The 57,671-nt window shown below is 38.7% G+C and carries 59 protein-coding genes and 1 pseudogene (2 of these 60 running past the window's edge); 38 read left to right on the top strand and 22 right to left on the bottom strand.

Annotated features, from left to right (window positions below):
• The 6 genes from FAZ19_RS11155 to FAZ19_RS11130 all read left to right on the top strand — a co-directional run.
• Nucleotides 1-299, top strand: the final stretch of a protein-coding gene (locus FAZ19_RS11155) for an NADPH-dependent F420 reductase (protein WP_136820805.1). 499 nt of this gene lie to the left of the window's left edge; 299 of the gene's 798 nt are visible here — the last part of the coding sequence; its start codon lies off the left edge, out of view; it ends in the stop codon at nt 297-299.
• Nucleotides 300-338: 39 nt separating this feature from the next.
• A complete protein-coding gene (locus tag FAZ19_RS11150; protein ID WP_136820804.1) occupies nt 339-1,094 on the top strand; it encodes an NADPH-dependent F420 reductase in 756 nt (251 codons plus the stop codon).
• 267 nt (nt 1,095-1,361) lie between these two features.
• On the top strand, nt 1,362-2,114 hold the full coding sequence (locus tag FAZ19_RS11145; protein ID WP_136820803.1) for an NADPH-dependent F420 reductase: 753 nt from the start codon (nt 1,362-1,364) through the stop codon (nt 2,112-2,114).
• Nucleotides 2,115-2,295: 181 nt separating this feature from the next.
• Nucleotides 2,296-3,114, top strand: a complete 819-nt coding sequence (locus FAZ19_RS11140; protein WP_136820802.1) for an SDR family NAD(P)-dependent oxidoreductase — start codon at nt 2,296-2,298, stop codon at nt 3,112-3,114.
• Between the two features lie 63 nt (nt 3,115-3,177).
• Complete coding sequence (locus tag FAZ19_RS11135) at nt 3,178-4,074, top strand: helix-turn-helix domain-containing protein (protein ID WP_136820801.1); 897 nt, start codon at nt 3,178-3,180, stop codon at nt 4,072-4,074.
• 166 nt (nt 4,075-4,240) lie between these two features.
• Entirely contained in the window at nt 4,241-4,999 is a 759-nt protein-coding gene (locus FAZ19_RS11130) for an SDR family NAD(P)-dependent oxidoreductase (RefSeq protein WP_136820800.1), read from the top strand.
• Nucleotides 5,000-5,123: 124 nt separating this feature from the next.
• On the opposite strand, the gene FAZ19_RS11125 is transcribed toward FAZ19_RS11130, so the two are convergent.
• A complete protein-coding gene (locus FAZ19_RS11125; RefSeq protein ID WP_136820799.1) occupies nt 5,124-5,969 on the bottom strand; it encodes a helix-turn-helix domain-containing protein in 846 nt (281 codons plus the stop codon).
• An 88-nt stretch (nt 5,970-6,057) separates the two neighbouring features.
• Here FAZ19_RS11125 and FAZ19_RS11120 point away from each other — a divergent pair, with 88 nt between their 5' ends.
• Nucleotides 6,058-7,245, top strand: a complete 1,188-nt coding sequence (locus FAZ19_RS11120; protein WP_136820798.1) for an MFS transporter — start codon at nt 6,058-6,060, stop codon at nt 7,243-7,245.
• Between the two features lie 84 nt (nt 7,246-7,329).
• On the opposite strand, the pseudogene FAZ19_RS24555 reads toward FAZ19_RS11120, so the two are convergent.
• Together FAZ19_RS24555 and FAZ19_RS11115 are read right to left on the bottom strand one after the other, a co-directional pair.
• A pseudogene (locus FAZ19_RS24555) lies at nt 7,330-7,440 on the bottom strand (penicillin-binding transpeptidase domain-containing protein); the annotation flags it as partial.
• Nucleotides 7,441-7,572: 132 nt separating this feature from the next.
• The gene (locus FAZ19_RS11115) at nt 7,573-8,214 is read right to left on the bottom strand and encodes a metallophosphatase domain-containing protein (protein WP_136820797.1); all 642 of its coding nucleotides are present in this window, start codon (nt 8,212-8,214) and stop codon (nt 7,573-7,575) included.
• Nucleotides 8,215-8,617: 403 nt separating this feature from the next.
• Here FAZ19_RS11115 and FAZ19_RS11110 point away from each other — a divergent pair, with 403 nt between their 5' ends.
• From FAZ19_RS11110 to FAZ19_RS11100, 3 genes are all read left to right on the top strand, one after another.
• Nucleotides 8,618-10,558: a cyclic nucleotide-binding domain-containing protein gene (locus tag FAZ19_RS11110; protein WP_136820796.1), complete on the top strand. Its 1,941-nt coding sequence runs from the start codon at nt 8,618-8,620 to the stop codon at nt 10,556-10,558.
• Nucleotides 10,548-11,156, top strand: a complete 609-nt coding sequence (locus tag FAZ19_RS11105) for a GDSL-type esterase/lipase family protein (protein ID WP_136820795.1) — start codon at nt 10,548-10,550, stop codon at nt 11,154-11,156. The genes FAZ19_RS11110 and FAZ19_RS11105 overlap by 11 nt, the downstream gene beginning before the upstream one ends.
• Before the next feature lie 196 nt (nt 11,157-11,352).
• Nucleotides 11,353-12,951, top strand: a complete 1,599-nt coding sequence (locus FAZ19_RS11100; protein ID WP_136820794.1) for a M60 family metallopeptidase — start codon at nt 11,353-11,355, stop codon at nt 12,949-12,951.
• 42 nt (nt 12,952-12,993) lie between these two features.
• On the opposite strand, the gene FAZ19_RS11095 is transcribed toward FAZ19_RS11100, so the two are convergent.
• Nucleotides 12,994-15,543 carry a DUF5686 and carboxypeptidase-like regulatory domain-containing protein gene (locus FAZ19_RS11095; protein ID WP_229707499.1) on the bottom strand — a complete coding sequence of 850 codons (2,550 nt, stop codon included), beginning with the start codon at nt 15,541-15,543 and terminating at the stop codon, nt 12,994-12,996.
• Nucleotides 15,544-15,892: 349 nt separating this feature from the next.
• Between FAZ19_RS11095 and FAZ19_RS11090 the strand changes: the two genes are divergently transcribed.
• Complete coding sequence (locus FAZ19_RS11090) at nt 15,893-16,231, top strand: cupin domain-containing protein (RefSeq protein ID WP_136820793.1); 339 nt, start codon at nt 15,893-15,895, stop codon at nt 16,229-16,231.
• Here FAZ19_RS11090 and FAZ19_RS11085 read toward each other — a convergent pair.
• Nucleotides 16,228-17,166: a 1-aminocyclopropane-1-carboxylate deaminase/D-cysteine desulfhydrase gene (locus FAZ19_RS11085; RefSeq protein ID WP_229707501.1), complete on the bottom strand. Its 939-nt coding sequence runs from the start codon at nt 17,164-17,166 to the stop codon at nt 16,228-16,230. The genes FAZ19_RS11090 and FAZ19_RS11085 overlap by 4 nt on opposite strands.
• Before the next feature lie 39 nt (nt 17,167-17,205).
• Between FAZ19_RS11085 and FAZ19_RS11080 the strand changes: the two genes are divergently transcribed.
• Complete coding sequence (locus FAZ19_RS11080; protein WP_136820792.1) at nt 17,206-18,243, top strand: RluA family pseudouridine synthase; 1,038 nt, start codon at nt 17,206-17,208, stop codon at nt 18,241-18,243.
• An 11-nt stretch (nt 18,244-18,254) separates the two neighbouring features.
• Nucleotides 18,255-19,112, top strand: a complete 858-nt coding sequence (locus FAZ19_RS11075; RefSeq protein ID WP_136820791.1) for an aminotransferase class IV — start codon at nt 18,255-18,257, stop codon at nt 19,110-19,112.
• A 37-nt stretch (nt 19,113-19,149) separates the two neighbouring features.
• Here the strand turns inward: FAZ19_RS11075 and FAZ19_RS11070 are convergent, their stop codons facing one another.
• The gene (locus FAZ19_RS11070) at nt 19,150-19,503 is read right to left on the bottom strand and encodes a hypothetical protein (protein WP_136820790.1); all 354 of its coding nucleotides are present in this window, start codon (nt 19,501-19,503) and stop codon (nt 19,150-19,152) included.
• 176 nt (nt 19,504-19,679) lie between these two features.
• On the opposite strand from FAZ19_RS11070, the gene FAZ19_RS11065 reads away from it, so the two are divergent.
• The gene (locus FAZ19_RS11065) at nt 19,680-20,069 is read left to right on the top strand and encodes a single-stranded DNA-binding protein (protein WP_136820789.1); all 390 of its coding nucleotides are present in this window, start codon (nt 19,680-19,682) and stop codon (nt 20,067-20,069) included.
• A 55-nt stretch (nt 20,070-20,124) separates the two neighbouring features.
• On the opposite strand, the gene FAZ19_RS11060 is transcribed toward FAZ19_RS11065, so the two are convergent.
• Together FAZ19_RS11060 and FAZ19_RS11055 are read right to left on the bottom strand one after the other, a co-directional pair.
• Complete coding sequence (locus FAZ19_RS11060) at nt 20,125-21,537, bottom strand: alkaline phosphatase (RefSeq protein WP_136820788.1); 1,413 nt, start codon at nt 21,535-21,537, stop codon at nt 20,125-20,127.
• A gap of 85 nt (nt 21,538-21,622) precedes the next feature.
• Complete coding sequence (locus FAZ19_RS11055; protein WP_136820787.1) at nt 21,623-22,156, bottom strand: lipocalin family protein; 534 nt, start codon at nt 22,154-22,156, stop codon at nt 21,623-21,625.
• Between the two features lie 295 nt (nt 22,157-22,451).
• On the opposite strand from FAZ19_RS11055, the gene FAZ19_RS11050 reads away from it, so the two are divergent.
• The 5 genes from FAZ19_RS11050 (at nt 22,452) to FAZ19_RS11030 (ending at nt 27,804) form a co-directional block, all read left to right on the top strand.
• The gene (locus FAZ19_RS11050) at nt 22,452-22,913 is read left to right on the top strand and encodes a DUF4268 domain-containing protein (protein ID WP_188876117.1); all 462 of its coding nucleotides are present in this window, start codon (nt 22,452-22,454) and stop codon (nt 22,911-22,913) included.
• Nucleotides 22,914-22,920: 7 nt separating this feature from the next.
• Nucleotides 22,921-23,727 (top strand): S1/P1 nuclease, encoded by an 807-nt coding sequence (locus tag FAZ19_RS11045; RefSeq protein WP_136820786.1) that lies wholly within the window; start codon nt 22,921-22,923, stop codon nt 23,725-23,727.
• A gap of 74 nt (nt 23,728-23,801) precedes the next feature.
• The gene (gene guaA / locus FAZ19_RS11040; protein WP_136820785.1) at nt 23,802-25,352 is read left to right on the top strand and encodes a glutamine-hydrolyzing GMP synthase; all 1,551 of its coding nucleotides are present in this window, start codon (nt 23,802-23,804) and stop codon (nt 25,350-25,352) included.
• The gene (locus FAZ19_RS11035) at nt 25,309-26,619 is read left to right on the top strand and encodes a type 1 periplasmic-binding domain-containing protein (protein WP_229707503.1); all 1,311 of its coding nucleotides are present in this window, start codon (nt 25,309-25,311) and stop codon (nt 26,617-26,619) included. Before guaA ends, FAZ19_RS11035 begins: the two co-directional genes overlap by 44 nt.
• 9 nt (nt 26,620-26,628) lie before the next feature.
• Nucleotides 26,629-27,804, top strand: a complete 1,176-nt coding sequence (locus FAZ19_RS11030) for an RsmB/NOP family class I SAM-dependent RNA methyltransferase (RefSeq protein ID WP_136820784.1) — start codon at nt 26,629-26,631, stop codon at nt 27,802-27,804.
• Nucleotides 27,805-27,828: 24 nt separating this feature from the next.
• Here the strand turns inward: FAZ19_RS11030 and FAZ19_RS11025 are convergent, their stop codons facing one another.
• Nucleotides 27,829-28,296: a universal stress protein gene (locus FAZ19_RS11025; protein ID WP_136820783.1), complete on the bottom strand. Its 468-nt coding sequence runs from the start codon at nt 28,294-28,296 to the stop codon at nt 27,829-27,831.
• A 79-nt stretch (nt 28,297-28,375) separates the two neighbouring features.
• Here FAZ19_RS11025 and FAZ19_RS11020 point away from each other — a divergent pair, with 79 nt between their 5' ends.
• Genes FAZ19_RS11020 through FAZ19_RS11010 form a run of 3 tightly spaced genes read left to right on the top strand, consistent with a single transcriptional unit; the run spans nt 28,376 to nt 30,635 of the window.
• Nucleotides 28,376-29,131 (top strand): C40 family peptidase, encoded by a 756-nt coding sequence (locus tag FAZ19_RS11020; protein WP_136820782.1) that lies wholly within the window; start codon nt 28,376-28,378, stop codon nt 29,129-29,131.
• A 54-nt stretch (nt 29,132-29,185) separates the two neighbouring features.
• Nucleotides 29,186-30,202 (top strand): tetratricopeptide repeat protein, encoded by a 1,017-nt coding sequence (locus FAZ19_RS11015; protein WP_169305635.1) that lies wholly within the window; start codon nt 29,186-29,188, stop codon nt 30,200-30,202.
• A gap of 52 nt (nt 30,203-30,254) precedes the next feature.
• A complete protein-coding gene (locus tag FAZ19_RS11010; RefSeq protein WP_169305634.1) occupies nt 30,255-30,635 on the top strand; it encodes a YkvA family protein in 381 nt (126 codons plus the stop codon).
• 40 nt (nt 30,636-30,675) lie between these two features.
• On the opposite strand, the gene FAZ19_RS11005 is transcribed toward FAZ19_RS11010, so the two are convergent.
• A complete protein-coding gene (locus tag FAZ19_RS11005; protein ID WP_136820779.1) occupies nt 30,676-31,188 on the bottom strand; it encodes a DUF6702 family protein in 513 nt (170 codons plus the stop codon).
• A 126-nt stretch (nt 31,189-31,314) separates the two neighbouring features.
• Between FAZ19_RS11005 and FAZ19_RS11000 the strand changes: the two genes are divergently transcribed.
• Complete coding sequence (locus FAZ19_RS11000; protein WP_136820778.1) at nt 31,315-31,890, top strand: HupE/UreJ family protein; 576 nt, start codon at nt 31,315-31,317, stop codon at nt 31,888-31,890.
• The gene (locus FAZ19_RS10995) at nt 31,887-34,229 is read left to right on the top strand and encodes a M1 family metallopeptidase (protein ID WP_136820777.1); all 2,343 of its coding nucleotides are present in this window, start codon (nt 31,887-31,889) and stop codon (nt 34,227-34,229) included. The genes FAZ19_RS11000 and FAZ19_RS10995 overlap by 4 nt, the downstream gene beginning before the upstream one ends.
• Nucleotides 34,230-34,241: 12 nt before the next feature.
• Here the strand turns inward: FAZ19_RS10995 and FAZ19_RS10990 are convergent, their stop codons facing one another.
• Both FAZ19_RS10990 and FAZ19_RS10985 read right to left on the bottom strand, forming a co-directional pair.
• The gene (locus FAZ19_RS10990) at nt 34,242-35,075 is read right to left on the bottom strand and encodes an MBL fold metallo-hydrolase (RefSeq protein ID WP_136820776.1); all 834 of its coding nucleotides are present in this window, start codon (nt 35,073-35,075) and stop codon (nt 34,242-34,244) included.
• Nucleotides 35,062-35,946: a LysR family transcriptional regulator gene (locus tag FAZ19_RS10985; protein WP_136820775.1), complete on the bottom strand. Its 885-nt coding sequence runs from the start codon at nt 35,944-35,946 to the stop codon at nt 35,062-35,064. The genes FAZ19_RS10990 and FAZ19_RS10985 overlap by 14 nt, the downstream gene beginning before the upstream one ends.
• Nucleotides 35,947-36,028: 82 nt before the next feature.
• Here FAZ19_RS10985 and FAZ19_RS10980 point away from each other — a divergent pair, with 82 nt between their 5' ends.
• Nucleotides 36,029-36,745, top strand: coding sequence for a class I SAM-dependent methyltransferase (locus tag FAZ19_RS10980; RefSeq protein ID WP_136820774.1), 717 nt, complete (start codon nt 36,029-36,031; stop codon nt 36,743-36,745).
• Between the two features lie 116 nt (nt 36,746-36,861).
• On the opposite strand, the gene FAZ19_RS10975 is transcribed toward FAZ19_RS10980, so the two are convergent.
• Nucleotides 36,862-37,104, bottom strand: coding sequence for an outer membrane beta-barrel protein (locus tag FAZ19_RS10975; protein ID WP_136820773.1), 243 nt, complete (start codon nt 37,102-37,104; stop codon nt 36,862-36,864).
• A gap of 475 nt (nt 37,105-37,579) precedes the next feature.
• Here FAZ19_RS10975 and FAZ19_RS10970 point away from each other — a divergent pair, with 475 nt between their 5' ends.
• The 8 genes from FAZ19_RS10970 (at nt 37,580) to FAZ19_RS10930 (ending at nt 45,467) form a co-directional block, all read left to right on the top strand.
• Entirely contained in the window at nt 37,580-38,917 is a 1,338-nt protein-coding gene (locus FAZ19_RS10970; RefSeq protein ID WP_229707505.1) for an ammonium transporter, read from the top strand.
• 141 nt (nt 38,918-39,058) lie between these two features.
• Nucleotides 39,059-40,099 (top strand): outer membrane beta-barrel protein, encoded by a 1,041-nt coding sequence (locus tag FAZ19_RS10965; protein ID WP_136820772.1) that lies wholly within the window; start codon nt 39,059-39,061, stop codon nt 40,097-40,099.
• 551 nt (nt 40,100-40,650) lie between these two features.
• Complete coding sequence (lepA, locus tag FAZ19_RS10955; protein ID WP_136820771.1) at nt 40,651-42,441, top strand: translation elongation factor 4; 1,791 nt, start codon at nt 40,651-40,653, stop codon at nt 42,439-42,441.
• A 31-nt stretch (nt 42,442-42,472) separates the two neighbouring features.
• A complete protein-coding gene (locus tag FAZ19_RS10950; RefSeq protein WP_136820770.1) occupies nt 42,473-43,357 on the top strand; it encodes a bifunctional 5,10-methylenetetrahydrofolate dehydrogenase/5,10-methenyltetrahydrofolate cyclohydrolase in 885 nt (294 codons plus the stop codon).
• A gap of 76 nt (nt 43,358-43,433) precedes the next feature.
• Nucleotides 43,434-43,907 (top strand): hypothetical protein, encoded by a 474-nt coding sequence (locus tag FAZ19_RS10945; protein ID WP_136820769.1) that lies wholly within the window; start codon nt 43,434-43,436, stop codon nt 43,905-43,907.
• 73 nt (nt 43,908-43,980) lie between these two features.
• A complete protein-coding gene (locus tag FAZ19_RS10940) occupies nt 43,981-44,439 on the top strand; it encodes a GreA/GreB family elongation factor (RefSeq protein ID WP_136820768.1) in 459 nt (152 codons plus the stop codon).
• A gap of 97 nt (nt 44,440-44,536) precedes the next feature.
• A complete protein-coding gene (locus FAZ19_RS10935) occupies nt 44,537-45,019 on the top strand; it encodes a BON domain-containing protein (RefSeq protein ID WP_136820767.1) in 483 nt (160 codons plus the stop codon).
• Between the two features lie 25 nt (nt 45,020-45,044).
• A complete protein-coding gene (locus FAZ19_RS10930; protein WP_136820766.1) occupies nt 45,045-45,467 on the top strand; it encodes an SH3 domain-containing protein in 423 nt (140 codons plus the stop codon).
• A 16-nt stretch (nt 45,468-45,483) separates the two neighbouring features.
• Here the strand turns inward: FAZ19_RS10930 and FAZ19_RS10925 are convergent, their stop codons facing one another.
• Nucleotides 45,484-46,494 (bottom strand): WD40/YVTN/BNR-like repeat-containing protein, encoded by a 1,011-nt coding sequence (locus FAZ19_RS10925; protein ID WP_136820765.1) that lies wholly within the window; start codon nt 46,492-46,494, stop codon nt 45,484-45,486.
• A 59-nt stretch (nt 46,495-46,553) separates the two neighbouring features.
• Nucleotides 46,554-47,207, bottom strand: a complete 654-nt coding sequence (locus FAZ19_RS10920; protein ID WP_136820764.1) for a YceH family protein — start codon at nt 47,205-47,207, stop codon at nt 46,554-46,556.
• Between the two features lie 85 nt (nt 47,208-47,292).
• Between FAZ19_RS10920 and FAZ19_RS10915 the strand changes: the two genes are divergently transcribed.
• From FAZ19_RS10915 to FAZ19_RS10905, 3 genes are read left to right on the top strand one after another with little or no spacing between them, the layout of a single operon-like run.
• Nucleotides 47,293-48,198, top strand: a complete 906-nt coding sequence (locus tag FAZ19_RS10915; RefSeq protein ID WP_188876119.1) for a histone deacetylase family protein — start codon at nt 47,293-47,295, stop codon at nt 48,196-48,198.
• 16 nt (nt 48,199-48,214) lie between these two features.
• The gene (locus tag FAZ19_RS10910; protein ID WP_136820763.1) at nt 48,215-49,270 is read left to right on the top strand and encodes a nucleoid-associated protein; all 1,056 of its coding nucleotides are present in this window, start codon (nt 48,215-48,217) and stop codon (nt 49,268-49,270) included.
• Nucleotides 49,271-49,302: 32 nt separating this feature from the next.
• A complete protein-coding gene (locus FAZ19_RS10905; protein ID WP_136820762.1) occupies nt 49,303-50,382 on the top strand; it encodes a DUF3810 domain-containing protein in 1,080 nt (359 codons plus the stop codon).
• Between the two features lie 21 nt (nt 50,383-50,403).
• Here the strand turns inward: FAZ19_RS10905 and FAZ19_RS10900 are convergent, their stop codons facing one another.
• From FAZ19_RS10900 to FAZ19_RS10880, 5 genes are all read right to left on the bottom strand, one after another.
• On the bottom strand, nt 50,404-50,955 hold the full coding sequence (locus FAZ19_RS10900) for an NADPH-dependent FMN reductase (RefSeq protein WP_136820761.1): 552 nt from the start codon (nt 50,953-50,955) through the stop codon (nt 50,404-50,406).
• 153 nt (nt 50,956-51,108) lie between these two features.
• Complete coding sequence (locus FAZ19_RS10895; RefSeq protein ID WP_136820760.1) at nt 51,109-52,350, bottom strand: PQQ-dependent sugar dehydrogenase; 1,242 nt, start codon at nt 52,348-52,350, stop codon at nt 51,109-51,111.
• A gap of 132 nt (nt 52,351-52,482) precedes the next feature.
• Complete coding sequence (locus tag FAZ19_RS10890) at nt 52,483-53,232, bottom strand: rhamnogalacturonan acetylesterase (protein WP_136820759.1); 750 nt, start codon at nt 53,230-53,232, stop codon at nt 52,483-52,485.
• A 3-nt stretch (nt 53,233-53,235) separates the two neighbouring features.
• Nucleotides 53,236-53,472, bottom strand: a complete 237-nt coding sequence (locus tag FAZ19_RS10885) for a hypothetical protein (protein WP_136820758.1) — start codon at nt 53,470-53,472, stop codon at nt 53,236-53,238.
• Nucleotides 53,473-53,477: 5 nt separating this feature from the next.
• Entirely contained in the window at nt 53,478-54,326 is an 849-nt protein-coding gene (locus FAZ19_RS10880) for a universal stress protein (RefSeq protein ID WP_136820757.1), read from the bottom strand.
• 262 nt (nt 54,327-54,588) lie between these two features.
• Between FAZ19_RS10880 and FAZ19_RS10875 the strand changes: the two genes are divergently transcribed.
• Together FAZ19_RS10875 and FAZ19_RS10870 are read left to right on the top strand one after the other, a co-directional pair.
• Nucleotides 54,589-55,152 carry an RNA polymerase sigma factor gene (locus FAZ19_RS10875; protein WP_229707507.1) on the top strand — a complete coding sequence of 188 codons (564 nt, stop codon included), beginning with the start codon at nt 54,589-54,591 and terminating at the stop codon, nt 55,150-55,152.
• 11 nt (nt 55,153-55,163) lie between these two features.
• Nucleotides 55,164-56,459 carry an outer membrane beta-barrel protein gene (locus tag FAZ19_RS10870; RefSeq protein WP_136820755.1) on the top strand — a complete coding sequence of 432 codons (1,296 nt, stop codon included), beginning with the start codon at nt 55,164-55,166 and terminating at the stop codon, nt 56,457-56,459.
• On the opposite strand, the gene FAZ19_RS10865 is transcribed toward FAZ19_RS10870, so the two are convergent.
• A complete protein-coding gene (locus tag FAZ19_RS10865; protein WP_136820754.1) occupies nt 56,456-57,067 on the bottom strand; it encodes an HAD family hydrolase in 612 nt (203 codons plus the stop codon). The genes FAZ19_RS10870 and FAZ19_RS10865 overlap by 4 nt on opposite strands.
• A gap of 75 nt (nt 57,068-57,142) precedes the next feature.
• Nucleotides 57,143-57,671, bottom strand: partial view of a proline dehydrogenase family protein gene (locus FAZ19_RS10860; protein ID WP_136820753.1) — the 3' end only. It continues 665 nt past the right edge of the window; only the last 529 of its 1,194 coding nucleotides appear in the window; its start codon lies off the right edge, out of view; it ends in the stop codon at nt 57,143-57,145.

The following is a 57,671-nucleotide window of genomic DNA, read 5'->3' as shown; positions in this document are numbered from 1 at the left end:
ATGAAGTAGGATTTGATGCACTGGACGCAGGACCATTGGAAGATTCCTGGAGACAGCAGGCTTGCGGTCCCGCATATTGCACAGACCTTCCATTACACGAACTTATTAAAGCAAGGGCATCTGCAATCAGACAAACATTGGTAGATAAGCAAAACCTGTCGTTTGAAACAATGAAAGATCTGGGTCAGGAATTTTTCGACATTCTGGTTTCAGGAAAGTATCCGGATGACTTTGTGGATCACGCAGTAGATATCAACCGTTCAATAAATGGCTTAACACCAAGAAACAGTAAAAAGTAAATTTTAATCAATAAGAATAATTCTTAAAATAATCAGAATATGAAAATAGGAATAATAGGTACTGGAGCCATAGGCGGAACAATCGCCAAAAAAATGGCTGCAGCCGGTCACCAAGTGAAAATAAATAATGCAAGCGACATCGATCAATTGAATGCCCGTGCTGCGGAGTTGGGTGTAACGGCTGCAAATCAGAAAGATGTTGTAAAGGATGTAGATGTGATCATTTTATCTTTGCCGACTATAGCCATCCCCACTCTACCCAAAGATTTGTTTGCAGACGTTCCGAAAAATGTAATTGTGGTCGATACCTCCAATTATTATCCATTCCGCGATGCCGACATTGAAGAAATCAAAAATGGAAAAGTAGAGAGTGTTTGGGTATCTGAACAATTGGGAAGACCTGTAGTAAAAGCTTTCAATAACTTACTGGCGGAAACACTTGCTAACGGTGGAAAAAACCCTGGTGCTGAAGACAGAATTGCAATGGCTGTAGCCGGTGATGATGCCGAAGCAAAAAAGGTAATAGCCGGATTGGTTAATGATGCTGGTTACGATGCAGTTGATTCGGGTAACCTTTCCGAATCCTGGAGACACCAGCCCGGAACACCAGCTTACTGTACAGAATTAGATGCAGCAGAATTAAAACAGGCGTTGGCAGACGGCGTGAAAGAAAATGCACCCATTTTGAGAGATAAAGCTATTGTTGAGCTTTCAGCTAGGTCAAGCTATCCGTCTCATCCCGATGTTGTTAAATTCAATAGAGCATTGTTTGAAAAAAAACCAAAAACAAAGTAAAATATAGAATTAGTAGAGGGATAGCATTTCGTGAAAATGTTTCATTAATGCCTATTTCTGTATCACAAAAGCTGAAGAAAAAAGGACGTCAAACGCAAGACTTTGTCATCGCTATTTCTCAAAACCCGTACTTCCCATTTTGCAGGAACGCGGCATTTTTAGAACTTCCTAAACCACCATTCAGAAAAGTATTTACCGAGAGTGGTTCTGTAGTATTATAAATTTTGAGAAGAAAAGTAACTAGTATAATAAAATAAACATAAAATCATGAATATAGGAATTGTAGGAACAGGCCCACTTGGCAGCATTTTAGCAGAAAAATTAATTAAAGCTGGACATCGGGTAAAAGTAACCAATACCAGGGCAATGCCTGAATTGGAAAAAATAGCTGCCGGTTTAGGAGCGACTGCGGCAACCATACAGGATGTGGTGAAAGGCGTTGATGCTATCCTCTTCTCTATGCCCTTCAATGCGTATAAAAGCTTACCTCAGGATTTATTAAAAGAGGTACCTCAGGATGTAATAATAATGGACACTTCTAACTATACTCCCCTAAGAGATGGTGAAATTTCGGAGCTAGAGCACATATCCGAAAGCGTTTACATTTCTGAAATGCTAGGCCGTCCGCTTGTTAAGGTGTTTAACGATGTACTGGAATATTCCCTAAAAAACAAAGGCAAAGCATCGGGCACAGCGGATCGAATAGCAATTTCTATAGCTGGAGATAACCAAGAACATAAAAAAGTAGTCAGTCAACTCGTTGATCAGATAGGCTTTGATACCGTTGACAGCGGAAGTCTTGCTGAATCCTGGAGACAGCAGCTCGGTACGCCAGCCTTTTGTACTGAATTGAATAAAGGAGAGTTAAAACAGGCACTTCTTAAAGCTAATAGAGAAAAAGCCCCTGCCATCAGAGATTTTATACTTAACAAATTGAGGTACATGGATGGTCACCCTTCGTACGAAGAAATTATAGCCGTAAACCGCTCTGTGACTTCAGAAATGTTGCAACAAATTTAATTTAAAAACCCAAAATGATATCGTACTGAAATCAATTTATATGGCAATAGAAGTCGATACTGGAGGTAGAGATGGCTAATAAAGGTTGGTAAAAACGTTTCATTATTGCCTACTTTTGTATCATAATAGCAGGTAAAAATTTGCGGAAATTTGTCCATATCAAATATTTAAAAATAATAGAATGGCAAAGACAATTTTTATAACAGGTGCATCCCGTGGCTTCGGAAGAATTTGGGCGGAAGCATTTTTAAGACGTGGCGACAATGTCGTGGCAGCTGTTCGTAATCCTGAAACCTTAGCAGAACTGAATCAAGAATTTTCATCAAATCTTTTGGTTCTTAAACTTGATGTTACAGACAGAATTGGAAGCTTTGAAGCAATTGAAACCGCGAAAAACCATTTTGGAAGTATCGATGTGCTCATAAATAATGCAGGCTTTGGACACGTTGGCGCTGTAGAAGAACTTATCGAAGACGATGTAAGAGCGCAATTTGAAACCAATGTATTGGGTTCATTATGGATGATTCAGGCGGTTTTACCAATTATGCGTGCGCAAAATTCGGGTCAGATTATTCAGCTTTCAAGTGCTTTGGGATTAAATACAGTACCGTTAATGGGACTTTACAGTGCCACTAAATTTGCAGTTGAAGGGCTTACAGAAACATTGGCAAGCGAAGTAAGCGGTTTTGGCATTCAAGTAACCATCGTAGAACCGGGCGGATTCGCTACAGATTTCTTTGGAAACAATTCTCTTGCGGTCAGCACAACAGTTGCTGCTTACGATACCATAAGAAAAGGTTTCTATGACCACGCAGCAGACCAAGATTCTGGCGATCCAGATGCTACGGCTACAGCTATCCTAAGTTTAGTTGATGCCGAAAATCCACCATTAAGACTACTATTAGGCAAAAACACATTCACCTGGACACAACACACTTACGCCGAGCGTCTTAAAACCTGGGAATCTTGGCAAGATGTCTCCGTAGCAGCACACGGTTAACAGAATTTAAAATAAGCAGAATCTGAATTTTCTGAAATCTGTTTTTAATATGGCTTTAAAAAGATGGACCATTTCAACAAAATAAGTGAACTTCACGAGGCTTTCGGTATCAATCCACCTGAAAACCCACTTTTTAGTGTGGTTTATGGAGAACAAGATATGTGCAAGGGAAATAATAAACTTGAATTTTCCTCTGGATTTTACATCATCGGATTCAAAAAATTGAAATCCGGAAGCATGTCTTATGGTAAAACTAAATATGACCATGACCGGGGTTCGCTGTCATTCATAAAACCGTTACAGAAAGTGGCATTCCAAAATGTTATGCTAGAAGAAAAAGGCTTTCTAATCATTATCCATGAAGATTTTTTAGCCGGAACAGCCCTGTACAACGAAATCAAAAAGTACAGTTATTTCGACTATGAAGTCAACGAAGCCTTACACCTTTCTCCGGCAGAAGAGGATATCATCTGGAATTTGTATTTCAACATCGAAAAAGAGTACCATAATAATACGGACGAGCTCAGCAAATCAATTATTATCAGCCATCTGGATTCTTTATTAAAATACGCACAGCGATTCTATAAAAGACAATTCATCAACCGAAAGCAGTTAACCGGCGCGACAGTTACAAAGTTTAATGCCTTGTTAGTTGCTAACCTTGAAGAACGAAAAACAAAAGAAATCGGATTGCCGACAGTCGCTTTAATGGCAGAAAAATTAAATATTTCTTCTCGTTATCTAACCGATCTGCTTAAAGAAGAGACAGGGAAAACGGCGTTAGAGCTTATTCATCTTTTTTTAATCGGTGAGGCAAAGAATTTATTGACTGAAGGAGAACTCAATATCTCTGAAATTTCGTATCTGCTAGGCTTTGAAAATACCACCTATTTTTCACGTCTTTTTAAGAAAGAAGTTGGGCGTACACCAAATGAATTTAGAGGAAGCTTCTTAAATTGAAAATATAACGCTTTGATAGAACCAGAAATGCTTTCGCGATTTTTCTTTAGTCTAAAAGACGATGCAATAAATACCGACTTCTAAAGTTAATATCTAAAAAAGCAACCGTATAAAAAAGTACATGCTGCGTTCTAAAACATCATCATAATCTATAAAACAATAAAAAATGACACAAAAAATAGCATTAGTAACAGGCGCAAGCCGTGGATTGGGTAAAGATTCCGTTTTGCAACTTGCAAAAAAAGGTTTCGATATTATCCTTACGTTTCAAACCAAAAGAGAATTTGCCGATGAGGTGGTAAAGGAAATTGAGAGTATCGGACAAAAAGCATATGCATTATCTCTTGATATCTCAACAACGGCAGGTTTCGATCAATTCACAGCAGAAGTGAAAAACATCTTGGATACACAATTTTCTTCCGCAAAACTGGATGCACTCGTAAACAACGCAGGCATAGGGATCAACCAGAGCTTTGAAACGATGACGGAAGAAATCGTCGATCTCATGACAAATATCCATTTCAAAGGTCCATATTTCTTAACGCAGAAACTACTACCCTTATTAAAGGACGGAAGCAGTATCGTGAATATTTCTTCAGGTTTGGCCAGATTCTCATCTCCAGGATACTCTGCATATGGCGCTATGAAAGCTGCAATAGATGCATTATCAAGATACCAAGCTTTGGAACTGGGAAGTAGAAAAATAAGAGTCAATGCACTTGCTCCAGGTGCTATCGAAACTGATTTTGGTGGCGGTGTTGTTCGTGACATGTCAGAAGTAAATAAACACTTAGCTTCCGAAGCAGCTCTAGGAAGAGTAGGATTGCCGGATGATATTGGAAGTGTGGTCGCATTCCTTTGTTCCGATGATTCCAAATGGATAAATGCGCAAAGAATCGAGGTTTCAGGAGGATATAGAATTTAATCTACCAAAAATATGCCTAAGAAAAAGCCCATTTCAATGACTGTTGAATGGGCTTTTCTATTCCTATGCTTGATTTTAAAAGAAATCCAAATGGTGATACAGCATTGCTGATCAAAATAAGATATTAAGCCACTCCTTTAATACCTTTTGTCTTTTTAAATTCCGTTAAGCTCATCAGATGCCGCTTTTTAAAAAACTTATTTAGGTGGCTTTCATCCGAAAAACCAAACTCGGTAACGATTTCATTCACACGCATATCGCTGAATAGCACCCGATGTTCAATCAATCTCATTTTATAGTTCAGTATATATTGCTGGATCGTTTCTCCGCACTGCTTTTTAAAGTAACTACCCAGGTAGGTTTCTGAAAAACCGAATTTCTTAGCGATCGCCGCAACTTTCAACAATGCTGGATCATGGATGTTTCCTTGGATATAGTTGAGAATATCAATTACCCTTTTATCCGTATTGGAAGTAATTTGCTCTGCTCGCATCTTGGAGATATTTCGTGCGGCGATCACAATCAAAGCATTTACATAATTTAAAGTCAGCTCATCTTGGTACAGATCAGGATGACGAATACCGTGGAGCAGTGAGTCCACAATTGAATTAACCAAGACAATGTCAGGTTTATTTTGAAGGATACAGCCAGACAAATACGAAGCACCATACAGCAGACATTCCATCGAATTAATGCTGTTCCACTTGTAATTTTTCACATAACGTTCACTGAACTTGACGAGCAAAAGTTCCGTTTTTTCAATGATTTCCAAATGGTGCTGATCGTTTGGTGTTAAGAGAATCAGGCTGCCTTCACTAAATGAAGCCATATTGTTGTTTATCTTCAGAAATCCCTTTCCAGAAATGACATATACAATTTTGAAAAAGGAGAATTGGATATCCTTTAAAGGACAGCTTGCTGTCTGATGGTATTCCACCTTCACCAATTCATCTATATTCTCTCGTTTCATAAGACAAAAATACCTATTTATCATGAATATATACTGATTTTTTACAATTTTTCTGTTCAAATTTGCTAAATATAAATTTTAGCAATTAATGAAAACATCAATTTACGTCTTAGCGCTCGGAGCCTTTGGCATTATAACCACAGAATTTGGGATCGTCGGCATCCTACCGACCATTAGTCGGCAATTTGACGTATCCATCGATACAGCAGGTTGGCTACTGAGTGCCTTTGCGATCACCGTCGCCGTTTCCTCCCCCTTTATCACGTCATTTACGACCAAAATAAACCGAAAATTCTTGCTCTGTCTGGTCATGAGTATATTTGTTCTTTCGAACTTAATCTCCGCATTTTCCACCAATTTCACCATGTTGATGGTCGCCCGGATATTACCTGCGATCTTGCATCCATTATTCTGGAATATCGCGATCGCCATTGCATTCAAAGAAAAGGGTGCCAAAGGGGTGTCTACCGTCATGTTGGGATTAAGCTTGGCCACGGTGCTCGGTATTCCCCTGACCACTTATGCCGTAGACCTCTTCCAGAGCTGGCAAGCATCATTCTTCCTTAGCAGTGCGATCAGTTTAATTGCTTTTATTGGCCTATTGCTCTTTATACCCTCTATTCCAGCAGATCAAGCGATATCCACCAAGAATCAGGTCGCGGTGTTGAAAAGCCCGCTTTTATGGCTCAATCTAATTTCTACCATAGCTACACTAGCAGCCATGTTTGCCAGTTACACTTACATTACAGCTTATCTAGAACAGATCACCAAGATGGACAGTGTACAGATCAGTATGATGCTGCTTCTTTTCGGTGGAATGGGAACTTTAGGCAATTGGCTTATGGGACTGGCATTGAATCGCAATGTGCTCTTAACTGCTAGAGTGTTTTTAATCTTGTTAGTGACGGTACAGATTCTAGCCTATTATTTTGGAGGGCATTATATTCCCATGGTCATCCTCGTATCCCTGTGGGGCATGATCCATACCGGAGGATTTTTGGTATCCAATATCCGAACAACCCAATCCGTTCCCCATCACGCCTTAGAATTTGTCAATAGTTTATTGACATCCTCTTTTAATATTGGAATATCGTTAGGCGCATTTCTAGGAGGGCTAGTCAGTGTTTATTACGGCGTTCATTATGTGTTGTGGGTCAGCATTTTATTGTTGACCGTGACTTTTATTGTGAGTTTTGTGACCTTCCCCAAAGATATATCAGAAAACGAGCAGGCAAGTGAATTGAAGCAGGTAGCATCTCCATGTGAACAGTATTAAATAGCGAGAGCAGACGAAAGCTATATAATAAAAAATCAGCGCTTCCACACAGAAGCGCTGATTTTTAAGATCATCCACTGGCTTTTAATAAATAATTTTTACTTCTTTAAAAATAGCCTTTGTAATATCCTTTCTGCGATTTCCGAAATTTGATAAATTCAATTTCCTGTCCTAGAAAATTCGGGTAGCAAAAAAAGAAAATTAAACTTGAATCATTGGCTTAAGACAACTATAACACTTAAGTTTGCCTTCCAGTACACCCTCCGGCTCCACAAAATAAAGCTCAACGAAAGTTGGGCTTTTATTTTTTAGGAGGGATTCGGATAATTAGCCCCACAGCTCAAACGGCTTATTCTTCATATCATACCAATCATCTAAAACACTAGCATTTATAAACGTGGTTTTTCCTTTGATGAATTGTCCATAATCTTCGTGAATATGCCCGAAAATATGATATTTAGGTTTTACTTGGGAAACCCGCACTAGTAACTCTTCACATCCAGTTCGTTTTCCGTAGACCGTTTCGTCTAAAATTCCAAAAGGTGGTCCGTGTGTGACTAGTATATCTGTATCATTAGGTATCAAATCCCAATGTTTTTTTATTTCGCTGCCTCGGTCTCGATTAAATGCCCAATCATTAAACCAAGGGGTAACCGGCGAACCCCATATCTTGATTCCGACTATTTCTACACCGGAATCATTGAGGTAAGTAACTCCTTCAGGAATCATTTTGCTGAGCACATCGGTATGTTCATTTTCGAAGAGAAAATCATGATTTCCTGCAATAAATATTTTATGTGCAAATTTCAATTTAGAAAACCAGTCCAAAAAATCCTGAATCTCTTCAGGTCGCCCGGATTTACTCACGTCTCCGGAATGAATGATTATATCACCCTTGGTCAGTTTCAGTGATCTATGCTGCCCATGTGTATCGGATATGGCTACAATTTTTAAAGGCTTATTTTTCAAGAAATTACTGTTTTTTGTTTAAATAGTAAAGTTAGTTAAAAAATGAGAATCACGAATTTTCTTTGGAATTTGGCACTCGATCTCTCCGATCTTTGTTATCTCCGGGTTAAAGCGTATATACTCATGAAATTATTTTATAATGAATTTAAATTCACATAAATAGAGGAGGGAATTTCTGTCGTTAACGAATGTTTATTGTTGTTTTCGATTTTTTTTTGTCTTTTATATAAGTTATTCGTGTATTTTTGTTTCTTTTTGTGAGGAAAATTCATTCTATTTTGTTATTTTGATTAAAGTTTTTGGTTTTTAAGAACATTTTTGTATTTTTTTGTTTATTATTAGCGGGGTGTTGTAAAATATTGTAGTTTTTACAGTTTTTTTTGACAGATAAAACGAATTATTTGTGATAATAGATTTGGCGTATTTAAAAAATTACTTTCCTGACGGTCAGTTGATCACAATGAATGAGAAAGACTATGTAAGCCGTGCTCATCAGAAGATAGAATATATTCATTGGTTAATCGAAGGCTCAATTAGCTTTATCATGGTATTGGACGAGAGGTTTCCGGCTGTCGAAGTGTGTGAGTTTGCGATAGAAATGTTTCCTATTGGTTGGAATGGACTAGAGCTTGATAGTCGAAATACAAAAGATATTATTGTATCGTCTCCACAAGCTACGTTCTATCGTGTACCATTAAATAATGAGCATTCTTTTTTACATACAATCAAGGATTTCCAGTTGCAGCAACATGTCTGTAAAATTCAATACAACTTATTGAAAGAAGCTCTTTTCTGGCAAAGAAAGGTTTTGTCGCGAAATGAATATGTCCCTAAAGGGGCCGTATTAGCGCCTTATAAAGCGAATGAAGAACCTATTAATAGTGGTGAGCTAACGCTTTTTTTTAAGAAATCACCTTTTTTCGGTCTTTTTGACGATGAGATACTAGCTAAGTTAGCACAGCATGCGTGTAGAAAGACGTATGAATTAAAGGATGTGGTATGCTGTCAGGACTCTTTGTCCGATGGGATATATATTCTTGGCGAAGGAAAATTATCACTTAAAAGATACGAAGATAAGCGAACGCTGAGTCAGTGGTCGGTACAGAATGCCGGATATGTGGTCGGCTGGTCTACATATTTTGGTGAACCCGAATTTTGTACTATTGAAGCAGTACAGAGTACCAAATTGTATTTTGTAAGTTGGTCTAGTGTGTTTGATTTGATAGAGAAAGATGAAAAAATGAAGTTTATCTTTTACGTTCGTATGAATTGGCTTATAGACAATTATATCAATGCTGCATTTGTGCGATATCTCAGCTTTAATTTTAACTATGATGAGCTTACAATCCGTTACCTTATTCGACAGAATCAGACGTTAATACACGTATCTTCCGAATTGCATAAAATTCCTCATTTGTTGAGGAATAAAATGACTAAATCTTTGGCTATTAACATTCTACAAGATTTATTGGTTAGGGGGCAAGCAAAGGAACGCCGGTTGGCATCTATGTGTTTGGAATTGATGAAAGCGACTATTGGCGAGGTTAATTTTTTGCACCAATTACAGAAAGTATACACTACTGTAACCGACAGCCTCGCAAGCAAAAGTGAATTAGAAATCCGTAAGGACTGTGCTATTGAGACGCAAAATCTGTGTAACTTGTTTAATTTCGAGGTAGAGGGGTATACTAATTTGCCGGAAAGTACGGGTAATATAGTGATTTATAACCATTTGATAAATGATCCTGCTTATACGCTCAACAATAATTTTCAAATCACCTTAGATTCCCATTTTATTAGCGCTGAAATACTTTATCGCAAATACAATGATCCAGGCATCCGGGTGGTTCGTATCGCGCAATCGCAGGAATTTGCTCATCAAAATTATTACGAAAAATTAGGGTATATTAATGTGGCTACATCGCATTCTGCTGTATCATCACTTGATAAACAAGATCAGATGAATGAACTTTTTTTTGACGAAGCAATAGCTACGTTGGATAAAGGATATAATCTTATCATTAGCCCCGAGGGAACCTCTTATCGTACAGAAGATGATATCCCTGGTCCATTTAAAATAGGCGCATTTAAACTGGCATTGATGAAAGATCCAGAACCTTTTATTGTACCCATCATTCTTTTGAACTTTGATAAAAAAGCTGACGGTGCACCCAAATATTGCAAAATATTACCTGCATTTAGGATCAGTGAGCATCCTTCGTTCAAGGGTGTTGAAAACATTAAGGACTTTGTAAGAGACTATCATATAGAATTCAAGGGAGAAGTAAAGAAATTAAAGGAACAAATACAAAGCGCAAGCAATAAAAAAATGTATGCAGATTAACAATATAGAAATACAATGGAGAAACGAAATAGAGTTATTGCGTGCTAAGGTAAGGCAAATTCCTGAGAAGTCTGGACTTGTAGCATTCTATGGAAGTTCTACCTTTCGTTTGTGGGAAGACATGCAAGAGGATCTGGCTCCCTGTCACCTAATCAATCTAGCATTTGGAGGGTCAACATATGAAGACTGTATTTATTTTTTTCCTGAGCTATTTGCCTGTTTAAATCCCGAATATATTGTCCTTTATGCTGGAGATAATGATCTGAGTCAAGGGAAGGCTCCTGCAACTGTGCTTCAGGACTTAAAAAGACTGGTGTCGTTGATCCAGAAAGCATTCCCAGAAATTCATATTGCGGTTGTAAGTATTAAGCCCAGTCCTGATCGACTTCTATTGTTAGAGAAGGTTATTAAAACGAATGATTTAATTAAATATTACACAAGTGAAAACGATATATTATTTATAAATACTTTCCATCGATTAATAGACGGGACTGGAAAACCTTGCTTGCGTTATTATCAAGAAGATGGCCTTCATCTCAATAAAGGAGGGTATGAAATATGGTCTTCAACGATAAGAACTGCGTTATTAATTCCCTAATTCTGTCTATTGTGGATGTCATTCACGATCTGCTCGTAAAAATTAGTCAAACGGTTGATTAATATCAATAACCTTGAATTCATCTTCTGTAATAATTTTGGTACAGTGGCTCATGCCTTTTCGTTACCGAATGAAATTATCTTAGGGCACTAATAACCCCAATAAAGGGAGTCCAAAAACTAAAAGAAAATACGAGATGAAAAGACTTTTGTTATTTATAGCTGTAAATTTTACTGTTGCAGTTCCCTTAATTGCCCAAACGGCGAAAGAAATTAAAAATGCATATGCTTCGCTAACTGTATTTGAAGATCCCTTGGCGTTGAAGTTAAAGAAGGGCGTAAAGAAAGCCGATATTGATAAAATTGCAGATCCGCAGATCAAAGAGGTTGCTCTCCAATTACTTGCTGATAAATACGAAACGGCATACCGTTACGCAAGTTACCCGGCGCTGCTCTCGCCTTCTATATTGGGAAGGGAGTTGAGTATAGGAGATGGTTATAGCAAATATGAAAATATCACTGGTGTGTACCTTCCCAAAGGAAGGCACATCATCCTTGTCGACGGGATAACAGGGGATAAAGAAGTTAACCTGATTGTCCCCAATTGGAACCGTAGAGCACCTGAGGGCATCGAACCCACAAAAGATCCAAAGGGTTGGGGGATAGAAAAGGTGGAATTCAAGCTTCGAAATGGAATCAATATCATCGAATTAACAGCTTTCGGGAGCTTGGCTTATATAGATTATTTTTCGGCTACACCGAAGGAAGAGCAACCCGTACAGGTTCACTTTTTAAATGGACAGGTTAATGGTTACTTTGACGCAGCAAAGCATACAGATGCAGACTGGAATAGACTACTTGATCACGCCGTTTATCCAATTATTGATGCGATAGGAAAGCATATTCAAATTGCTTATCCGGTAGAAGCTTGTAAACAATATGCTTACGGTAGGGGAGTGGAACTTATTGCTAACTATGACTCTCTAATATACCGACAGCATCGGATTATGGGACTTATAAAGCACAATAAAGTACCAGACAATAAAATATTATCTCGAGTTAATTATAATTATTATATGTTCCGAGACGGAGATGGGGTGGCTTATATGGGTACCAACCCTGGAAATGCCATGCCGTTAGTGGTAGATCCTGCTCGAGTGATAAAAGGTGATCCGTGTTGGGGATTTAGTCATGAGGTTGGACATGTGCATCAGACACGTCCGGCTTTTAATTGGGGTGGACTAGGAGAGGTGAGTAATAATCTTTTTTCTTTATATGTGACGCGTTCATTTGGAAATCCGACACGGGTAGCAGAGCAAGGGAATTATAAATCGGCTACAGATAGTATTATTAATAAGGGTATAAGCTATTTGCAGGATCCGGATGTATTCAACCGTCTCGTCCCATTCTGGCAATTGCAACTGTATTTTGAAGGAATCGGTGGCAATACAGACTTTTATCCCGATTTGTTTGAGGCGTTTCGCAAGCAGGCTGCTGAGCAACGTCCGCAAGGAAGGGGTCGGGGGGGCAATTGGGCATCCGATCGAATGATGGGAAACAATAATCCTGCGGTGCATCAATTAAACTTTGTAAAGACAGCCTGTGAAGTCAGTAAAGTGGATCTGACAGATTTTTTTGACAGCTATGGCTTTTTTTACGTGGGCGAATTTACACTTAATGATTATGGTAACTATACCTACGATATGACCCAAGAGCTGGTCGACTCGTGTAAAAATGCCATCAAGGCAATGAATCTATCACGTCCGAAAGTAGACATCACGACCTTGACCGATTAACAATAATAAAGGCGCCTTTATTATTGTTAATGGTTGCTTTAGTTAAAAATCAAACCTGAATCGTGCACGTACGCCCCATTCGGATACATTGGGATTATCGAGGTAATTGAGTCGTTTTACAAGGTCTACACGAAGAAACTTGAAAATATTAGACAAGCCCACACTTGCTTCCATATAGGGCTCACGTCCGAAGGTGAAGGAAGATACTTCTCCGTCTAAATTCTTCTGCCATGCAAATACATTATTATTGAGGCTTGGATTGTTTTCATCCCGAAGTCCTCCATATATGGCTTTGAAACTGAAGACCTCACGTAGCTGCAGCCTCTTCAGTAGTGGGATTTTGTTTAAGATAAATCCATTCATATAATATTGCATATTTAATGCTACATGATGGTCGGAAACAAACTCCAGAAAATTCATTAGGTTGTAAGAATTCAATTGATAAGCATAAGTCTGATTGGCGCGGTGTACGGTTAGCAGGGGAAACGGAATGTTTTCCCCTAAAATATAGGATCCTTCGACATTGATATCCGCAAAGCCAAATTGTGACAAGTAAAATCTTTTGAAAGCCCCGGCTGTAAAATTGTGGTAGTTGTAGTCGCCCTCCATAAAACCCTTGATACCGGCCGTGTAATTTAGCGTGAAAATAGGATATTTATTAAAAATTGGCGTACGGTATAATTTTCCTTGATAAAACTCCTCATGAGGTGCGTAGCGTAATCCGATGGATACTTCGGATGTATTCAGTTCCGATAGAAAATGAGGAGTGCCGTCTTCCTGCGTTAATTGATAACGAAGTACACCCGCAGGTTGCTGTCTCCACTTGCTTAAACCAGCTGAAATCGTGAAGCGATTTTCGAATTCCGCTTTATATTCCAACCGATAGATATCGTTATAAAGGTAGCTTTCATTTTCCCCTCTTTTGAAGGATAACAAGAAGTTGTCTTCTTGAACAAAATCTAGATTCTGTCCGGGGATTTTGGTGTCTCGTTGTACAGAGGCCCGGATATAATGCTGTGGAAATTTATAAACCGATTTATTATTCAAAGAATAAGTGCCACTTAAAAAATACTTCCATTTCTTGTCGACAAAACCGTACGCCATGTAGGCCTCTGAATAGAACTTCGTGCTAAAGGATTCCGTTGTACGACCACCTACACGAAGACGTAGACCTTCTACCGGATTGTAACTATAAAAGGTGTTTATCGGTCCAATTTCTACAGGGCCAGCTTGCTTGTATCCAGAAAGCACTAAGCTGCTGATATCCATGAATCTTCTGAAGGACGGAATCGTTTGCAACGTGTCAATATTGGAATATATTATTTGTTCTGATTTACTCAACGGTTCGTGACGCAGTGAAGCCCAGTATCCCTCTTTGTCGTTTATGGTAGTTGGCTCTGGAACTTTCACAATGGCTTCGCCGGCATAGACGCTATCGGGTTGTACTTTGCCATTAATATAATCAGTATAATAGACCATACGGCTACCTCTAATCCCACTTCCTTTTTGTGTCAGGGAAAAATCAATTCCCAGACCGCTTTTCGTTAAGTAGTATTTATTTTTGTTGTCCTTCTCGAAAGCCAACTCAATACTGAGATCTCTAACAAAATTTAAGTTAATATCTTCATTTACTTTCATCTGCGTAGACTGCACGGCATACTGACCATCTAGCGTCACGTACAACTTACCTTGAAACAAGAAGTCATTACTACGGGGAAAGAAGCTTAACTCCACCAACCAAGGGGTAGAGGTCTTAATGGTATCGGTGATGTAATACCTATAAAAAGTCGGCGCACTATTCGCGATAGGACTCAAGAACTGGTTGGTCAACAAGGCTATGTTATTATCATATATGTCTATATGCTGATACAGGTTGGAGAAATAACTTCCTAAACCGTCGTTGTCAACAAATCTGGGGTCAAATTCTGCCCTCCGCTCGGCCAGAATATACTGCTTGTTTTTTTTGGGGTCATTCCGATAATATACCTTAGACACTTTTTCTTCAATAAAAGCGGGTAGAATATATTTATCACCGGTTTGTACAGAATCGTCTTTTTGAAATAGAAATTGATAATCTTTGAATGCTTTTCGATTTTTGAATTTTTCGGATAAATTGCTTATCCCCATTGAAATCTTTTCATATTGCTCATATTCCACATACTGTTGCCCCGTTAATCTGTTTTCATCACGATGTGCGATGACCTGTCTGATTAGTTCTACCGCGGGGTTATTTTTGTTCGAATACTTTAATTTGGGTCTTTTGACCACGACTTCCTCGATTAGATTCTCCGAAATTAAAAGTATCTCAGCAGGCGATGTGAGTGTATTAGATTGCAAGTCCTGACTTTCATATCCTACATACGAAATTCGTATCTTGGACTGTGGTGAAGGCACTTTAAGATTAAAATTGCCATCATCATCGGTATAGGTGCTTTGTGTCGAACCAATTACCGCAACGGTTACAAAAGATAAGGCTTCCTTATTCTGGGCGTCTAACACGCGGCCCCGTATCTGCAGATCTTGTGCAGATATGTTAATAAAGGATAGAATAGATAGAAATAGCAAGATGCCTTTCTTTATCATAGTATTCATATGTATATTGTATCTAGTGGTTGTATGGAATAGTCATGTATGTTTACATTTGCGGGAACATGAGCATTTCATAAAATATAAATTAAATCATTTTGACTTTCTGAGGTAAAAGTTCAAAAAATCTGATGCAAATTAAATGGATATTTTTCTTATTATAAAATGATAAAAGTGAGTTTGACGAATAGATGATAATTAGATGATATGCTATCTTTAAAATGACAAAATGACTACCGATATAGATACTTAAGCGAAAAATTAATCGTAGCAAAGTATATAGTTCTAAACTGAAATGATCGGCGTATCTTTGGCTCGGACGAGCGATAAAAATGTTTGTGATGAAATTTTAGATATGAATAAGCAAGACGATATTTTTTTTAAGGATGATTCAATAGCGTGGCAGGATCTGGGAAAAGGTGTGCAACGAAAGGTACTGGGGTATACGCCGGAAATGATGTTGGTGAAGGTCCGTTTTGAAACGGGAGCTGTTGGAGAACTGCACCATCATCCACATGTACAGACGTCCTATGTGTCTTCAGGTAAATTTAGCTACAGCATTGATGGGAAGGATCAGATTCTTTCCCAAGGTGATGGCTGTGTGGTACCTTCTAATCTCGTACATGGCTGTGTATGTCTCGAGGCGGGAGAATTAATTGATACGTTTACACCGTTTAGAGCAGATTTTATCTAGATATTTAGTGATGTAAATTCCTCGTACATCCCCAGAAATCCAGTTAAACCGCCGGTGTGCAGTAGGAGTATTTTATCATCCGGCGAAAAGGTGTTTTTATTTATTAGATCGTGGAGGGCATAGAAAAGTTTTCCGGTATACACAGGTTCGATCATCATACCTGTTTTGGAGACAAATTCTTGAATAAAATGGAATAATTCGGGGGTCGTCTTGGCGTATCCGCCAAAATGGTAATCCGTATGCAATGTTAATTGTTGTATAGGCGCGGTAAGATTTTTCATTTCTGTTTCGATAAAAGCACCTCCTTTTAAGACAGGGACTCCGTGAAGTTGTGTATGCTCCAACTTGTGATCCGAAATTCCTGTTGCCAATCCGGCTAACGTGGTGCCGGTACCAGCAGCACAGAAAATATGGTTATATGCATGCTTTAATTCAGCGATTATTTCGGAGCAACCTCGCATACCGTGAGGCCCATAACCACCTTCATCAATAAATAGCGCATTGCTGCCGCTTTCGAACCGTTGAAGAAATAAATCCGTTTTGTGTTTGTATTCGGTTCGGGTCACGAATACCAGTTCCATTCCATAGAGTTTACACATCGCGAGAACGGGATTGGAGACACTTTCACCGCGGACGAATCCTATAGTGTTAAAACCGAACATGGCTCCGGCGCAAGCAGTGGCGAGCAGGTGATTGGACCAGGCTCCTCCAAATGTAACCAGCGTATCTTGTTTGTTTTCCTTTGCCGATATTAGCGCATATTTAAGTTTACGCCATTTGTTTCCTGAAATAAAAGGATGGATCAAATCATCTCGCTTAACGAAAACCCGTACCTGCTTTTCTTTAAATAATGGAAGAAATAATTCCTCCTCGGGACTATAAAAATCAAGTGTCAATTCGATTGCTGTTATATTTAATTCATGTTCTTGCTTCAAAGTTAAGAGATTTTGACCTATTTGCCTTACTTTTGTGCAATGGCAGAGGATTTAGAATTACTAGAACAAGAAGATCAGGAATTATTTGAACATATCCGCATTGTGGCGGATAAGGGACAAGCTCCGTTGCGTTTGGATAAATTCTTGATGAACAGAGTAGAGAATACGTCTAGAAATCGTATTCAGAATGCTATCGACGCAGATACTGTTCGGGTGAATGATAAAATTGTAAAGGCCTCTTATAAGGTGAGACCATTAGATGTGATCACCATGTTACTACCTGATCCACCACGCGATACGGAAGTATATCCGGAAGATATTCCATTGAATATCACCTATGAAGATGAAGATGTACTGATTGTCAATAAAGAGGCAGGTATGGTCGTACATCCAGGCTTTAATAACTACACCGGTACGCTCGTTAACGCATTGGCTTTCTATTTAAATCAGCTGCCAAATATGGCTGGAAATACAGGGCGACCTGGACTTGTACATCGGATTGATAAAGATACCTCAGGACTGTTGGTGATTGCGAAAAACGAATGGGCCATGACCTATTTAGCTAAACAATTCTATGAGCACTCTATACAACGTCGTTATGTAGCGCTTGTATGGGGAGATGTCGCCGAAAACGGTACCGTATCAGGATATATAGGGCGCAATATGAAAGACCGCAGAGTGATGGAGATGTATAAAGAGCCAGATCAGGGTAAGTGGTCGGTGACACATTATACAGTTTTAGAACGTTTGGGCTATGTTACCTTAATTGAATGCCAGTTAGAGACAGGCCGTACGCATCAGATACGGACACATATGAAATCGATAGGTCATCCCTTATTCAGCGATGCTGCTTATGGCGGAGATCGTATTATGAAAGGGACTGTATTTAATAAATATAAACAATTTGTCGAAAATTGTTTTCAGATGATGCCACGACAGGCTTTACATGCACGGGCACTCGGCTTTGTGCATCCCACATCAAAGAAAACAGTGCACTTCGAGGTACCAATACCGGAAGATTTTCGTTTAGTGTTAGAGAAGTGGCGTAATTATGCCACGGGTCACGAAGTAAAATAGAATATTCATTTATGCCGATACATTATATTAATTACAACGGCACGTTTGTGCCGGAGGATACGTCTGTGATGACAGTTGAAAATCGCGCCTTCCGCTATGGGGATGGTCTTTTTGAAACCATGTTATGGAAAGACGGGGACATTCGATTTCTGAAATTTCACGTTGAAAGATTGCAAAAGAGCATGAAAATGCTGCACTTGGATGAATATACCAAATTTGACGAATTCTTTATTCGGAGTAGGGCAGAGGAACTTATTCGGAAGAATAATATGGTAGGGAAACGTCTTCGCATTCGTTTGATCGTATTTAGGGATGGTGGAGGGCTTTACAGTCCACAAACGAATAGACCCGTCTTTGTTTTTCAGGTGCATAAAATAGATGAGACCCTACGCGACAGGAAAGTGGGGTTAATTGTGGACCTCTATACCGAGTATAAAAAATCATATAGTGATCTATCGGGTATCAAATCCAATAATTCACTGATATATGTTTTAGCTGGATTGCACAAGAAAAAGTTCTCTTTTGACGATGTGTTGTTGTTAAATCAGGAGGGCTATTTATGCGAGGCGTTAACCTCGAACATATTCGTGTATTACGAAAAGACATTGTATACACCGGCGCTGTCTGAAGGGTGCATCGACGGTGTAATGCGTCGAGTCGTAATGGATATGGCCGAACACGAAGGGATTCCCGTCGTTGAAGCGCAGATCAGTCCTGAAATAATGAAGCGCGCGGATGAGATTTTTTGTACGAATGCCGTTCAAGGTATCCAGTGGGTCATGGGGTATAAGCAAAAGCGTTATTTTAATAAAATGGCACGTATCCTAGAAGAAAAACTAATCAGCTGGAATTACCAAGAAACAGAATAATGAGCGGTTCATCAGCTGATAGTTTTTTAGGTTTTAATTATTTCTGTTTAACGATCAAGCATACGTTGTGCTCCAGAAGGAGGTAACCATATTCGTACACAAAAACATAAGATTGTCCTTTACTGGTGTGAAGCAAATGGGTCTGGTAATCAAACTTAAACCCCTCTTTTTGAAGCTTTTCTAACGGAATTTTAACTAGCTTTTCCTTTCCTAAGAAAGCCTGTAGTATTCTCCTGTTTTTTCGTAGTATATAATTAATATTACGGATTGTATTATTTTGGTCGCCATTTAATCGGTTGTTGTATGCATTTCTACAAGCATCATCACAAAAGCGTTTGTCCGCCCGACCTTTTATTGGTTTATGACATTCTAAGCATAATTTTTTATCCATACTTGAGTTGTTTATATCTAATTGTAAACGTTTACAAACGGTTATAGTCGGTAATAAACATTTAATATACGAATAATATTTAATAAGTCTCCGACCTTTGTTTCAATCAATAGCACAGAAGCTATTCGTTGTTTAGGTTAAATTAAATAATATTTTACAATTAAATTTTTAAGATTATGAATGCTTTAATGAATCAAGTTCAATTAATTGGACGTTTAGGTGCCGATGCGGAAATCAAAACAACTAGTCAGGACACAAAGGTTTGTACGTTGCGTTTAGCAACCAATGAGCGTATAAAATTACGTAATGGCGAATGGAAAGAAACGACGCAATGGCATACCTGTGTGGTATGGGGTGAGTTGAATAGGGCGGTAGAAAAGTATGGTAAGAAGGGGGCGCAAATTTTAGTATCGGGCCCCCTACAATACCGGGAATATGTTGATAGCCAAGGGATAAAACGTTCAGTAGCAGAAATTAAGGTAAACCATTTCATGGCATTGGATTATACTTCCAGGGAAGTTGATTCTCGGACGGAAGAGGGAAATGATGCCGATCTTCCTTTCTAAAATCCAAAAAGCGGGATATTCACCACGAATATCCCGCTTTTTGCTATTAGGGTACTTATAATTCTAATCCAGCAGCCTTGGCTACTTTTTTAGGAATATCGGTATTTTCCATTTTGTGGTTAAATAGATCGGCACCTGCACCAATTGCATAAATTGGAATATAAGCCGCAGAATGATTTTTTGAAGACCAAGCAAGGGAAGATGCGTTGTTTAGTACAGCGATGCTCAGCGCAGCTATTTTGTCGTCACTGGCATATAAGCTTTTTTCACTTTCATTTTCGTGATTAACGAAACTCCGTTCGTACGCTGCAAATAGTTCCTTCTCATCTTTGGTGTCTACCTTTGCAGTAGACCATAGCCCCAAATTTTGTTGCAATAACTTTTTAACGTCATCCCAACTTGCATTGGGGCTGCTTTTGCGTAGCTCTTGAATACGCGTAGAAAGTTCTCCTTGTGAAATTTTCTGTCCTTCAAATCCCTTGGTATTTAATCTACTGCTACCATTTCCGATTCCCAGTCCACCTGTTTCGTGATCGGCAGTAACGATAATAAGCGTTTCTTCGGGGTGTTTTTTGTAAAATTCAAAGGCTAATTTAACAGATTCGTCGAAATCCAGCACTTCGTGTATGGTGGTTCCTCCATCATTTGCGTGGCAGGCCCAATCTATTTTTCCGCCTTCTACCATCAAGAAAAAGCCTTCACCTTTATCATTTGCGGTCAATGCGTCAATAGCTGCAGCTGTTATATTAGCCAATTTAAGATCATCTTGCTTCTGATCGATTGCATATTTTAATGCTGAGGGGTCTGTACCATCGATGTTGGTGAGGATAATTTTACCTTCGCTCTTTTTTGCCTGTTGGAATGCGTCGTATCCTTTTATAATACGATAGCCTGCCTTTTCAAATTGAGGGAACAAAGAGGGCGCTTCTTTATTGTCAAAAGTCTTATCCGGTTTTAAAAAACCCGCACCTGCGAAAAAGTCAAAATTGGATTTAATAAGATCCAAACCGATCTCATAATACATATTGCGGCTGGGACGGTTGGCATAGAATGCAGCTGGAGTTGCGTGGTCTATGCTTACGCTTGTGGCAATACCGACTTTCATGCCTTTAGCTTTAGCGGCATAAGCAATACTTTTATAAGATGTAGTTCCCGCACTGTCCATACCGATAACGCCATTCTTCGTTTTTCTTCCAACGGCAAGCGCTGTACCTCCGGCTCCTGAGTCGGTAACTCCATGGGAAAGAGAATATGCTGTACCGAATGTAGCGTATGGAAATTGTGTAAATACCAATGGGAAAACACCGTTTTTCCCAGCTAATTCCGCTGCGTAGATCTCAGCGAGGTTGACTTGATTCAGGCCCATACCATCACCGATCATAAAAAATATATATTTGGCTTTCTGACCAAATATGGGAAACACAAAAAGAAAGGAAATAAAAAGTAACGTTGTAATTTTTTTAAGCATAGCTATTTTTTAGATTATTAGCCAAATATATGCTATTCAAATTAAATTAATATTAACTTAATAATACCATAAAAATATAGTTTGGCTAGTCATGAAATGTCCAAACCAATTTTTTGACATCATATCCGGCCCTTTCAGCGTATGCCAAATACATATCACGTATTTCATCGGAAATTATTTTCTCACGCGATAGTATCCAGATGTAATCCAAATTTTCCCCAAAGACCAACGCATGCCGATAATTATCATCGACATGCATAATGTTATACCCCGAATAAAACGGACCGAAAAAAGAAACTTTAAGTGCACCTTCATTTGGGGTTCTCAAGAACTTTGCCTTGCCAATACTTTGTTTGTGCTTGTTCTTCGTAAAGTCAAATCCCTGATTGTTCACGCCAATAGACCCATCTTCATTAAGGTTGTATTCTGCAGTCACATTTTTAAGATTTTTTTCCCAATAAAAATCTAATCGCGCGATTTCATACCACTTACCAAGGTATTTATTTAAATCTAGATTTTGAACGACAGGAAGGTCTGATTTCACAGGCTTCCATATGCTATAGATAACTGAACCAGCAGCGATGGCTGTCAATGCTAATAATGATTTTTTCTTATTCATATGTATGTAGTTATTTGCAGATTGGGCATCATAAGATTATGATGTTTTCGATGTCATACTGATGCTTGCCAAAGTATCTAAAGTTTTTGTTGAATATAGTTTTTAGATCGCTATCCATTCGTATTTTACCTTAAATTATCTGAATGATTGCTTTGCAATTACTAGCTTCGGGATGACAAAATGAAAAGTATAATGCACAACGCCTATATTTAATTAAATGGTAATACTTTACGTAGTTAAAACACTTTATACGTTCAAATGTTTAGGCAAATGGCTAGTTTTGTAAAAAAACACATTGTACTCAAGGGACGAAACGAAAAAAGCTAAAGAACAATTCTGGACAACATTTGGTCAGTACATGGCTGCTGTCCCGTCGTCGGATCTGGAAAGGATCAACTGGGTGAACTATAAAACAGAAGTGAGAAATATATTCTTTCGTATGGATGCTACCTCTAAAGAAGCCTCCATCATGATTGAAATGTCTCATCCGGATGAAGGAATACGACAATTGATGTTTGAACAGTTTTTGGAGCTCAAATCTGTTTTTCAGACAATCTTGCAAGAAGACTGGGAATGGCATCGTGTGTATCATGATGCATATGGCAAGCAGATAAGTTGTATTTCCGTTTTGTTGGAAGAGGTGAGCATCTTTAAAAAAGATGACTGGCCTGCATTAATTTCGTTTTTTAAACCGCGTATCATCGCTTTAGACGAATTTTGGTCTACGGCAAAGTATTCATTTGACATCTTTAAATAACATTTACATGAAGCATAAAATTTCAATTGCACTAACACTTGTCGGTCTTATTTCTATTGCATCGATCCAAACTGCACAGGCTTGGGGGATGACAGGACATCGCGTCATCGCCGAAATTGCTGAGCGACATCTAACAAAGAAGGCAAAGAAGCACATTAAAGGCATAATTGGAAAGCAAAAAATAGCCTATTGGTCAAATTGGGCAGATTTTATAAAATCCGATCCGGACCCTAAACTGAATCAGACTGGATCTTGGCATTTTGTAAATACCAATGCCGATCTTACCTTCCAGCAATTTTCGTATGAGCTGCTACAGTCATCCGATAATAATTTATATAAAGCTTATTTGCGGATTAAGGAGCGGGCAAAAAGTAGTCGAGATATCAGTTTATTGGAGAAGCAACATGACTTGTACTATATTATTCATCTTTTCGCGGATGCCCATCAGCCCATGCATGTAAGTAGGGAAGCCGATCTAGGCGGCAATAAAGTCGAGGTGACATTCTTTGGACGCAAGACTAATATCCATCGGGTATGGGATTCGGATCTGGTTGAGAATGAAAAATACAGCTTCACAGAGTACGCAGATGTGTTAGATATCCATAATTCGCAGTTCTATATTAAATATAGGGATTGCACGTTTGAAGAGATGTTGTTCCAATCCCATGAACTAGCGAATAAGATTTATAAAGACGCAGCGGATAATGCGAATCTAAGCTATAAGTATATTTACGACTACAAGTATGTCATGGAAGAATGCTTACTTAAAGCAGGTATTCGTTTGGCAATGGAATTGAACGAGATTTATGGTTGATAAGGGAAGGAATTCTTGTGTAAGAAGTGAAATTAGGTGTATAGAATTACGTCGCTAAATTGTAACTTTGCGGCATGTCTGAAAAAATAATTATTCTTGATTTCGGTTCTCAATATACACAACTAATCGCGCGTCGTGTTCGTGAACTAAATGTCTATTGTGAAATTCATCCTTTTAATAATCTTCCTGAATTTGATAATAATGTGAAGGGTGTTATATTTTCTGGAAGTCCGTATTCCGTTAGACAGGAAGATGCACCTCAGATAGATTTTGAAAGTATCCAAGATCGTTTTCCTTTATTAGGTGTTTGTTATGGTGCGCAATACTTGGCCCAAAAATCTGGGGGAGAAGTATTGCCGTCAGAAATCCGTGAGTACGGTCGTGCAAATTTGCAGTTTGTGAATCAAGAGAATAATTTGCTAAAAGGCATTCCGATACAATCCCAAGTATGGATGTCGCATGGTGACACGATTAAAGATGTTCCTTCGAACTTCAATATCATAGCAAGTACAGACAAAGTACGCGTGGCGGCATACCACATAGAAGGAACCAATACATACGGTATACAGTTTCATCCTGAAGTGACACATAGCACAGATGGACAGATGTTGATCAAGAATTTTGTGGTGGATATTTGTGGTTGTTCACAGGATTGGACGGCGGAGTCTTTTGTGGAAACTACTGTTGCTGAATTAGAACAGCAATTGGGTACAGATCATGTAATAATGGCGTTATCTGGCGGAGTGGATTCTACTGTAGCCGCCGTGTTATTGCATCATGCGATTGGTAAAAGATTACATTGTTTTTTCGTAGACCATGGCTTACTTCGAAAAGGGGAGTACGAGCAGGTATTGGACTCGTATAAGAACATGGGGCTGAATATCAAGGGGGTAAATGCGAAAGAATTATTTTTCTCTCGTTTAGCAGGCGTATCTGAACCCGAGCAAAAGAGAAAGATCATAGGATCATCTTTTATAGATGTCTTTGACGAAGCTTCAAAGGAAATACAAAAGGAACTTCCTGAGGGAGCGGAGGCAAAATGGCTGGGACAGGGTACTATATATCCGGATATCATCGAATCTATTTCCGTCAAAGGTCCTTCTGCAACAATCAAATCGCATCATAACGTAGGAGGATTACCGGATTATATGAAATTGAAGGTGGTCGAGCCTCTAAAAACGTTATTTAAAGATGAAGTTCGTCGTGTTGGAAAGACGTTAGACGTAGATTCTGCTATTTTGGGTAGGCATCCTTTTCCTGGTCCGGGATTGGCAATCCGTGTATTAGGAGATATCACAGAAGAAAAGGTACGGATTTTGCAGGAAGCTGATGATATTTATATCCGTAACTTAAAGGAGTCGGGTTGGTATGATAAGGTTTGGCAGGCAGGAACGATCTTCTTGCCCGTACAATCGGTAGGTGTGATGGGAGATGAACGTACATACGAACACGTCGTTGCATTGCGTGCAGTGGGTTCATTGGACGGAATGACTGCAGATTGGATTCACTTGCCTTATGATTTACTAGCTAAGATTTCGAATGAAATAATTAATCATGTTAAAGGAATCAACAGAGTTGTATATGACATTAGTTCAAAACCGCCCGCAACCATTGAGTGGGAATAGAAAAGTGAGAAACTTCAGCATTCTATTTTTCCTGCTCTGTTTACTATTTATATCTTCATGTGGGACTAAACGTACCGTGCTACGATCTCCTGATTATCAGGGAAATGTAGGTGGTAAAGATCCTAATGCTGCAGGAGCCAAGGAAACGGAATCAGATAAGGAGGGCTCGAAAGAATCTGGGAAAGCAAGTGCGAATAAAAAGTATATAGACAGAAATATTTCACTGGTCTTACCTTTTCAATTGCACCAAATTTCAGGTGAAGCTGTATTGGATGCTGATGTAAAACGGTCTGCCTTAGCCTTGGATTTCTATCAAGGTTTTCAACTCGGATTAGATGAGTTAGCGGAAAAAGGATCGAATTTTTACGTCAATGTATTGGATTCAAAAGATGATGATTTTCAAAACGCGACATTGGCACAATCTGAGGAGGTAAAAGAGGCTTCTTTAATTGTAGGCCCTGTATATCCTAAAGAAATCAAAACATTTGGTACCAATCTGTTAAATAAAGAAGTCTTACAGATTAATCCATTAGCGGCTAGTATGCCCAGTGAGTTTAATCTTCCGAATTTAGTTTCTTTAACACCCCCAATACGTTCACATGTGAATGCCCTTGCGTCAGAAATCGCGCGACGATATATGCCTGGAGATGTAATTATTATATACAATACTTCAGATGCGGATGGAAAGCAGTTCTTAAATGGTATGCTGTCGGCAATTAAGCAATTTAAACCTGCGGCAGAAATTTATTCCGTTTCTTCTACGGCACAGATGAATGAAAAGCTTTCGACAACAGGTGCAAATTTAATCGTAACAGGTACTACCGATAAATTTCAAATAAAAACATTACTAGGAAATTTAGATCTTAAAGCTAAGGAAGGATATTATTCTTTTAAACTTTTTGGCCATCCTCTTTGGTCGCGTTATGATTTTCAAGTATATCCTAATTTTGCGAATTATACGCCGACAATTACTTCTGAAAGTCATCTAAAGAGCTGGTCAACAAAGGCTAAGACCTTCAAAGAATCTTATCTTACGCAGTTTGGAGTTAATCCGTCAGATAATTCGTACAAAGGCTATGATGCGGCTATTTATTTTGGTGGGTTAATTGATAAATATAATGGAAGGAATCTAAAAGATCATTTGACCACCGAACCATTTAATGGTTTGTTCAGTTCTTACAAGTTTAAGCATAATGATGCTTGGGGATTCTCAAATGATGCAGTTTCCATTCATGTTTATACGGGCAATTCTTTTGGTCTTCGTTAATCCTTGAATATGGAGGTTAATGAAAGACGTATTGGTCAACAGTTTCGGAATTTTGAAAAGGCATTAACTGGTTTTTCTAGTACAGAGCCATTTGCCCGATATCTGACGCGGTTCTTTAAAGAGAGTAAACAGATGGGATCATCCGATAGAAGGATGACCTCTCGTCTTTGTTATAATTTTTTTCGGATCGGTAAAGCCAAGGCTGAATTACCGATGATGGAACGCTTAGCGCTAGCAGAATACCTCTGTGAAACACATTCCAGTTTGGTTGCTCTGGTATATCCCGATCTATTCCCTACATTGGAATTACCTGTTGTGGATAAAATTCGGATTTTATTCGATAGGTTTAATTTTCAACTTTACGATGTTTTTCCTTTTTCGGATCATATGTCTGACGAAATTGATAAAGATGCCTTTGTCGCCAGTTTCTTTACCCAACCTAAATTGTTTATCCGTATCAAGCGGGGATTTGAACACGAAGTGAAGTCTGAACTGGAGAAAGTTGGTTTTGCTGTCCATGAAATAGGGCCGCAAACTCTCGCGTTATCGAACGGTACAAAACTACAGCAGCTTTTTCGACTAGAAGGCAAGTATGAAGTGCAGGATTTATCTTCTCAAAAAACAATTCACTTTATGGAGGCGTTGCCTGGTCAGAGTTGGTGGGACGCTTGTGCTGCTTCTGGAGGGAAGGCTTTGTTATTTTTAGATAGGTATCCCAAAACGAATTTACTGGTTTCGGATGTGAGGTTATCTATCTTACGGAACTTGGATGAACGTTTTCAAAAAGCTGATATCCGACAAGATTATCGTAAAAAAATAATTGATCTTAGGCAGGACACTTTTTCGATATTGGGTGATGAATTGTTTGATGGCATCATACTGGATGCTCCGTGTTCAGGTTCAGGAACGTGGGGGCGCACTCCAGAGATGATTCAACAGTTTTCTATGGATCAATTAGTGGAATTTTCGACTTTACAGCGAGCAATAGCCCAACGGGTGGTTCGACATCTGAAACCGAATGGCGCAATGACTTATATAACTTGTTCTGTTTTCAAAGAAGAAAACGAGAACGTAGTAGATTATATGGTGAAAGAATTGGGATTGAAACTAGATCGACTGGAAGTTATCAAAGGGTATCAGGATAAGGCAGACAGTATGTTTGCTGCCCGCCTTATCAAAATATAAGGTGCTTTTATGCCCCTTTCAAAATTAATCACATTTACCTGGTACTACTAATACCGGACATTCTGCTTTTCGAATAACAGATTCGGATACACTTCCGGAGATAAAATGATCGAATCCCGTACGCCCGTTAGATCCTAAGATGATGAGTTTCGCCTCCCATTCATGTGCAGCTAGGAGTATTTCTTCCCGTACTGATCCGATTCTTGTGAACACGAAAACTTCCGAAGCGGATGTAAAGTCAAGTGCTAGGTTGTTGAGATATTCCTCCGCGGATTTTTGTTGCACTTCGGATACCTCTGGCACGATGATCGGCTGTTGTCCCAATAACGGATCGGCTCCATAGCTTGCTGGAGACGTAGGGGGAATAACTGTAATCAGTGCGATAGAAGATCTAAACTCTTCTACAATCTCTTTGGCATATTCTATTGCCTTTAGCGAGCATGGCGTATCGTCCACCGCTAGTAATATTCTTTGAAATCTTTGCTTAGCCATAATTTTACGGTTTTTTTAGAACTATATTCTTTTATAAAACATTATTTATGATAGTTTTGTTTTAAATATAATATTCGATATGCGTGTAGCCAGCTGTAGTTTAAGCATCGTTCCTCTTCGAGCAGAGCCCTCTCATCGTAGTGAGATGGTTACACAGATTCTTTTTGGAGAGGAGTTTGAAATTTTGGAACATGGAATCGATTTTGATCGTATTCGATTATTTACGGTCAACTATGAAGGATGGATTCAAAGCAGTCAATATGTATATATTGAACAGGGCACGAACAAGAAAGACTACATCGTGGATCTGGAAGGTGCTATTGCTAAAAGCGCCGGCAAATCCGTTCGCCTGATACATGGTACCCAAGTGTCTATACCTGAAATGAGAATAGGAGAGGAAATGTATCGTATAGAAGGAAAGATGCGTAAACCCACCTTGGTTGATTTTGAAAAGGAATTTCCAAAATTATTTATGCATTACTTAGATAGTCCCTACATGTGGGGAGGAAGATCAAGAGGTGGCATAGATTGTTCTGGTTTCAGTCAGGTTGTTTATAAACATTTTGGTGTGTTTCTGAAGCGGGACGCTTGGCAACAGGGAGAGAATGGCACCGTAGTCGATTTTTTGCCGGAGATAAAAGCCGGGGATTTGGCATTCTTTGATAATGAAGAAGGAAGGATTACCCATGTTGGGGTAATGATAGATAATGAAACCATCATTCATGCGGCAGGAAAGGTGCGGATTGATAAAATGGATAGTCTAGGTATATTTAATGCTGATGTGAACCGATATTCCCATAAACTGCGCATTATCAAACGGTATTTTGGTGATTAGGGGTTGGTGATTACTTACCAGTCACAGATTACCAGTCACCATTAAATGATTCTCATGGATTTAGATCAAAATTTATTTTATATACTACCGAGTAGTGCGTATTTTCCAGGTTCTTCTTTACGTGAGTCGGTAATAGGAGCTGGCAAATCTCATCATGATGCAGAGCGATTAGCAGCTGAAGGTTTGTTCGCATGGCAACATCAAAAATACGATGTTGCTATGGAGGTGTATTCACATGCTATTTCTTTATATGGGGATCTTCCATTTTTCTATGCGTGCCGCTCATTGGTCAATACCGCTCTTGGAGATGATGAGGGGGCATTTTATGACTATCAAGTCGCAAAGCGTTTAGACTTTAATTATCATAATTACTTGGAATGGAGAGAAAATGAAGGGGAGATGGTGGATGGAGAAGAACTATTGGAGTTAGATAAAAAAATTGAGAAAAAAGCCGGACAGCTTCAGCTGCACATCAACCGGGCTTTGTTATTGGTGCAGCATTTTAACTACAAAAATGCTGTTCTTGATTACACGGTGGCTATTTCATTGGAACCGAGTAATGTTGACTTATATATAGCTAGAGGTGCGGTTTATCTTCGTATGTTGCGTTACGATTTGGCGCTACAGGATTTTAATAAGGCCATAGCGATAGGTGGAACTTCGGCTACTGCTTATCTATATAGAGGTAAATTGTTTGTCTGGATACGTGAATATAACGCTGCATTAGCTGATTTTGAGTGTTCCCTCTCTATCGACCCTTTGCATGTAGCTGTATATGAAGAACGGGCTCAGTTTTATGAATCTCAAGATAATTTGGAAGCTGCGCTCGCGGATTACACGAAATTAATAGATCTAGTTCCCGACGATTTTTACATTTATACAATGCGTGCGGATATATTGGAACGCAATCACAATCTAAATGCGGCTTTGGAAGATTACGACAAAGCTATTGCGATTAATCCACACTATTCGGATTTATATCAGTATAGAGGAGTTTTGAAAGAACGGATAGGGGATAATGAAGGAGCGAGATTGGATTTTGAAAAGTTTGAAGAATTGGAAGGAGAGTAGTATGGTACTCTTTTTGCAATAGATAGGACAAATGTATATGAACATGAGGAAGATGAGATATTTAAAGAGAGCATTGTTGCTATTTGAAATTTTTAAATCACATAAGTTAACAACTAATGATCTGGATAAAGCAGAGAACAAAGCGTTCCATCTCAATGACAGGATGAGCGATTTTAAGGTGCTTATAGCGATGGTGAGGGATGTGTGGAAAGGTCGGTATAAGATGAGCAAATGGAATATGTCTATTATTGTTGGCACTATCGTATACGTTTTGTCGCCTCTTGACGCGCTTCCAGATTTTGTTCCTATCGCGGGTTGGTTGGACGATGTGACTATTGTGGGGTATGCCCTTACTAAGCTTTCAGTAGAAATACGTAAATACAAAGAATTTAGTCAAAAGAATGTAGAAACTGCGGTAGTAAAACCTTCGTAGCGGGTGTGTATCTAATATCTATTTACGTAATCGCTAAGCATTAAAATTCCATTTTGAAAAAACTTTTTGGATTGTCAATTTTTGTGCTTTGCCGCTTTCCGTCTACGGTTACATGAAAGATATGGGATTGGCTTTTGAAATTGTTATAAAGCATCCGATTAGATACCTCTAATTTTTTCACGGGTTGGGATTGCGGAATTTCGAAGTAGCACCAAACTACATCGTCTTCAATTTCGTAACCCACGTAAGTTAAAACTTGTATTTGACCATTAGTAGAAACCTTAAAATATTTCTTAGCATAAGCTGCTATTGCAGTATCTATAACATCCTTGCGATGTGGCTTGCGTATATCAAACTGGGTCTTCCCGTCCTGATTTAAAGCGGCTTCCAAATCATCAAAGAATATCCGGGACGAAATCTCTATGTTTTTTTTTGCAGACGAATACACGATATCCGTGATGGAAACATAAAAAGGATGAGCATAAGTAAACAGGCAAATTACTGTTAAGATTAGTGCTAAATATATCTTTATTGGATTCTTTACTGTCTTCATTGTCTGTTCTTCAAAAATACAATTATTTCATTCGATTACATATGAATAATGTTGTTACAATTTCTTCTGCCAACCTAACATAAAAAATTGTAATATTGTGTTTATGAAGTTTAAAACCTAAAATTAATGCAGGATTTTTGGATATATTTTCAGTTGGGCTGGCAACATATTCTTGACTTAAATGGATACGATCATATCTTGTTTGTACTGGTACTATGTTGTAGCTATGCTTTAAAGGATTGGAAGCGTATTTTGTGGCTAGTGACGGCATTTACTGTAGGCCACTCTTTGACATTGGCTTTGGCGGTATTCAGCATTGTAAAGGTAAATGTGGGCTGGATCGAATTTCTGATTCCGGTTACAATCCTATTTACAGCACTAACAAATCTTTTTCGATCAAACAAAGGAAGAAATCCTGTTTTTTTGTACACTATGACGCTGATTTTTGGTTTGATCCATGGTCTAGGTTTTTCTAATTACCTGCGATCACTATTAGGCAAGGAAGCGAATATTGTGTGGCCTTTATTATCGTTTAATATTGGATTGGAATTTGGGCAATTGATCATCGTTTTTTTGGTAATATTATTAAGTGCAGTGGTAGTCAGTTTATTTAAAGTAAAGAAGAGAGATTGGAGTTTTTTTCTTTCTTCGGCTGTCGTCGGTATATCATTTATGATGGCATTAGATCGTTTTCCGTTATGAGTTATTCATTTTTTAGGTATATTATTACCTTTTGTTTGGTGGGATCGGCAGGTTTCATCAATGCGCAAACACCTCTTAATTCGGGGTCCAATCATGGAAATAAATTCGAACAATTGGGTACCCTGATTACAGACCCCAATATTTTCCGTACGGCGTCGGGTGCTCCCGGATCTATGTATTGGCAACAGAAAGCTGATTATTTAATTGATGTGGAGATAGATGATGAAAATCAGCTGCTGAAGGGATCGGAAACAGTAACTTATTTTAATAATTCACCGGATCCGTTATCGTACCTGTGGTTGCAATTGGATGATAATGAGCATGCAGACAACGCTGAGAATATGCGATTTGACGAGAGTTCGCTTCGTACTAAAATGTCGGTTGAAGAATTGAATAAATTTGTGCCAGCAGAAAAGGGGTACGGTGTAAATATAAAAAAGGTTGTTGATGCTTCTGGTAAAGCGCTTCTTTACACAATAAATTATACGATGATGCGCATCGATCTAGCTACGCCACTGAAGCCAGGAGCTAAATTTGTTTTCAAAATCGATTGGGATCTTAAAATAAATAATAGAATAAAAGAAGGTGGAAGAGCAGGATATGAGTATTTTGCAAAAGATGCCAATTACCTGTATACGATAGCCCAGTGGTATCCCCGGATGGCAGTTTATTCAGATTTTCAAGGCTGGCAAAATAAACAATTTACAGGAAGAGGGGAGTTTGCGTTGGTATTTGGCGATTATAAAGTAAATATAACGGTGCCTGCTGATCATGTTGTCGGCTCTACGGGTGAATGTCAGAATTATGGAGAAGTATTGTCTCCGCAACAACTTGCTCGATGGAAGCAATCACAAGTCGCGGATGAGCCCTTAGAAATCGTAACATTAGAAGAAGCAAAAGTAGCGATGACAAAAAAGTCTAAGACCAAGAAGACTTGGACTTATGAAGCCAAGAATGTACGTGATTTTGCATTTGTTTCTTCCCGAAGACTAGTATGGGATGCGATGAAGGTAAAGGAGGGCGTGGAAAATAATCAGCCAATGGCTATGTCGTATTATGGACCAGAGGCCTATCCACTGTATAGACGTTATTCAACAAAAGTCGTTGCACATACCCTAAAAGTCTACTCTAAATATACGATACCTTATCCTTATCCGGTGGCCATTTCAGTGGAGGCGGCCAATGGGATGGAATATCCTATGATCTGCTTTAACTACGGTCGCGCAGATGAATATGGTACTTATTCGGAGGCGACAAAATACGGTATGATTGGTGTTATTATTCATGAAGTTGGGCATAATTTCTTTCCGATGATTGTGAATTCGGATGAGCGTCAATGGACGTGGATGGATGAAGGATTGAATACCTTTGTACAGTATTTGGCAGAACAGGAATGGGAAAAAGATTATCCTTCGAGACGGGGCCCTGCACACAAGATTGCGGACTATATGAAACTTCCAAAGGACCAATTAGAGCCTATTATGACCAATTCGGAAAATATAGTACAATTTGGTCCCAATGCTTATGCTAAACCAGCTACTGCATTAAATATTCTTAGAGAGACGGTAATGGGCAGGGATTTATTTGATTTTGCGTTCAAGGAATATGCGAAGCGGTGGGCATTCAAGCATCCGACGCCAGCTGATTTTTTCCGCACAATGGAAGATGCGTCTGCGGTAGATCTGGACTGGTTTTGGAGAGGCTGGTTTTTTGGAACAGATGCAGTAGACATCTCTTTAGACAATGTGGTATCCTATCGGATGAATTTTCATCCGGAAAGTTTGCAGCAGCAAAATAAGTTAGAATATGAGGAAGATCTGAATAATATCTCTCGCCAACGCAATCTAGCGCAACATATGGAGTACCTGGTTGATAAAGATACATCTTTATTAGATTTTTACAATAAGTGGGATCGATTTGAGGTAACACCGAAACAAAAGCGCGAATTCGACGATTTTTATTCGAAGTTGAGTAGTCAAGAAAAGGAAATCGTAGACGGAAAGATTACCTTCTACGAATTGAGTTTTAGTAATAAGGGTGGGCTTGTGATGCCAATCCTGATAGAATGGAATTATGAGGACGGTACAAAAGAGATCGATAATGTACCGGCTTACATCTGGCGCAAGAATGAGAATCAGGTGCAAAAAGTATTTGCCAAGCGAAAAGATGTAAAATTCATCCGTATTGATCCCTATCGGGAAACGGCAGATATAGACGAAAACAACAACGCTTGGCCGAGGCAATACCAATCTTCTAATTTTGAATTGTTTAGACAACAACAAAGCACAAGAGGAGAGTCTGTTGGAGCTAATCCAATGCGCGAGGCACAAACACGGTAAGGATAGGTTTTCTTAAATATCGTCTAACTTAAATATATCTTTGACTCGGATGCCTTTTTCCGTGTGTTGTAAGTTACAGCACTCATTGACGGCGTCGTGTTCGAAAAACAGGATATATTCCCGATCCACAATCTCCTTCCAATAAGATTGGCGTTCCTGCATTGTTGTGAGCGGACGTATGTCATAGCTCATTACATATGGAAGCGGAATATGTCCGACCGATGGCAACAGATCGGCCATATAAAGGATTGTTTTTCCCTTATATTCAATTTGTGGCAGCATCATTGATTCTGTGTGACCATTCGCATAGCGAATTGTGATATTGTTGTCGTAGCGCTCGTCTTCTTTCAGAAATTTTAGTTGACCGCTTTCCTGTATCGGGAGAATATTTTCTTTCAAAAATGAGGCTTTCTCCCTCGGATTGGGATTTAAGGCCCATTCCCAATGTTTTTCATTACTCCAATAATAGGCGTTTTTGAATGCAGGGATTAACCGATCGCCTTCGCGTTGTATAGCGCCCCCACAATGATCAAAATGAAGATGTGTCAACAGGATATCGGTAATATCATCGCGGTGAAAACCGTATTTTGCTAAGGAGGAGTCTATTGTGGCATCGCCGTGTAAATAATAATGGCGGAAAAACTTATCGTCCTGCTTGTCGCCGATTGCGGTATCCACCAAGGTTAAACGTTTTCCATCTTCGATCAGTAATAAGCGATTCGCCCAAGTGCAAAGGTTGTTATCGTCTGCAGGGTTAGACTTATGCCAAATCGATTTCGGAACGACACCAAACATCGCACCACCATCTAATTTAAAAAAACCGGTTTCTATGCTATACAATTTCATTTTTTAACATAATTTTAATCCATTTGCGAAACTCACGCAGCGCGACATTCTGATTTTTATGATCCCAGGCCATAATAATCTGTGTTGTCGTGCCTAGATAAGCCAAATCTACAAATTTAATTGCAAGATGTCTATATTCGTGTTGTACGCTTTTGGGTACAATAGCAATCCCCGTGCGGTAGTGAACCAAGTCTAAAATCGATTGTGTCGTATTACATTCGTGTGCAATCTCTGGTGTAAAGCCCAGGCGACTGCAGGTCTCTAAGAAACTAAGGTGATAATTAGGTGCATAGTCGTTATTGTACGAAATAAACATCTCGTTTGCCAAGTATTCGAGATCTTCGATATAGGGGTAATCTTTAGGTAAAGCAAGTACGAAAGAGTCATCAAATAATTTTTCGATCTTCAGGTGTTCGCTAAATATCGGTGCTCGGACAATTCCTAAGTCTAATTTTCCGGTTTCCAAGGCTGATCGCTGTGCATGCGATGGCATCTCATAGAGCTGTACCTGTAGGTAGGGAAATTCACTTTTAACTTTTTGAAGTACTTCTGCCAAAGCAGATTTTGGTGTAGAGCTGATGTAGCCTAAACGAAAATTTCCAGTTTCGGCGAGATGCACCTGCATCACCTGCTGTTTCGCTCTTTCAAGTTGTTGCAAGAGCTGGTCGCATTCTCTTAGAAAATAGTTTCCTGCATCAGTTAATGCAACTCTTTTATTGTTTCTTGTTAATAGGAGTACACCTAATTCTTCTTCCAGTTCTTTAATTTGTCGGGTCAAAGGGGGCTGCGATATAAATAGCTTTTTTGCAGCTTTTCCAAAATGTAATTCATCAGCAACCGCCTTGAAATATCGGATATGACGTATCTCCATACTTAATAGGTATCAATTATTGACAAATATAGTATTTTTGATGTATCGATCAATTGGATACTTTTGAATAAACAATGGATATATGAAGCATAAATCTACATTAAAGGAAATAGAAGAGCGGTTTGATAAGGATGTCGCTCGTTTTTCGAATATGGAAACCGGGCAAGCGACCACATTGGATGCCACCTATAATATGGAATTGATCGCAGCGGGTATTTCAAACGTATACCCTCAACTGGAAAAGGTGTTGGATATCGGTTGCGGAGCAGGAAACTACGATATAAAATTGCTACAATACTACGCTGCTTTGGATTTTACGCTCGTTGATTTGAGTCTGCCGATGCTGGAAAAGGCGAAGGAACGCGTGGATGAAATCAATATAGGGGGAAAGGTCAGTGTTTTAAAAGGTGATTTTAGAACCGTTGAATTGCCGGAATGTCACTATGATGTTATTATGGCAACGGCAGTGTTGCATCATTTACGAGATGATGCAGACTGGGAGAATACGTTTAAGAAATTGTACACATGGCTTAAACCGGGGGGAAGTATATGGATATTTGATCTGGTTCACCAAGCAAATGCTGACTTGCAGGCGCTGATCTACAACGAAAAATATGGACAATATCTTACTGGTCTAAAAGATGAAGAGTATAGAGATCATGTGTTTGCTTATATTGAAAAAGAAGATACACCGCGATCATTGATCTATCAATTGGATTTATTAAAGAAGGTAGGGTTTGCAAATGTTGATATCCTACATAAGAACCTTTGCTTTGCAAGTTTTGTTGCTTTCAAATAAGATCGTCATTTGATAAATTGTTTATTCTAATTTTTTATAAAGTATATCATATTAAAAAGAGGATTTTGGAATACTCCAAAATCCGCTACATAATTTATATAATAAAGGGAAATTTATTAAAAACTATAGACTAATGCTAAAGAGAATTGAGCCGCATTCTTTTTAGGTGTTACTAAGTCGTGTTTTAGAAATATATCGCTCTTGCTGTTGTCGAATCTTATTTCTGGAATAAAAGCAAACCCATTATGCTTGAAATTGCCCGATAAAGTGAAAGAAGTGTAATCTTCTCCTTTGGCATCCTCTACATCCTTTACTTTGAAATATTCCGGTGGACGCTGCCAACGGGATGGAATATCCAATGATCTGTTTCAACTATGTGCGTGCGGACGAATATGGAACCTATTCAGAAACTACTTGAGTAGCTATTAAGTCCAATTATGGGTTGTTTATTCTAAATGATGCTACTTTTTCAATTATTGATATTTATTTTTTTTCGATCGGAACCCGATTATTTGGTAATTAGATTAAATCTGTAACTCCTAAAAGGAATTTTTTTTTAGATTATATCGAAACTACATAGTTTTTTATTATAAAATGAATTTACTTTTTTATTTTAATTTATATAATATGCCAATTTAGCATAAATATCATTGAATTTGTATGTAATTTAGTATTATTAATGCTTTTCCTTTTAATATTTTTATGTTAAATGTTATTTTTTTATAAAAATTTTATTTTTTATATTGCTTTTTTGATTTTTTATTATAACATTTGTATGTATTGTTACATAAATATTAATTTTTAACCTTTTTTTATTACTAAACATTTAAATCTATGGAATTATTCACAACAACCGTAACTAGTTTTGCTAATTATCTGAGTGTAGGGAGCCTTTCTCCTGTGCTTTCGGTAATTATGCAAGAACCTAATGCAGATGCGCAATCGATTTCAAGTGTTCTGCTCACAACGAATAACATCTGGATGATGCTGGCAACTGCTTTGGTGTTTATTATGCACTTGGGATTTGCTAGTGTCGAAGCTGGTTTTACACAATCAAAGAACACCGTTAATATTCTTTTTAAGAATACATTAACACCTGTCTTGGGAATTGTTACCTATGCACTTTTGGGATTTGCATTGATGTATCCCGGCGAGTTTAACGGTATTTTAGGGTTCAGCATGGATAGCTGGGATACCATTTGGTTTAATTCGGGTTCGGCGGATGTGAGTGAGGGGTATGCAGACGGGGGATATACCTTCTGGACAGACTTTTTGTATCAGGCAATGTTTGCTGCAACCGCTGCAACAATAGTTTCGGGAGCGGTCGCAGAACGTATAAAGTTAGGAGCCTACCTGACGTTTACGCTGTTCTACGTAGGGATAGTGTATCCTATAATCGGTAGTTGGAAATGGGGTGGTGGCTTCCTTGATGAGCTTGGATTTGTTGATTTTGCAGGTTCTACTATTGTACACTCTGTAGGCGGGTGGGGAGCTCTAGTTGGAATTTGGTTGCTCGGGCCACGTATAGGCAAATACAACAACGGTAGCACTAGCGAGATCTCCGGATCTTCTGTTCCGTTGGCTACAATAGGCGTATTTCTTCTGTGGTTAGGCTGGTTTGGTTTTAACGGGGGCTCTGTATTATCTGCAGATCCGGGATTAACGTCACTAGTACTCGTTACCACTACTTTAGGCGCTTGTGGAGGTGCTATTGGAGGCCATTTCACCAGTATGATTGTAATGAAGCGTATCGATTTTGGTATGGTCTTGAATGGTATTCTGGCCGGATTGGTCGGTGTTACTGCAGGGGCTGACATTATCACGCCTTTTGAAGCATTGTTCATTGGCGGTGTTGCCGGTGTATTGGTTGTATTCTCTGTCTTGTTATTGGATAAATTAAAGTTGGACGATTGTGTTGGTGCTGTATCTGTCCATTTAACCTGCGGAATTTGGGGGACATTGGCTACTGGTATTTTTGGTGAGGGGGCGTCATTTATGTCGCAACTTTATGGTGTATTAGCTTGTGGTGCAGCTGCTATAGTCGGTTCGTTTATCATTTTCTATATATTGAAAGTTACTATGGGACTCCGTGTCAGCGAAGAAGCTGAAAAACACGGATTGGATAGCGAAGAACATGGAATTAGAGGTTATACTATTCTAATCGAAGATTAATTACCTAATGTTATGAAAAAAGGAAAGAAAACCTGGGGTAGTGAAGTTATCCCACGTTTTCTAACCTTGATTGTTTTATTGCTTGCCTTTAACTAAAAAACTAATCAATTAAAGTCAAGCGCTTTATTAAATATTGAAATTATGAAAAAAATTTTATTGTTAGCCAACTTTTTATTAGCTGCGGGATTTTTAGCGAATGCCCAGGAAAGTACTCCTCTCGAAATTACTGGGTATGGAGATGTATATTGGAAATACGATTTAGCCGATCAAGAAAATATCGGAACCTATTTCGCGAATAACCATAATTCCCTATCTTTAGGTATGCTTGGTCTCGGATTGAAAAAAACTACAGGCAAGGCGTCCTTCGTAGCTGAACTGGCTTTTGGGCCAAGGGGACAATATTTAAGTATTTTGAATGGTGATGGTGATGAAGGTAATGAAGGTAATTCTTTCCATATCCAAAATTTATACGCGTCTTATGATTTTACAGAGAATTTTAATATGACCGCTGGATTTATGGGGACATTCGTTGGCTACGAAGTGATTTCGCCAGCTGCTAACTTTCATTATTCCACTTCATATTTATTCGGTGCAGGACCTTTTCAGAACGCAGGAATTAAAGCAACTTATGCATTTTCGGAAAAAGTATCTTTAATGGCCGGATTGTTTAATGACTGGAATGTTTATCAAGATTTTAACGGGATTTCGCATGTCGGCGCACAGTTAGCGGTGACGCCGGTAGATGGATTCAGCGCTTATCTCAACTTTTTGACCGGTTCATCCGATGGAAGCGACGAAAATTATAGTTCGGGGACTCTGTTCGATCTTGTTGCAAGCTATGATTTCTCTTCTAAGGTAAGTTTAGGATTGAATGCAGCCGATTATACATTTCAGTCTGAAGGTGGGTACAGTGGGGTTGCATTGTATCCGAAATATAACATCACCGAGAACATTGGACTGGGCATTCGTGGGGAATACTTCAAAGAGAAAGATATAGAAGATGTCGATGGTGCTCAATTCACTTCTTTTACCCTTTCCGGAAATTTGAAACATGGCGGTCTAACGCTCATTCCAGAAATACGTCTCGATAACAATGACAAATCGGGATTTGTAAAAAGTGACGGCATGACAGCAACGAAAAATGCATCCCAGGTTTCTCTAGCGTTAGTTTACGCTTTTTAATATCATGAATACAAAACCCTCTAGGAATAATAATAAACTTATTACTCTTAGAGGGTTTATTTCTTAAATTCAGTTTCTATTTCGCTTTCAGAAGTTTTATCTTACTACTTAGTAAGTCAATTTGTTCTCTTCGCACTTTAACAGTACTTCCTCGATCGGCAGGAGTAGTCGCTCATAATTTACCTCATCATACTTTGCTTTTTTCGGTTCTCTTCTTCTGCTGAAGATTACCTATTTAATTGGTCCTATCCGTGTACGTGATGATGATGAGGTTTTGGGTTTGGATCGTTCTCAGCGCCATGAAAAACTTTAATATTTAGTTTTGGTAAAGAAGTGATTTATTTTGATTACTAATGCTTTATACTCTGTGAATCACCACATGGCTTGTGTTGGTCTTTTAATAGAATCAAGACAGACTCTCATGTTAATCGGAAAATAATTTTTCTGAGCAATGCTCTCGTAATAAGCCCATGCAAATTACCTTTTAATAATCTCGAAAAATCTACATGAAATAAAGTATATTTGCGGTTTATTAGAAGGCAAGAACCTACATGAAGCATATACGCAATTTTTGTATTATAGCACATATTGACCACGGAAAGAGTACGCTGGCAGATAGACTATTAGAATTTACAAAGACCATCACCCAGAGGCAAGCGCAAGCACAACTATTGGATGACATGGATTTGGAAAGAGAACGTGGAATCACGATAAAAAGCCATGCCATCCAGATGGAATATATTAAGGATGGACAAAATTATATTTTAAACCTGATCGATACGCCCGGCCACGTCGATTTTTCGTACGAAGTTTCCCGTTCCATCGCTGCCTGTGAAGGCGCGCTTTTGATTGTGGATGCAGCGCAAGGAATACAAGCACAGACTATATCAAATTTATATCTGGCTTTAGAACATGACCTCGAGATTATTCCTATCTTAAATAAGATGGATTTACCTGGTGCAATGCCAGAAGAGGTAAAAGACCAGATTGTAGAGTTGATCGGTGGACGAAGAGAAGACATTATTCCCGCATCAGGTAAAACAGGTATGGGGATTGAAGATATCCTAACCGCAATCATTGAACGAGTACCTGCTCCCGTAGGTGATGCCGATGCACCATTGCAAGCTTTAATCTTTGATTCTGTATTTAATTCTTTTCGGGGGATTATGGCTTATTTTAAAGTCGAGAATGGCGAAATACGCAAGGGAGACAAGGTGAAATTTGTGGCTACCGGTAAAGAGTACGCGGCAGATGAAATTGGTACATTAAAGTTGTCGCAAGTTCCCAAAGATGTGATAAGGACAGGAGATGTGGGCTATATCATATCTGGAATAAAAGAAGCCCGCGAGGTAAAAGTTGGCGATACTATTACACACAGAGATCGCCCTTGTATTAAAGCAATCCAGGGATTTGAAGAAGTGAAACCTATGGTTTTTGCAGGGATTTATCCTGTCGATACGGAGGATTACGAGGAATTACGTGAATCGATGCACCGTTTACAACTCAATGATGCTTCTTTGGTGTTTGAACCGGAATCTTCTGCTGCACTTGGATTTGGATTCCGTTGTGGATTCTTGGGTATGTTGCACATGGAGATTATCCAAGAGCGTTTGGAACGTGAATTTAATATGACGGTTATCACGACCGTTCCCAACGTGTCATACCGTGCTTATTTAACGAAAGATAATGAAGAGGTTGTGGTTCACAACCCGTCGGATCTTCCAGATCCAAGTAAATTGGACGCGATAGAAGAACCTTATATTAAAGCAAATATCATTACAAAGGCCGATTTCGTTGGTCCGGTAATGTCTCTCTGTATTCAAAAGAGAGGTACAATCATCAATCAATCGTATTTAACTTCGGATCGGGTAGAACTTGTTTTCGAAATGCCAATGGGGGAGATTGTATTTGATTTTTACGACAAACTGAAAACGATTTCTAAAGGCTATGCATCTTTTGATTACCATCAAATAGGTTACCGTAAATCTGACTTGGTAAAGCTGGACATTCGCTTGAATGATGAACCGGTAGATGCATTATCTTCGTTAATTCACCGTAGTAATGCCTATGATTTTGGTAAAAAGATCTGTGAAAAGTTGAAAGAACTTTTGCCACGCCAACAATTTGAAATTCGTATCCAAGCATCCATTGGTGCGAAAATAATTGCCAGAGAAACCATCTCAGCATTACGTAAAGACGTAACAGCTAAATGCTATGGTGGTGATATTTCTCGTAAACGTAAATTATTGGAAAAGCAGAAAAAAGGTAAAAAACGTATGCGTCAGGTCGGAAACGTAGAAATCCCGCAATCGGCATTTATGGCAGTTTTAAAATTAGATTAATATAACCTCCTTAATATTACAGTTATAAGTGATGAAATTACTCAACGGAAAAGAAGTATCAGCTAAAATAAAAGAAGATATCAAGAAAGAGGCAGCAGAATTCTCTGCTCAATCCGGTCGCAAACCTCATTTAGTCGCTATTCTTGTTGGAAATGACGGAGGAAGTGAAACTTATGTGGCTAGCAAGATGCGTAACTGCGAACTGGTAGGATTCGAGTCTACAAACATTCGATATGAGGCAGATGTCACAGAAGAGGAACTAATAGCCAAGATAGCAGAGATAAACAAAGATGATAGTATTGACGGTCTAATTGTACAGCTACCTTTGCCGAAACACATTGATCCAGAAAAAGTGACTGAGGCAATCGACTATAAAAAAGATGTTGATGGCTTTCATCCCATAAACTTAGGCCGTATGCAGCGTAATTTACCTTGTTTTATACCCGCTACTCCCTACGGTATCTTACTGATGTTAGACCACTATGGAATAGATACTTCTGGCAGGCATGCCGTTGTTGTTGGACGTAGCAACATTGTTGGTTCACCGATGAGTATTCTATTAGCCCGTAACAGTAATCCGGGGAACTGCACGGTGACACTCACACATAGCCGCACCAAGGATCTCAAAACCGAAGTGCTAAGAGCTGATATCATTGTCGCTGCTATTGGAAAAAAGAATTTCATCACTGCTGATATGGTTAAAGAGGGCGCAATTGTGATTGATGTTGGTATAAATCGGGAGGATTCCACTGAAACAAAATCGGGTTTTAAGCTGTATGGTGATGTCGATTTTGAAGAAGTTTCTAAAAAATCTTCCTGGATTACTCCTGTGCCGGGTGGGGTGGGATTAATGACCATCGTGGGCTTGTTAAAAAACACGCTTGAAGCAGCAAAGGGTACCATCTATGGTGAATAATATAAATGTTGCCTTGGCATAGAAATTGCTTATTATTTCGCCTTATTCATAACTTATACATTAAACTAAGATCAAAATGAAAAGATTTGTATTAATAGCTGCTGCTGCTGCTGGAATAACTTTTTCCGCATGCAATAATCCTTCATCAGCTGACCGGAACCATGATGGTGATACTACTGCTGGGGAGCATCTGGACCATACATTGGAATCCATCGATGAACATGCTGGACATGTACATGCTCAGACAGAGAAAGATCTTGCTGATGCCGAAGCAAAAGTAAATCAAGCTAAAGCGGATTTAGAAGCTGCTGTGAAAAATGGTGATAAACAAGCGGAAGAGGCGTCAAGAAAAGCTTTAGATGATGCAAATACAGCTTGGGAAAAAACTAAAGCTGGCGTGACTAGGGCTGCTGATGCTACTGCTCGGGGAATTGACACGGCGATAAGTGCTACTAAAAAGGCAGCCAATAAAACAGGCGATGCCCTAGACAAAGCTGTCGAAGATGTAGAAAGAAAAGCTAAAAATGTTAATGAAGCTTTAAAAAACTAGTATACGGGAAACACCGTACTAAATTTTAATTATAGAAAGCGTCGACAGATATGTTGACGCTTTTATTTTAGATATGATAGAGATACCAACAAAAAGAGCAATAGTGAATGCTTGTTTAGAACATGTAGAGAGCCGAATACTGGAGATCAATAAAGCTATCGATGACGCACACTATTCGTTAGTGGAAGAAACGAAAAGTAGTGCAGGTGATAAATACGAGACGAGTCGGGAAATGATTCAACAAGATCTTAACCGGTACCAATCACAATTGAATCATGCAAACATGGATAAAAATGTACTTTTACAAATTGAAACCGAAAGCAATCATGAAGAAGTATTGTTGGGCAGTATCATTACCACAGATAGTGTAACCTATTTTTTATCCATTAGTATAGGAGCAATTACTGTATCTGGAGTGTCAGTTTTTGTTATTTCCCCTGCTTCTCCAATCGGTCAGGTACTTCGGAGAAAGAAAATAAATGATACGTTTGATTTTAATAAAAAGAAAAATACTATTCTTCAGATACGATAATACGGTTGTGTGAGCAGCAATTCATTTTTAAAACAATTTCTTATTTCCAGTGTTTTGGAATAAGAAATTGTTTTAAAAAAAATAAACTTTTAACGGTATGACTATCAAACATGTATTATCAGTAATCCTGCTATCAGGGGCGTTAACAGTAAGTGTTATTTCCTGTAAACCCAAGTTGTCCGACGCGGATTTAAAAGCAAAAGTTGAAACGGCAGTAGGTTCAAACCCCAATGTATTAGTGGATGTTAAAAACGGTGTGGTTACTTTATCAGGAACGGTAACTACGGAAGATGAAAAGAGAATTCTTGAGACATCTGCAAAATCGGCGGATAATAAAGCAGTAAAATCTGTTGTTAACCATATTGTAATTCAACCCATTGAAATAAATACAGATGTGACGGACCTGACAGCCAAGGTTGCAGATGCGACAAAGGATTTTCCGGCAGTAACTGCTACCGTGAATGATGGGGTAATTACTATTACTGGAACGGTGGAACAAGCACGTATTCAAACGCTAAAACAATCGCTTGATGCCCTTAACCCGAAAAAGGTCGACCTATCTGGCGTAATTATTAAATAATATTTCACTTAATATGACATACCTTATGACACTGATAAGTAAATATAAAGTACTGATAGATACGGCGAAGAGTTCCGGCGTATTAGATTTGCAAGTAGCTGAACAAGACAGTGTATTGCACATACGGGGAACGGCTCCAAATGCTGATGCGAAAAATAAGCTTTGGGATGTCTACAATCAAATTGATCCTAATTATTTAACGGGGGATGTGGTCATGAATGTAGATGTGTCTACAGCAGTAGCTGGAACGCAAGTAAGGGTAAAGACCGCGAACTCAAATCTGAACATACGTAAGGGGCCGGGTACTGATCAACTTATAGTAGGTAAGGCTGCTAAAGATGAAGTAATTACACTAATCAGTCGGGCGAATAACCAATGGTGGTTGGTGCGCACAAAAGACGGCGAAGAAGGATATGCTTATGCCCAGTATTTAGAACCGTTGGAGTAAAATAGAATTTTTAGTATCACAGCGTCAACATATACACTTGGCCTTTTGAATTGGTCAAATACATTTTTTTTCCTGATTTACTCTTGGCAATTGTATTGAAACTTAACGTAGAAATATTTTTCCATTTCATTCCACCGTCCGTCGATAAATCCGTTCCAGATGTGCCAGTAGCAATCACCGTCTCCTTGGAAAGAAATAATACATCTGATCTAAAACCAGAGACGGGTACCTGCGGCTTCGTCCAACTTTTACCGGCATCCCTCGTAATCAATACGTTATTTCTGTTGTCCTGATCCTGCTGGTAATCGCCTCCGACAACTATACCCGTTTGCTGGTCATAAAAATCGATAGCAAATATACCTGTGGAAGAGCTCCCGGACCAAATAGGGCAATCAAACTTATCGACCCGTAGATTTTTAGGATCATAGTTAAAAAGACTGGCGTATGTACCGCCGGTGCCAATATACAGTACACCATTTAATAATTGAACGGAAGATCCAGAAGCAGCAAAAGCCACCTCACCTTTATCAGCAATAAGGTACATCTGATTACTGATATCATTCCAAGATTTACCGTTATTAGTTGATTTTAGCAACTGAAAACTACCGTCAAGCGGATCACCTAAAACGTATCCTGTTTTACCCTCGAAATCCATTGCATCAAAAAATACTTCTTCCCGGTCATCGGAAAACACCTTATTCCATGATTTTCCGCCGTTCGTCGTTCTCAGAATCACTGCCGGCGCACCTGCACTTAGGATAATAGCTTCTTTTGCTGAAAAAGCTTTGATGTCCCGAAAGTCTACGTATTCATATCCCTGTGGACTCACCCAAACCCAGGTTGAACCTGCATCTTTCGAATACCCAACAGTTCCTTTACTACCCGAAACCCACACGACATTTTCGCCAAACGTATCTAAGCCACGAAAGCTAACGCTATCTTTTTGGACAGCTAAAGTAAATGTTTGCGCATGACCAAAGAAGCAGGCGAAAAGTAGGGCGTAGCTCAATACTATATTTCTAATCATATTTTATTCTAATTCTATGGGGTTTAAAAGTTTGATCTTCTTTTAGTACCACTAAATTTTTATGTTAATTCTGCTATCAGTTTATCAAATTCTGTTCGGAGTGCATTCAATTGCTCCTCTAAATTAGCTACACGATCTTCTAACGCCTGAATCTGTGAATCTGTATTATTCATAACTTGTGGCATATCGTAATCTTCTTCATTTACTTCTCCGAAAAGATGAACAAATCGAGCTTCTTTTTGACCTGGACGCTTTGGTAGCTGCTTTACATAGGCTGGTTCATCCATGCTCAACTTATTTAATAGGTCCTGTACTTCGTCCAGTGTTTCAAATTCATATAGCCGACCTGAATTGCTGTTGATTTCGCCAGCAGTAAGTGGGCCACGTAATATGAGTAGACATAATGCCGCCAATTCGGAAGGTAACAGCGGAAAATGGATGGCCAAATTGTGCTTATATTTAGTAACGCGACTGCCTCCACCAACTACTGTTGAAATCAAGCCGCGCTTTTTCAGTATATCTAAGGTGGTTATTATCGTATTCTCATCGTACGACACAACAGGTTTACGAGATGTTTTCTGATTACATGCCGCCTGTAAACCATTGACTGTCATTGGATAATATTCTGGAGTAGTTTTAGATTTTTCTAATAACGATCCTAGTACACGTAATTCTGCAGCGGATAACTGAGGTAATTCTTTTGTTTCTTCCATTTTTATAATAATACAGGTTATTCGAATTTCTAAGATAAGAATTATTTACTTCTTTGTATTTTCGCAAGGAATAAAAAATAGTACTTTGTTAAAAATAGCCCATCATAAAGCTTATATTCATCCGCTACCTGAAAGTCACCGCTTTCCGATGGTGAAATATGAATTGATACCAGCGCAATTATTGTATGAGGGATTGGTGGTGCCTGAAAACTTTTTCGAACCTCAGCGGGCTTCTAAAGACGTTATTTGTTTGGCGCATTGTGAAGCATATGTAGAGAGCCTTTTAAGCCTGCAGTTGGATGCAAAAATGGTTCGACGTATTGGCTTTCCATTATCTAGGAGTTTAGTGGATCGAGAGCTTTATATTGTAGAGGGGACCATACAGTCGGCTCTGTATGCGCATCAATTCGGCGTATCATTTAACACAGCAGGTGGGACACATCATGCCGGTTTTGATTTTGGAGAAGGGTTTTGCTTATTGAATGATCAAGCTGTCGCTGCTTCTTATTTATATAGTCATCATATCGCTAATCGGATATTGATAATTGATCTAGACGTGCACCAGGGTAACGGCACAGCACATATTTTTCAAAACCATGCGGCAATATTTACATTTTCCATGCATGGGGACAAAAATTTCCCTTTCGTTAAAGAGCATTCTTATTTAGACATTCCACTGGGAGATGGTATATCGGATGAAAAATACTTAGCACTATTAAGGCGACATTTACATCATTTATTTGAAGAAATAGATCCTGATTTTGTATTTTACCAAGGGGGAGTAGATATTTTGGAAACAGACAAACTGGGAAAACTTAACATTTCGTCTCAGGGGGTTAGAAAACGTGACCAAATGATATTACAAGAATGCTTCGATCGAAAAATTCCGATTCAAATCAGTATGGGAGGAGGCTATTCACCTAACATTAAAGATATTGTAAACGCTCATATCGGAACGTTCCGGGCGGCAATAGATATTTATAATTTTTAATTTAAAAAACGAACATATGTTTTTTCATCAAGACGCGGTATTTGAAAACTTATCCATTCATCATGTGGGAAATAAAACCAATGATGAATTTTATATATTGTCTGATAATCCAGTGGATTTTGCTGAGGATGAAATTCTTCCTGAGCTATTAATGCAGTATTTTATGAAGCCTTTTACAAAGGCAAATGAGGTGTACCAATTTTACCATCCGAATGAGGAGCTCCAGTTGAATGAGCTGTATCATTTTGTACATAAATATTTCCAGGGCGAGATTCTTTTTCACGAGTTATCAAAGCACATTACAAAACACCTCTACGAGGTATCGGAACACCCTAAAATCAAGTCGGGGGAGGTATATGTGGTTTCTTTGAAAAACGTACAGATGGAGGGGGAGGAACGCGATGCTATCGGAATATTCAAATCGGAGAATAAGGAAACTTACCTAAAAGTGCAACCACTGCAGGGTGGGTTTGAGTTGAATTATGAACGAGAGGCTATTAATATCAATAAATTAGATAAAGGCGTCGTTATCATCAACGATGATGCGGAGGAGGGGTATAAGGTATTGGTCATCGATCAAACAAACCAATCTGAAGCCGTCTATTGGAAGGATGAATTTTTGAAAATAAAGTCGCGTAATGACAATTACCAACAAACGGGTAATTTGATGAAAGTGTATAAGAATTTTGTAAATGATAAATTAGACGAAGTATTTGAACTTGAAACCGCAGATAAAATTGACCTGTTAAATCGTTCGATGAACTATTTCAAAACGAAGGAAACATTTGATAAAACTGAATTTGAAGACGAGGTAATCGCTAACCCCAAAGCAGCAAGTTTATTTGACGAATATAAACAATCTTTTACCGACGAATTTGATATGCCTTTTCAAACCAATTTTGATATTGCAAGCCCCGCTGTTAAAAAGATGCAGTCCTCGTATAAAAGCGTCATCAAACTGGATAAGAATTTCCATGTTTATGTACATGGGAAAAGAGAATATCTCGAGCAAGGATACGATGAGGATAAAGGGATGAATTATTATAAGCTCTATTTCGAAAATGAAGGGTAATTGATTTGGTAGGTTGTAGTATTCATCGAAATATGGGAATAGGTGCTTTTAAGAAATATTACTGGGCAATTGGAGTTCTACTGGTTGTTCAGCTTTTTTTATATTTATTTCAGCAGGATCCGGAAAGGGTAGAGGTCTATTATTCCAGGATGTTTTATCCTATATTTTCCTATTTTCCTGCAATGTTGTTCACTTGGTTGCCATTTAGCATAGGGGATATTTTTTATCTATGTAGTTTGATAACTGTTATCGCACTGTTATTCCTCTGCCTTAAATTGCTTTTTCAAAGAAAATATTCTGCAAGCTATCGCACTATGCTGCAGCTTCTGGTATTCGGAGTTTTTCTCTATACTTATTTTTATATTAGTTGGGGTACGAACTACTATCGCATACCTCTAGCGCAACACCTGCATCTGGACGTAGACCATATTTCAAAAGCTGACCATCTGCATGTGTTGGAAAAATATATTTTAATAGCAAACGAGCTGCGTGAAGGATTAGATTTATCGTCCGAATCAAAAAAAAATGCAAGGATGGAGTTGCGTCATTTAATGTGTAACGATGATCTATTTACACCGATGTTGTCAAAAACACAGGTTCATAGTAAAGCGCCAATATCAAGCGAGTTGGTAAGTTATTTTACCGTTACGGGTTATTTTAACCCTTTTACACAGGAAGTTCATGTCAATCAGGATATTCCAATTCAATCGTATCCGTTTACGGCTGTTCATGAGTTGGCGCATCAAATGGGAATTGGATTTGAAGACGAGTGTAATTTTATCGCCTTTCGTAAATTGATAGATCATAATAACCTTTGGTATAGGTATTCTGCCTATTATGAAACGATCCAATATTTATTACGACCTTTGCTTCACGACAAAGAATTATACCAAAGCTATATAGCAAAACTCTCACCATTAGTAAAAGCTGATTTTTTGCAAGAAAAGGAATTTTGGAAATCGTATTCTGGTTGGATAAATAGCGTGGCAGCTGTCTTTTATTCCGGCTATTTAAAACATAACAATCAACCAGAAGGTTTGGAACGCTACAATATGATGGCTAAACTCGTTATCGCATGGGAACTTAAGAACCAACAAACATCTGATTTTTAAAAATCAGATGTTTGTTGGTTCTTAAAATTTGTTTATCCAGTCTGCAAACGTATTCATAAATGCAGTCAAGAATTCAACAGTTTTGGGGTCTTTAAAATTCCCCTGTTCATCCAAGCTGTTAGCAATCTCGCCCAGATACATCTCTGGTTGCTGTAGTGTAGGCATATCCAAAAATGTCAGGCACTGCCTAAGGTGATGATTGGCTCCAAATCCACTGATGTTTCCAATTGAAACACTAACAACTGCTGCTGGTTTTCCTTTCCAGGCATTCTGACCGTAAGGACGCGAGGCGGCATCCAGTGCATTCTTTAACACGCCCGGTATAGATCGGTTATATTCTGGTGTGAGGAACAATATCGCATCCAATGCTTTTACTTCTTTGCGAAGTCGGATATAACTTTCCGGACTTCCTTCTTCGTCAAAATCTTGATTGTAAAGTGGAAGATCTCCAATTTCAAGGGTTTGGAAAGTTAAATTTTCCGGGGCAACAGTAGTCAGGAATTTAGCTACTTTTTTATTAAATGAATCTTTACGTAGACTTCCTATTACTATTCCTATTGTTTTCGTCTTCATATTTAACTAATTTTAATTTTTAGCGAGAAAAATCTCCTATCATTAATCATATAACAGATTATCGGATAAGAAGTTTGTGGGAATTTAAAAGAACGAAAAAACCAGCGCCATTGAGGTGACGCTGGATTATAGTGTAGTAAGTTAACAAATAAATTACTTGCCTATGCGATAAAGCCTACCTGCATCTGTAATGGTATAGAGCGCTTCGTCATTACCTTGAATGATGTCTCTAAATCGTTGACCTTCGCGACCTAATAAGCGCTCTTCGCCCACCACTTTATTGTCTTCTATTACAATACGGGCAATATGTGTGGCACTCAAGCCGGTGATGAATAGGTTATTTTTCCATTCGGGAATTGCTGATCCTGTGTAGAATGCTATTCCACTAGGTGATAAAACCGGATCCCAATAATACACGGGCTGCTCTAAACCATCCTGCTGCTGGATGGGTGGGGTTCCAATCTCTTTACCACTATATTCCAGTCCGTAGGTAATTGTAGGCCAACCGTAATTCTTACCCATTTCTACGCGGTTCAGTTCATCGCCTCCACGGGGACCGAATTCCGTTTCCCATAAATCTCCCGTCTCTGGATGAAACGCCATCCCCTGCACATTGCGGTGACCATAGGAATATATTTCCGGTAAAGCATCTGCCTGTCCAATAAATGGATTGCCTTCTACTGGTTTACCATCTTTTGTGATCCGTAATATTTTTCCTAATCCCGCTTTTAGACTCTGTGCTAACGGTCGCGTTTCTTTATCCGAACGTTCGCCTGTACTCACGAAAAGATACCCATTTTTGTCAAAAACTATGCGGCCTCCGAAATGCAAGTTGCCTTGGTGGGCAGGACCGGCTTGAAAGATTACTGTCGCGCCCTCAATCGATTTTTCATCAGTTGATAATTTTCCTTTGGCGACTGCAGTTAGGTTCCCACCATCAACTGGTTGTGAAAACACCCAATATACCATCCGGTTGCTTTCAAATTGGGGGTCTAAGGTTAACCCCAACAAGCCACCCTGCCCAGAAGCGGCAACCTCAGGTATGCCCGTTATGCCTTCGCTAATTTCACCGGTAGCAGAAACGATACGCATAAAACCTTCTTTCTCTGTTATAAGAAATCTTCCATCCGGAAGTACCGCGATACCCCAGGGTGATTTTAAACCTTCGGCAATTACTTTCCCTTCGAAGGATGTTGAGGTTTTGACTCCTGCAATACGTGTTTGACCTTCAAATGCCGGTGAGTAGTTTGTATTGGGTTTGTTTTTTTCAACGGGTGGGTAAATACTATCGGTAGAATTTGCACCTGTATTGTTTTCTTGTGCATCACTGCCATTGCCGCATGACAGAATCGCAACGGATGACGATAAAAACAAAGCTGTTAATAGTTTATTCATTGTGTTGATATAAGTTGATTTTCTACTAAAATACATATTTTCTGAATTGTATGCATTACAATCTTTAATAGAACTCAGTTAATTTGTATGAGTAAAACAAAATAGTACGGATGTTGTTTACGGTTTATTAAGTTATTGTTTATACCCAATGAATTCTTTTAAGGGGATGTCTAGCATTTTTAGCTCGTTAACGACTAATTCCGCTATCCTTCTTGCACCAAATTCATTAAAATGGGTGTTATCAACTACGCCTTTAGGGTAATTTGGATTTTGTAATGGTTCTAAGTGTAAAAATAGATCTTTGGATCTTTCGGGACCGAGTTGATTCAAAAGTTGCATGCTCGACGTTGTAACGTCTATAAGTGATGTATTGGTGGCTTTAGCTACTTCTCTCGTGATATTGGCGTATTCCTTGTGGGTGTCAATTAAAAGGTCATTTTCGAAACTACGCCTAGATACTGATGTTAATAGTATAGGGGTAGCTTTCAATGCACGTGTTTCACTGATATATAGGGTCAGATTTGCCTCAAATTCTTCGGGTGTTGTCGCCGATTTTTTCGTCGGTATTTCGTCATTGTGTCCAAATTGAATAAAGACATAGTCTCCCTCCTTAAGTGTTTCTTTTATTTTATTCCATCTACCTTCGTTGAGAAATGATTTGGTGCTTTTTCCATTTTTAGCATGATTCTCTATTTTAATATCTTTGGAAAAGAACCATTTAAAGGGTGTTCCCCAACCGTTCTCAGGGTATTTGGTACTATCTTTATCTGCCATTGTAGAATCGCCGACGAGATATATCGTAATTGTTTTATCCTGCTGATAAGCAGAAAATAGTACAAACGCAAAAATAGATAATAATAAGATTTTTAGATTTTTATTCATGTTTTATTTAAGTAATAGTGCTTCTTTATGATTTAAGATCTTTTTATAAGTCGGTGGAACATCGGCAATCAAAATTTCGTGATAAGGTGCTGGTATCATTACTTTATAATCCCTATTATCTACCGGAATAAAAAATAATGCACCATGAACCAATTGATTCTCGTCTACAATAAGCGTAAACTTCGTTACTATGTCATTGATACTGTTCGACTTTTCCAGTTTTTTTATTATATGATCCATGCCCATTATTCTTCATGAAACACTAAAATAGGTATTTCAGCGTGAAATGTGAGATTATTACTCAAACTCGATGAAAATAAACGATCAAAAAAGCTGCGATTTCTTTTTACAATAGCCAATAGATCTATACTGTTTTCTTTAATAAATTTATTGATTGTATTTTCCACCGTATCTTCATTTTGTAAAAATGAAAATTCTAATTCATAGTCAGGAAATAGCTTTCTCCAGGATTCTCCATAGTATAGGGCATCTGCAGGGTTTGAATTTTCTGTAATTACATTTGTGCAATATACTGTAGCGTTTACTATTTTAGCTAGGTCAAGAATCTCTTTCAATGCAGCTTGATCTTTCTCTCTAAATAAGGTAGTAAACGCAACTTTTTGTATTGTCGAATAGCTTGCTTTTTCGGGGATTGCCAATACCGGAACTTTAACATTGCGAATCACACTTACGGTATTGGTACCGATAAATTCTTTCCTGAAGCCACTAGCTCCATGTGTTCCCATCACTACCAAAGCAATATTTTCTGCCTGTACGGATTTCTTTACGGATGCGACTACCGTCCCTTCTTCAAATAAAAACACCATTTTGGAATGATCTAAATTGTGTTCTTCCGCCAGGTGATGTAATTGTGGGATTTGCTTTTTATAGTAATCAAATTTTGTTAATTCGATTTGTTCATACACCTGTCCTAATAACTCGGGCTGACCGGCATGCGTGGCAGAAAGCACCGGGGTAATATAAGAGTATAGCACGTACAATTTGGTGTTCAATTGATTCGCTAATTGCAAGGCATATAGAAAGGCGTTATTGGCCCCGTCAGAAAAGTCTGTTGAAAATAAGATATTTTTCATGGCTCTAAGTTTTATTTAGCTAAAAGTACAAAAATTGGAAGATAATGGAGATGATTAGAATCACCAAAAATAGTAACAAAATCGATTATCACCCGTGTAGCGAAGCAGCGATTGAACTCGTTTACTGAACAAATATATAGATTGTATGGCGATAATTTCGGCTATTGAGCATAAATTGCTTAACTTGAATCAGTGAACGGATAATACCCGCGTGAAGATTTTGCCAAAATACTTAAAAAAAAATAAGCCGCTGTCTTTAAAGATGGCTTTGGAGGAGTGCGTTGTATCGGATACAGAACGGAGCAAATCTTTTATTTATAAAAAGTTTTACGGGTATTTGATGGCGGTGGCCCTTCGGTATATACAAGATGAAATGGAGGCGGAAGATGTCGTAAACGAGTCTTTTGTAAAAGTGTTCAGAAAGTTAAATGCGTTTAGCTTTCATGATGATGAGGAGGTTTTGGAAAAAACATTTAAAGCCTGGATAGCACGAATTACCGTAAACACCTCTATCGACAAGTTGAGAGCGAAAAAGGAAATAGAATCTATAGATGATGTTTCTGATAAAGACTTGGTTCATCATGCGGTTACAGCGTCTACTAAGCTGGAAGAACAAGATATACTTCGTCTACTTTACGAACTACCCGAAATTCAACGTTCTATTTTCAACTTATATGAAATAGAGGGCTACTCGCATGAGGAGATAGGGAGGTTACTCAATGTGCCGGAGAGTACTTCTCGCACTTATTTGACTCGCGCAAAAAGTAAATTACGAAAATTATACATGGATCAAGTTAGTGAATTACAAAATATACATCATTCTTAATATACAGTAGAATGAAAGAAAATAAAGATATAATAGATGAAATTGTAAATCGCTTACGCTCCCAAAGAGATCGCGATTACAAAGAGGGAGCTTGGGAGAAATTTCAAAGCAGCCAACGGCCTGCTTTGGTTTCTAAAATGAGGTTGTACTATCGGCTAAGTGCTGCTGCTGTACTCATTATACTGGGTATTGGTAGTGTGCTATGGCTGAAAAATACCCCCCCGGTTTTAGTAGATAAGACTAGTACAGTGGTAATAAAAGAGAATAATAATCGTACGACGTCGACGACAACAGATGCGTTGGGTAATTTAGAAAAGAATCCGCCAACTCCCGGAGATAACGCGTACAACTTATTGCGTACTGATCAGGTTGAAGGTAATGACAAGCTTGTCTATATTGATAAGCAGTATGAAGAGGATCTTGAAAGCAAGATGCATGTAATGGGACAGCCCCATCTTCCAGAGACTAATTTGATCATCCAGTCGGTTTCCTATAATGATAAACAGTTTAGATCGAGTAATTCTACTCCTACAGGCAATATGATACTAGCGTCGTCGGCTATTCCGCTGAAGCTGAGTATACCGGAAGTTGAAAATAGGCGTAACGAATCTTCCATGCGACTCAATAAAAGATTTGATATGGGATTCTTTGTCTCTCCAAATTCTACTGCGGATAAGATGACTGTTGGTGGTGGTTTGTTAATTGCTTATAATTTAACTAAAAAAGTAAGCATTCGTACAGGAGCCTCTTATAGTACCTATGAAATGGGGGCGTTGAAAAATCCTACCGCGGAAAGTAGTGCAGAAATGGTTTCGGTAAGTGATGAGAAACATGCATTAGCAGGTACGAGTCAGTCTAGCTTTCAACGAAGTATGGTTCTTCCTAATGTGAATGCTGTAACCGGAAAAGTGCAGTCTTTGGATATTCCACTGGAATTGAAATATAATTTTAATAGATCTCTATATGCAGCTGCGGGTGTTTCTTACTCTGCGATTTTAAGCCAGGAGCGTAGTGCGCATTATGTTGAAAATATTAACAATGAAACATTTGCTAACGGCTATCCAGAAAACACGGAACAGGTTTCCAAAAGTACACAAGCGGTGACCCGTACTGTCAAGTCTGCAGAGACAAATGTGAATACAAACGGGTTTAATGGTTTTGTGAATATGTCGATTGGTAAAAAAGTTAAGATCGGCAACAAATTTGGGATTTCTGTAGAACCCTATTTTAGAATTCCCGTTGGAGAATATCGTCGTGCGGATATGGACTATACGAATGGCGGAATCCGACTAATGACCACCTTTTAAATTTGATCAATTCGGACCCAACTCATTCCCGCAGCAATAGCACCTTGTACACCGGGTTCACCATCTTCCAGTACGATGCATTGTTCTGCTGCTACGTTTAAATTTTTCGCTGCAAGGGTAAAGGGTTCGTGTGAAGGTTTTCCCAATGTTGTATCACCGGCACAGACTAACGTTTCATACCGACCGGCTACATCAATTGTCGCTAATGTAATCGCTAACGTGCTTCGTGTACCACCGGATACTAAGCCAATTTTTTTTGTGTGCTCAAAATCTAACAATACCTGACGAACAAATTCAATAGGTTTCGTTTCTGAAACGTATTTCGCTATAAAAATAGCCGACTTTCTTTTGGCAAATACGTCATAGTCAAAATCTACGCCGTATCGAATTGCTATTTCCTTTGCGACGGCGGTGGTCGGCCATCCTGCGGTCTCATCAATCAAATTTGGATCAAGCGTTACCCCGTACTCAAGTGCTGTGGCAACATAGGAAGCCTTATGCGCATGCATATTATCAGCTAATGTACCATCTATATCAAATAAGAGCGTTTCGAAAGGTTCTACTATTTTTTTTAAGGTATTGTATTTTGTTAATTCTGCTTCCGTCATAAATCTTTATAGTAAAAAATAGCCTGTAAAAATCACTTAGTAATAAAATCCATTCGTTCCGCAAATATCTAACATTTATTTCATGTTACTACGGCGTTTTTTTTCTTTTATAATCAAATTAAGCTCTCTGCCTGTTTGACCTTTCGCAGAGGAGTTTTCTTGTGCTCTTCTAAATAGATAAGGCATAACAGCTTTCACTGGTCCGTAAGGCATATATTTTGCCACATTATAATTTGCGGCCCCTAAATTAAAAGATAAATTATCAGACATTCCCAAGAGCTGGGCAAAAAACACATTTGGATGATTGTGCGGGATATTACGTCTATCCATTTCTTCGGCTAATAGTAAACAGCTGGCATCGTTATGCGTGCCGGCCATTAATCCGATACGATCGATATGATCAAGACAGAATAAGATGGCTTGATTATAGTCCATATCACTGGCTTCTTTCGTTGGTTGAATAGGAGATGGGTACCCTTTTTCTACAGCCCGCTCCCTTTCAATTTCCATATAGGCTCCTCGTACGATTTTGGCTCCAATATGAAAATTTTGTATCTCAGCATATGCAAAATCGGCTTTAAGAGATGCAAGTTTGTCATGCCTA

Source organism: Sphingobacterium alkalisoli (assembly GCF_005049105.1).
GTDB classification, from domain to species: Bacteria; Bacteroidota; Bacteroidia; order Sphingobacteriales; family Sphingobacteriaceae; genus Sphingobacterium; species Sphingobacterium alkalisoli.
Note: the sequence above shows the minus strand (reverse complement) of the source record. Positions and strands in the feature narration are given on the sequence as shown.

Coding starts and splice junctions, on each gene's coding strand:
- FAZ19_RS11150 (WP_136820804.1), top strand. CDS start 339: ATGAAAATAGGAATAATAGGTACTGGAGCCATAGGCGGAACAATCGCC.
- FAZ19_RS11145 (WP_136820803.1), top strand. CDS start 1,362: ATGAATATAGGAATTGTAGGAACAGGCCCACTTGGCAGCATTTTAGCA.
- FAZ19_RS11140 (WP_136820802.1), top strand. CDS start 2,296: ATGGCAAAGACAATTTTTATAACAGGTGCATCCCGTGGCTTCGGAAGA.
- FAZ19_RS11135 (WP_136820801.1), top strand. CDS start 3,178: ATGGACCATTTCAACAAAATAAGTGAACTTCACGAGGCTTTCGGTATC.
- FAZ19_RS11130 (WP_136820800.1), top strand. CDS start 4,241: ATGACACAAAAAATAGCATTAGTAACAGGCGCAAGCCGTGGATTGGGT.
- FAZ19_RS11125 (WP_136820799.1), bottom strand. CDS start 5,969: ATGAAACGAGAGAATATAGATGAATTGGTGAAGGTGGAATACCATCAG.
- FAZ19_RS11120 (WP_136820798.1), top strand. CDS start 6,058: ATGAAAACATCAATTTACGTCTTAGCGCTCGGAGCCTTTGGCATTATA.
- FAZ19_RS11105 (WP_136820795.1), top strand. CDS start 10,548: ATGCAGATTAACAATATAGAAATACAATGGAGAAACGAAATAGAGTTA.
- FAZ19_RS11100 (WP_136820794.1), top strand. CDS start 11,353: ATGAAAAGACTTTTGTTATTTATAGCTGTAAATTTTACTGTTGCAGTT.
- FAZ19_RS11095 (WP_229707499.1), bottom strand. CDS start 15,543: ATGAATACTATGATAAAGAAAGGCATCTTGCTATTTCTATCTATTCTA.
- FAZ19_RS11090 (WP_136820793.1), top strand. CDS start 15,893: ATGAATAAGCAAGACGATATTTTTTTTAAGGATGATTCAATAGCGTGG.
- FAZ19_RS11080 (WP_136820792.1), top strand. CDS start 17,206: ATGGCAGAGGATTTAGAATTACTAGAACAAGAAGATCAGGAATTATTT.
- FAZ19_RS11075 (WP_136820791.1), top strand. CDS start 18,255: ATGCCGATACATTATATTAATTACAACGGCACGTTTGTGCCGGAGGAT.
- FAZ19_RS11070 (WP_136820790.1), bottom strand. CDS start 19,503: ATGGATAAAAAATTATGCTTAGAATGTCATAAACCAATAAAAGGTCGG.
- FAZ19_RS11065 (WP_136820789.1), top strand. CDS start 19,680: ATGAATGCTTTAATGAATCAAGTTCAATTAATTGGACGTTTAGGTGCC.
- FAZ19_RS11060 (WP_136820788.1), bottom strand. CDS start 21,537: ATGCTTAAAAAAATTACAACGTTACTTTTTATTTCCTTTCTTTTTGTG.
- FAZ19_RS11055 (WP_136820787.1), bottom strand. CDS start 22,156: ATGAATAAGAAAAAATCATTATTAGCATTGACAGCCATCGCTGCTGGT.
- FAZ19_RS11045 (WP_136820786.1), top strand. CDS start 22,921: ATGAAGCATAAAATTTCAATTGCACTAACACTTGTCGGTCTTATTTCT.
- guaA (WP_136820785.1), top strand. CDS start 23,802: ATGTCTGAAAAAATAATTATTCTTGATTTCGGTTCTCAATATACACAA.
- FAZ19_RS11035 (WP_229707503.1), top strand. CDS start 25,309: ATGACATTAGTTCAAAACCGCCCGCAACCATTGAGTGGGAATAGAAAA.
- FAZ19_RS11030 (WP_136820784.1), top strand. CDS start 26,629: ATGGAGGTTAATGAAAGACGTATTGGTCAACAGTTTCGGAATTTTGAA.
- FAZ19_RS11025 (WP_136820783.1), bottom strand. CDS start 28,296: ATGGCTAAGCAAAGATTTCAAAGAATATTACTAGCGGTGGACGATACG.
- FAZ19_RS11020 (WP_136820782.1), top strand. CDS start 28,376: ATGCGTGTAGCCAGCTGTAGTTTAAGCATCGTTCCTCTTCGAGCAGAG.
- FAZ19_RS11015 (WP_169305635.1), top strand. CDS start 29,186: ATGGATTTAGATCAAAATTTATTTTATATACTACCGAGTAGTGCGTAT.
- FAZ19_RS11010 (WP_169305634.1), top strand. CDS start 30,255: ATGAGATATTTAAAGAGAGCATTGTTGCTATTTGAAATTTTTAAATCA.
- FAZ19_RS11005 (WP_136820779.1), bottom strand. CDS start 31,188: ATGAAGACAGTAAAGAATCCAATAAAGATATATTTAGCACTAATCTTA.
- FAZ19_RS11000 (WP_136820778.1), top strand. CDS start 31,315: ATGCAGGATTTTTGGATATATTTTCAGTTGGGCTGGCAACATATTCTT.
- FAZ19_RS10995 (WP_136820777.1), top strand. CDS start 31,887: ATGAGTTATTCATTTTTTAGGTATATTATTACCTTTTGTTTGGTGGGA.
- FAZ19_RS10990 (WP_136820776.1), bottom strand. CDS start 35,075: ATGAAATTGTATAGCATAGAAACCGGTTTTTTTAAATTAGATGGTGGT.
- FAZ19_RS10985 (WP_136820775.1), bottom strand. CDS start 35,946: ATGGAGATACGTCATATCCGATATTTCAAGGCGGTTGCTGATGAATTA.
- FAZ19_RS10980 (WP_136820774.1), top strand. CDS start 36,029: ATGAAGCATAAATCTACATTAAAGGAAATAGAAGAGCGGTTTGATAAG.
- FAZ19_RS10970 (WP_229707505.1), top strand. CDS start 37,580: ATGGAATTATTCACAACAACCGTAACTAGTTTTGCTAATTATCTGAGT.
- FAZ19_RS10965 (WP_136820772.1), top strand. CDS start 39,059: ATGAAAAAAATTTTATTGTTAGCCAACTTTTTATTAGCTGCGGGATTT.
- lepA (WP_136820771.1), top strand. CDS start 40,651: ATGAAGCATATACGCAATTTTTGTATTATAGCACATATTGACCACGGA.
- FAZ19_RS10950 (WP_136820770.1), top strand. CDS start 42,473: ATGAAATTACTCAACGGAAAAGAAGTATCAGCTAAAATAAAAGAAGAT.
- FAZ19_RS10945 (WP_136820769.1), top strand. CDS start 43,434: ATGAAAAGATTTGTATTAATAGCTGCTGCTGCTGCTGGAATAACTTTT.
- FAZ19_RS10940 (WP_136820768.1), top strand. CDS start 43,981: ATGATAGAGATACCAACAAAAAGAGCAATAGTGAATGCTTGTTTAGAA.
- FAZ19_RS10935 (WP_136820767.1), top strand. CDS start 44,537: ATGACTATCAAACATGTATTATCAGTAATCCTGCTATCAGGGGCGTTA.
- FAZ19_RS10930 (WP_136820766.1), top strand. CDS start 45,045: ATGACACTGATAAGTAAATATAAAGTACTGATAGATACGGCGAAGAGT.
- FAZ19_RS10925 (WP_136820765.1), bottom strand. CDS start 46,494: ATGATTAGAAATATAGTATTGAGCTACGCCCTACTTTTCGCCTGCTTC.
- FAZ19_RS10920 (WP_136820764.1), bottom strand. CDS start 47,207: ATGGAAGAAACAAAAGAATTACCTCAGTTATCCGCTGCAGAATTACGT.
- FAZ19_RS10910 (WP_136820763.1), top strand. CDS start 48,215: ATGTTTTTTCATCAAGACGCGGTATTTGAAAACTTATCCATTCATCAT.
- FAZ19_RS10905 (WP_136820762.1), top strand. CDS start 49,303: ATGGGAATAGGTGCTTTTAAGAAATATTACTGGGCAATTGGAGTTCTA.
- FAZ19_RS10900 (WP_136820761.1), bottom strand. CDS start 50,955: ATGAAGACGAAAACAATAGGAATAGTAATAGGAAGTCTACGTAAAGAT.
- FAZ19_RS10895 (WP_136820760.1), bottom strand. CDS start 52,350: ATGAATAAACTATTAACAGCTTTGTTTTTATCGTCATCCGTTGCGATT.
- FAZ19_RS10890 (WP_136820759.1), bottom strand. CDS start 53,232: ATGAATAAAAATCTAAAAATCTTATTATTATCTATTTTTGCGTTTGTA.
- FAZ19_RS10885 (WP_136820758.1), bottom strand. CDS start 53,472: ATGGATCATATAATAAAAAAACTGGAAAAGTCGAACAGTATCAATGAC.
- FAZ19_RS10880 (WP_136820757.1), bottom strand. CDS start 54,326: ATGAAAAATATCTTATTTTCAACAGACTTTTCTGACGGGGCCAATAAC.
- FAZ19_RS10875 (WP_229707507.1), top strand. CDS start 54,589: ATGGCTTTGGAGGAGTGCGTTGTATCGGATACAGAACGGAGCAAATCT.
- FAZ19_RS10870 (WP_136820755.1), top strand. CDS start 55,164: ATGAAAGAAAATAAAGATATAATAGATGAAATTGTAAATCGCTTACGC.
- FAZ19_RS10865 (WP_136820754.1), bottom strand. CDS start 57,067: ATGACGGAAGCAGAATTAACAAAATACAATACCTTAAAAAAAATAGTA.